Annotated in this window: 43 protein-coding genes and 1 tRNA gene (1 of these 44 running past the window's edge); 27 read left to right on the top strand and 17 right to left on the bottom strand. The window is 59.1% G+C overall.

What is annotated here, in order from left to right; genetic code table 11:
* The 5 genes from T370_RS0108175 to T370_RS0108155 all read right to left on the bottom strand — a co-directional run.
* Positions 1-1,914 carry the 5' portion of a Mu transposase C-terminal domain-containing protein gene (locus tag T370_RS0108175; RefSeq protein WP_034506078.1) on the bottom strand. Its footprint begins 255 nt before the window's first position, so only the first 1,914 of its 2,169 coding nucleotides appear in the window; the start codon lies at positions 1,912-1,914; its stop codon lies beyond the left edge, outside the window.
* Positions 1,915-2,275: 361 nt separating this feature from the next.
* On the bottom strand, positions 2,276-2,650 hold the full coding sequence (locus tag T370_RS0108170; protein ID WP_029435425.1) for a hypothetical protein: 375 nt from the start codon (positions 2,648-2,650) through the stop codon (positions 2,276-2,278).
* The gene (locus tag T370_RS0108165; RefSeq protein WP_029435424.1) at positions 2,647-2,859 is read right to left on the bottom strand and encodes a hypothetical protein; all 213 of its coding nucleotides are present in this window, start codon (positions 2,857-2,859) and stop codon (positions 2,647-2,649) included. Before T370_RS0108165 ends, T370_RS0108170 begins: the two co-directional genes overlap by 4 nt.
* Positions 2,856-3,137, bottom strand: coding sequence for a hypothetical protein (locus T370_RS0108160; protein ID WP_029435423.1), 282 nt, complete (start codon positions 3,135-3,137; stop codon positions 2,856-2,858). The genes T370_RS0108165 and T370_RS0108160 overlap by 4 nt, the downstream gene beginning before the upstream one ends.
* Positions 3,134-3,562, bottom strand: coding sequence for a hypothetical protein (locus tag T370_RS0108155; RefSeq protein WP_029435422.1), 429 nt, complete (start codon positions 3,560-3,562; stop codon positions 3,134-3,136). Before T370_RS0108155 ends, T370_RS0108160 begins: the two co-directional genes overlap by 4 nt.
* 261 nt (positions 3,563-3,823) lie before the next feature.
* On the opposite strand from T370_RS0108155, the gene T370_RS0108150 reads away from it, so the two are divergent.
* A complete protein-coding gene (locus T370_RS0108150; protein WP_029435421.1) occupies positions 3,824-4,372 on the top strand; it encodes a helix-turn-helix domain-containing protein in 549 nt (182 codons plus the stop codon).
* Positions 4,373-4,884: 512 nt separating this feature from the next.
* Here T370_RS0108150 and T370_RS25670 read toward each other — a convergent pair.
* The gene (locus tag T370_RS25670; RefSeq protein ID WP_211250505.1) at positions 4,885-5,037 is read right to left on the bottom strand and encodes a hypothetical protein; all 153 of its coding nucleotides are present in this window, start codon (positions 5,035-5,037) and stop codon (positions 4,885-4,887) included.
* 510 nt (positions 5,038-5,547) lie between these two features.
* Between T370_RS25670 and T370_RS0108140 the strand changes: the two genes are divergently transcribed.
* From T370_RS0108140 to T370_RS0108130, 3 genes are all read left to right on the top strand, one after another.
* Positions 5,548-6,636, top strand: a complete 1,089-nt coding sequence (locus T370_RS0108140; protein WP_029435420.1) for an HD domain-containing phosphohydrolase — start codon at positions 5,548-5,550, stop codon at positions 6,634-6,636.
* A gap of 11 nt (positions 6,637-6,647) precedes the next feature.
* Positions 6,648-6,998 (top strand): Hpt domain-containing protein, encoded by a 351-nt coding sequence (locus tag T370_RS0108135; protein ID WP_016360526.1) that lies wholly within the window; start codon positions 6,648-6,650, stop codon positions 6,996-6,998.
* A 78-nt stretch (positions 6,999-7,076) separates the two neighbouring features.
* Positions 7,077-9,740, top strand: a complete 2,664-nt coding sequence (locus T370_RS0108130) for a hybrid sensor histidine kinase/response regulator (RefSeq protein ID WP_029435419.1) — start codon at positions 7,077-7,079, stop codon at positions 9,738-9,740.
* 159 nt (positions 9,741-9,899) lie between these two features.
* Here the strand turns inward: T370_RS0108130 and T370_RS0108125 are convergent, their stop codons facing one another.
* Positions 9,900-11,378, bottom strand: coding sequence for a sigma-54 interaction domain-containing protein (locus T370_RS0108125; RefSeq protein WP_051643802.1), 1,479 nt, complete (start codon positions 11,376-11,378; stop codon positions 9,900-9,902).
* Between the two features lie 283 nt (positions 11,379-11,661).
* On the opposite strand from T370_RS0108125, the gene T370_RS0108120 reads away from it, so the two are divergent.
* The 3 genes from T370_RS0108120 to T370_RS0108110 all read left to right on the top strand — a co-directional run bounded on the left by T370_RS0108120 (position 11,662) and on the right by T370_RS0108110 (position 15,189).
* Positions 11,662-11,913, top strand: coding sequence for a 4Fe-4S dicluster domain-containing protein (locus T370_RS0108120; protein ID WP_029435417.1), 252 nt, complete (start codon positions 11,662-11,664; stop codon positions 11,911-11,913).
* Complete coding sequence (locus tag T370_RS0108115) at positions 11,910-13,601, top strand: FAD-dependent oxidoreductase (RefSeq protein WP_029435416.1); 1,692 nt, start codon at positions 11,910-11,912, stop codon at positions 13,599-13,601. Before T370_RS0108120 ends, T370_RS0108115 begins: the two co-directional genes overlap by 4 nt.
* A 103-nt stretch (positions 13,602-13,704) precedes the next feature.
* The gene (locus tag T370_RS0108110) at positions 13,705-15,189 is read left to right on the top strand and encodes an SLC13 family permease (RefSeq protein ID WP_029435415.1); all 1,485 of its coding nucleotides are present in this window, start codon (positions 13,705-13,707) and stop codon (positions 15,187-15,189) included.
* Between the two features lie 186 nt (positions 15,190-15,375).
* Here the strand turns inward: T370_RS0108110 and T370_RS0108105 are convergent, their stop codons facing one another.
* The gene (locus tag T370_RS0108105; protein ID WP_029435414.1) at positions 15,376-17,268 is read right to left on the bottom strand and encodes a sigma 54-interacting transcriptional regulator; all 1,893 of its coding nucleotides are present in this window, start codon (positions 17,266-17,268) and stop codon (positions 15,376-15,378) included.
* Between the two features lie 264 nt (positions 17,269-17,532).
* Between T370_RS0108105 and T370_RS0108100 the strand changes: the two genes are divergently transcribed.
* From T370_RS0108100 to T370_RS0108040, 13 genes are all read left to right on the top strand, one after another.
* Complete coding sequence (locus T370_RS0108100; protein WP_029435413.1) at positions 17,533-18,489, top strand: tripartite tricarboxylate transporter substrate binding protein; 957 nt, start codon at positions 17,533-17,535, stop codon at positions 18,487-18,489.
* 80 nt (positions 18,490-18,569) lie between these two features.
* On the top strand, positions 18,570-20,555 hold the full coding sequence (locus T370_RS0108095; protein ID WP_051643801.1) for a tripartite tricarboxylate transporter permease: 1,986 nt from the start codon (positions 18,570-18,572) through the stop codon (positions 20,553-20,555).
* 24 nt (positions 20,556-20,579) lie between these two features.
* Complete coding sequence (locus T370_RS0108090; protein ID WP_029435411.1) at positions 20,580-21,629, top strand: D-cysteine desulfhydrase family protein; 1,050 nt, start codon at positions 20,580-20,582, stop codon at positions 21,627-21,629.
* A gap of 25 nt (positions 21,630-21,654) precedes the next feature.
* The gene (locus tag T370_RS0108085; protein WP_029435410.1) at positions 21,655-23,295 is read left to right on the top strand and encodes a glutamate synthase-related protein; all 1,641 of its coding nucleotides are present in this window, start codon (positions 21,655-21,657) and stop codon (positions 23,293-23,295) included.
* Between the two features lie 15 nt (positions 23,296-23,310).
* Positions 23,311-24,891 (top strand): N-acyl-D-amino-acid deacylase family protein, encoded by a 1,581-nt coding sequence (locus T370_RS0108080; protein ID WP_029435409.1) that lies wholly within the window; start codon positions 23,311-23,313, stop codon positions 24,889-24,891.
* 81 nt (positions 24,892-24,972) lie between these two features.
* Positions 24,973-26,496, top strand: coding sequence for a glutamate synthase-related protein (locus T370_RS0108075; RefSeq protein ID WP_029435408.1), 1,524 nt, complete (start codon positions 24,973-24,975; stop codon positions 26,494-26,496).
* A 248-nt stretch (positions 26,497-26,744) separates the two neighbouring features.
* On the top strand, positions 26,745-27,434 hold the full coding sequence (locus tag T370_RS0108070) for a Crp/Fnr family transcriptional regulator (RefSeq protein ID WP_029435407.1): 690 nt from the start codon (positions 26,745-26,747) through the stop codon (positions 27,432-27,434).
* A gap of 228 nt (positions 27,435-27,662) precedes the next feature.
* Positions 27,663-29,330 carry an FAD-dependent oxidoreductase gene (locus tag T370_RS0108065; RefSeq protein WP_029435406.1) on the top strand — a complete coding sequence of 556 codons (1,668 nt, stop codon included), beginning with the start codon at positions 27,663-27,665 and terminating at the stop codon, positions 29,328-29,330.
* A gap of 115 nt (positions 29,331-29,445) precedes the next feature.
* Positions 29,446-31,140: an FAD-dependent oxidoreductase gene (locus tag T370_RS0108060; protein ID WP_029435405.1), complete on the top strand. Its 1,695-nt coding sequence runs from the start codon at positions 29,446-29,448 to the stop codon at positions 31,138-31,140.
* A gap of 72 nt (positions 31,141-31,212) precedes the next feature.
* Positions 31,213-32,292 carry a TRAP transporter substrate-binding protein gene (locus T370_RS0108055; RefSeq protein WP_029435404.1) on the top strand — a complete coding sequence of 360 codons (1,080 nt, stop codon included), beginning with the start codon at positions 31,213-31,215 and terminating at the stop codon, positions 32,290-32,292.
* Between the two features lie 104 nt (positions 32,293-32,396).
* Positions 32,397-34,307 (top strand): TRAP transporter large permease, encoded by a 1,911-nt coding sequence (locus T370_RS0108050; RefSeq protein ID WP_051643800.1) that lies wholly within the window; start codon positions 32,397-32,399, stop codon positions 34,305-34,307.
* A 172-nt stretch (positions 34,308-34,479) separates the two neighbouring features.
* A complete protein-coding gene (locus T370_RS0108045; RefSeq protein ID WP_029435402.1) occupies positions 34,480-35,424 on the top strand; it encodes a COG2958 family protein in 945 nt (314 codons plus the stop codon).
* A 223-nt stretch (positions 35,425-35,647) separates the two neighbouring features.
* Positions 35,648-36,262, top strand: coding sequence for a DUF4125 family protein (locus tag T370_RS0108040; RefSeq protein ID WP_029435401.1), 615 nt, complete (start codon positions 35,648-35,650; stop codon positions 36,260-36,262).
* A 35-nt stretch (positions 36,263-36,297) separates the two neighbouring features.
* On the opposite strand, the gene T370_RS0108035 is transcribed toward T370_RS0108040, so the two are convergent.
* The 3 genes from T370_RS0108035 to T370_RS0108025 all read right to left on the bottom strand — a co-directional run bounded on the left by T370_RS0108035 (position 36,298) and on the right by T370_RS0108025 (position 41,613).
* Positions 36,298-39,123: a molybdopterin-dependent oxidoreductase gene (locus tag T370_RS0108035; protein ID WP_029435400.1), complete on the bottom strand. Its 2,826-nt coding sequence runs from the start codon at positions 39,121-39,123 to the stop codon at positions 36,298-36,300.
* 133 nt (positions 39,124-39,256) lie between these two features.
* The gene (locus tag T370_RS25950; protein WP_156034376.1) at positions 39,257-40,429 is read right to left on the bottom strand and encodes a tripartite tricarboxylate transporter substrate-binding protein; all 1,173 of its coding nucleotides are present in this window, start codon (positions 40,427-40,429) and stop codon (positions 39,257-39,259) included.
* A 56-nt stretch (positions 40,430-40,485) separates the two neighbouring features.
* Positions 40,486-41,613: a tripartite tricarboxylate transporter permease gene (locus tag T370_RS0108025; protein ID WP_248604236.1), complete on the bottom strand. Its 1,128-nt coding sequence runs from the start codon at positions 41,611-41,613 to the stop codon at positions 40,486-40,488.
* 33 nt (positions 41,614-41,646) lie between these two features.
* Here T370_RS0108025 and T370_RS0108020 point away from each other — a divergent pair, with 33 nt between their 5' ends.
* The 4 genes from T370_RS0108020 (at position 41,647) to T370_RS0108005 (ending at position 47,352) form a co-directional block, all read left to right on the top strand.
* Entirely contained in the window at positions 41,647-42,150 is a 504-nt protein-coding gene (locus tag T370_RS0108020) for an SDR family NAD(P)-dependent oxidoreductase (RefSeq protein ID WP_237911189.1), read from the top strand.
* 923 nt (positions 42,151-43,073) lie between these two features.
* Positions 43,074-45,149, top strand: coding sequence for a bifunctional diguanylate cyclase/phosphodiesterase (locus T370_RS0108015; RefSeq protein WP_227327675.1), 2,076 nt, complete (start codon positions 43,074-43,076; stop codon positions 45,147-45,149).
* Positions 45,143-46,156 carry a sugar ABC transporter substrate-binding protein gene (locus T370_RS0108010; RefSeq protein WP_029435396.1) on the top strand — a complete coding sequence of 338 codons (1,014 nt, stop codon included), beginning with the start codon at positions 45,143-45,145 and terminating at the stop codon, positions 46,154-46,156. The genes T370_RS0108015 and T370_RS0108010 overlap by 7 nt, the downstream gene beginning before the upstream one ends.
* A 533-nt stretch (positions 46,157-46,689) precedes the next feature.
* On the top strand, positions 46,690-47,352 hold the full coding sequence (locus T370_RS0108005) for an HAD family hydrolase (RefSeq protein WP_029435395.1): 663 nt from the start codon (positions 46,690-46,692) through the stop codon (positions 47,350-47,352).
* A 173-nt stretch (positions 47,353-47,525) separates the two neighbouring features.
* Here the strand turns inward: T370_RS0108005 and T370_RS0108000 are convergent, their stop codons facing one another.
* From T370_RS0108000 to T370_RS0107990, 3 genes are all read right to left on the bottom strand, one after another.
* Entirely contained in the window at positions 47,526-49,514 is a 1,989-nt protein-coding gene (locus T370_RS0108000) for a DUF459 domain-containing protein (protein WP_029435394.1), read from the bottom strand.
* A gap of 18 nt (positions 49,515-49,532) precedes the next feature.
* Complete coding sequence (locus T370_RS0107995; RefSeq protein ID WP_029435393.1) at positions 49,533-50,981, bottom strand: MBOAT family O-acyltransferase; 1,449 nt, start codon at positions 50,979-50,981, stop codon at positions 49,533-49,535.
* Positions 50,982-51,116: 135 nt separating this feature from the next.
* Positions 51,117-52,280 (bottom strand): MltA domain-containing protein, encoded by a 1,164-nt coding sequence (locus T370_RS0107990; RefSeq protein ID WP_029435392.1) that lies wholly within the window; start codon positions 52,278-52,280, stop codon positions 51,117-51,119.
* A gap of 171 nt (positions 52,281-52,451) precedes the next feature.
* On the opposite strand from T370_RS0107990, the gene T370_RS0107985 reads away from it, so the two are divergent.
* A tRNA-Gly gene (locus tag T370_RS0107985) sits at positions 52,452-52,526 on the top strand.
* Between the two features lie 350 nt (positions 52,527-52,876).
* On the opposite strand, the gene T370_RS0107980 is transcribed toward T370_RS0107985, so the two are convergent.
* Positions 52,877-53,806 (bottom strand): diaminopimelate dehydrogenase, encoded by a 930-nt coding sequence (locus T370_RS0107980; RefSeq protein ID WP_029435391.1) that lies wholly within the window; start codon positions 53,804-53,806, stop codon positions 52,877-52,879.
* Between the two features lie 67 nt (positions 53,807-53,873).
* Positions 53,874-54,350 carry an alanyl-tRNA editing protein gene (locus T370_RS0107975; RefSeq protein WP_029435390.1) on the bottom strand — a complete coding sequence of 159 codons (477 nt, stop codon included), beginning with the start codon at positions 54,348-54,350 and terminating at the stop codon, positions 53,874-53,876.
* A 143-nt stretch (positions 54,351-54,493) separates the two neighbouring features.
* Between T370_RS0107975 and dprA the strand changes: the two genes are divergently transcribed.
* A complete protein-coding gene (gene dprA, locus T370_RS0107970) occupies positions 54,494-55,783 on the top strand; it encodes a DNA-processing protein DprA (protein WP_029435389.1) in 1,290 nt (429 codons plus the stop codon).
* 37 nt (positions 55,784-55,820) lie between these two features.
* Entirely contained in the window at positions 55,821-56,840 is a 1,020-nt protein-coding gene (locus T370_RS0107965; RefSeq protein ID WP_029435388.1) for a tyrosine recombinase XerC, read from the top strand.
* A 137-nt stretch (positions 56,841-56,977) separates the two neighbouring features.
* Here T370_RS0107965 and T370_RS24260 read toward each other — a convergent pair whose 3' ends face one another.
* Positions 56,978-57,631, bottom strand: a complete 654-nt coding sequence (locus tag T370_RS24260; protein WP_081847458.1) for an IS1595 family transposase — start codon at positions 57,629-57,631, stop codon at positions 56,978-56,980.
* Positions 57,632-57,671 lie beyond the last annotated feature (40 nt).

Below are 57,671 nucleotides of genomic sequence, written 5' to 3'. Positions count from 1 at the left end.
GGCGTCCTCGATCTCGGATTTTTCGGCGGCGGTGACGGCCTTGGGCTTGGGGGCGGGCCTCTTCAACGACATCCGCTCCTTGAGCTTCTTGGAGTCTTCCCTTTCTCCCATTTCCGCCTTCACCAGCTCGAGCATCCCCCGGAAGCCTGAAAAAGTGGTATTTTCCTGCCTCCCCTTCATGGCGATGGATTCCTCAAGCTCACTCACGTCTTCATCTCTGCCGAGAATGGACGCCGCCGGATGAACGCCGTAAGCGATCCGATAATGTTCCCGGTCGCGGGCTTGGCAGATGTAGTCGCCCTCCAGTGTGTAGACGAGGATAGTGTGCGGGGACATAAGGAAATCATAGCGGACGAGCACGGGGTGACGGCGGGAATACAGGGCCTCATCATAGTAGTACCGCCCATGAAGCTGGATGCCGTCTTTGGTGATGGTTCTGATCTCCTTTTCCATCATCAGCAGCGTAAGCTTTTGCAGATCAACGCCGGACCCCCTGCCTTCCTCAAAGACCTCCGCCGGGGTGCGTCCCTTCAGGTGCGTCCTGTATTGAGGCCGATTGGAGTAGGTCTCGAAAAATCTGGCGACAACCACATGCGTTTCTTCAACCGTCAGAGCACGTCCCCCCAAGGCTTCGTAAAGCTCCCGGTGGAGCGTTTCGTTACGCTTCAGGCGGGCGGGTTTGTGGGCGATGTCGCGCCCCACATAGCTCGGCACAAAAACTTCCGCCTCGTGCATGGTTTCAAAGAAGCGCTCAATGGGCTTGGTCTGGCCGTGGTAAGCCCATGCATGAATGACTTCGCAGCCAAGGTCACGGTAAAGGCCGCAAAATCCCGCCTGCTCGAATTCGGGGCTTCCCTTGAAGAATTTCGCACGGAAGGCTCTGCCGTTGTCGAGGTAGACCACGCGGGGAATCTTGCCGAGCATGATGCAGGTGCGCCGAAAGGCCACGGAGATGCACTGTATGTTTTCCGTAGCCATGATCTCCCAACCAAGAGGACTCCGGCTGCGCCCATCGTAAAAAAGGAGCAGCGTCATACGGCAGCCCCTGCCCGTATCTGGATTGATCGTCTCGAAGTTCAGCACCTTGCCATCCGCAATGACGATGTCTCCAACCTCCACGCTATTCCAGTCGCGCATAATGGAGATGACGCATTCGTCGTTCCACGCCTTCTTGCCCTGCCGCCAAAAAACGAACTGGTCATGGCAGTGCGCGTCGAACTTCTTGACGAAACGGCGGATTGTGGCATCGGAAGGAATCAGCAGCCCCTGCGCCTTGCAGCGTTGCTTGATCTTCTCCACGCACTCGCCGATTTTGGGGGCATTAGGGTTGAGAACATTGCCGAGAATGATTTTGTGGTGTTCTTCGGTCAGGATGGAAGAACCGCGCTGTGCCATTCCCCGCCTGTCCGCGAGGGCCAGAGAGGAGCCCGCCTTCTTCTGATTCAGCTTCCACCGCTCCAGCGACTTCCATGCGAGGGAGGGGCCATACTCGGCAAGGAGCCGGGGCCACGCTCCCCCCTGATAGGCGGCGATGAACATATCCTTCTGGTAGCTCGTGTGGCCGTATTTGCGCTGCCAATCAAGGTACAAGGCCACCAGATCGGCTTTGACGAGCGCCTTATAGCGGCGCTTGTCGTCAAGAATGGCGGGCGTGATGTCCTTCATGAGCGCTGGCGTGGAGGAGCAGATTTCCGGCAGGGCTTCGGACGCGCCGAGCATCTTTGCTTCAGCCGCCGTGATGGATGCTTGAGTGGCTTCCGGCATGGAGGCGATCAGCCATTCCTTCCCGCCGCCCCGACCGGGACGCTTGCGCCACCCCCAGTTTTCATCTCTAGCCTTGCGAATAATGCTGGAAACAACAAGGCACAGCAGGATAGCAAGTTCTTGCGTGCTATATGCGTCCTTCATTGCCATACCACTGCTCCTTCAAAAAATGTGGCCCGGATTGTGCCGCTCCGGGCTGGCGTCCCACCGTCAGGAGGCGGAATCTCGCCGTTGTACGCTGCTTTCGCTGGAAATGCGGCGAAAGCCTACACGGGCGCGGTAGCCGCTGCCGACGCTCGGGCCTTCCGAGACGCTAACTCGCGTGGAGTTCCGGTCTTCAGGATGCTCCGGCCTTCCGGGGTTCCGATCCGCTGGGGATGCCGACCCGCTGAGGCTCCGGCGTTCCGAGGCTCAAACCCTCGCGGGGTTCCGGCCTTCGGAGGCTCCGGCGTTCTTGGCAGCCGGGCCGTCAGGTGCGCGGACGCTCGGGGCGTTCCGGCACGCTGCGGCTCTATTCCTTGTAGGAGAAGGTGTTGCGGACACTGATCGTCGCCACCATCCCGGTCTTGGCGAGTGCAGTATTGAGCGGCAGCGACAACACGTCGATGATGTCCGCTACACCCATGCCTTTGATTGCCTGAAGCACAGCCTCGCGGCGTTCATCCAGACTGCGGGGCTGTGCTTCGGGAGCCGGAGCCTCGTCCTTCTCCCATACGAAGACAGGAGACTTCGGATCGACCGGTGCAACCGGCAAACCAGCCCGTGCCGCCAGAGTCATGTTGATCAGCTCCTGCGACATGCCCAAATCATCCAGAAACTGGGCAAGCTCCTGAAGTTCTCTTATGAAAAACGGTGACCAAGGCTTTGCGTTGGCAAGACTACTCATGCTTTCTCCTCCTTTTCCCGCTCCATGACGGTGGCCACAGCCGCAACAGCGCACTTCGCGTGAATAAGATCGGTTACAAGAGCGCCGTAACCACACTTGCCACACCGAATGAGTGCTCTCTTGATGTCTTCGGATTCGAGAAAATCAATGGCCGTCTGAATCCGATCCACTCCGTCTTTCAGCATTCCTACGTCCGAAAAGTCGTTCATGCTGCCGCCTCCTTCCCTGCCGGAGTCATCCGGCGGGGGTCAAAAAGGTATCTTTCGGGCACGCCCGCTCCTCTGAGCGCATCGAGAACGCGCTCCGAGTGGTTGCATCCTCTGACAGTGGCGCACACGGCGGATTCGGAAATGCAGAGCTCTTTGGCAATGACGCCAGCCGTGCACCCCTTTCGCTGGAGGGCTTCATAGATGCGCTTGGCGACGCCGCACCGCAGTGCGCCGAGCTTCGCCCGAGTAACGGGAGTTCCCGCACGACGTCGGCTCATAACCCCTCCTCCAACCGCTTCTTGCGCTTCCGCGCTTCCTTCATTCTCAGGTCGGCCTCGGCATAATCCCGGAGCCGCCTGTCCTCCGGCGTCATCAAATCCATCCCCACGGCCTGCACGATGACGCGGAGCGCATCAAAGTTGTCGCAGGCCCGGCAGAAGACCAGCACGGCCAGTACCGAAGGAGGATGACTGGTGTCCGAAGGGGACAACCATTTGTCCAAGGTGTCCTTGGAGATGGACGTCCCCTGTCCGCCCGTAAGCCGGATTTCAGCCTCGGTCGTGATCAGATTGATCTTGTCGACCAACCCTTTACGCCCGACGCTGTCCGGAGCGCCCGCCGCCCGCCGCATGGCGGCGCGTACTGCGGGCATGACTCCGGCAAACCGGGTGTAATCGCAGTCGAAAAGGGACATCTGAGACATGTGCTTTCCTTTGACGCTTGTCCAAACTTCACGAAAGTCAGGACGTTGATCTTCCGATTGTAGGCGGTTACAGTGGTTCAGAACTGAATTGACTACTGAACCGCTCACAAGACCTTTTTCAGTCAAAAGACTTAAAAAGTCAACCTTGTTTAGCGCAAAACTTAAATATTTTTAAAATTCCTGTATATCGTTTTAATACGGGATATTGCGGAAGCCTTGCGCGCAAAACTTCGCGCAAAACTTCGCGCTGGGAAGTTTTGCATGAGCATAGCTGAAAGAATCCGAGAACAAAGAGGGAATGTTTCACGCAAAATATTTGCTGAACAAATTGGCATTCACCAACAAACGCTTTATCTCTATGAAAAAGGCAAAAAAATTCCTGAATTTAAAACAGTTAAAAAAATAAGCGACAGACTTAAAATATCAATCGAATGGCTTATGAATGGCGTTGGCCCCATGCGCCCCGATGACGAACACACCGCAAACACGCAGTCTGAACAGGCGCAACCAAGCGAAATAACGGGAACAACAACGTGCGCTCGCTGTGAGCTGCTAGAAAAGGAGCTGGCGGAGGAGCGCAGGGAACGGCGCGAGCTGAGTACGGAGCTGCGCGAGGTGAACGCGGAGCTTCGAAGGCTAGCAAGGGAAAACAGCGAATTGATCAAGGAAAACGCGGAACTCAGGAAGGAAAAGCCTGAGGAAAATCTCACCATATCGGAACTCAGGAAACGTAAAATCGAAGGGACGCTCTCCCCGCTTGACGAGCAGAAGAATATTCCGCCCAGTGACCGGCCCCAACCCCGCACGTAAAAACAGCGCAAAAAATGCCCCGGTTTTGTGTCAAATCCGACACGCACCGGGGCATTCCTTATTCTCATTTTGCGTGAAAAAAGGCCTTCAGAACGGCCCATATTCTCAACTTCACTTTTGTACCCAAAACGCGAGCCTCGCCAGCCCTATCCCCGCGTACCGCCTACATATCGCCGACATATCGCCGACACGATCTAGCCCCACCGCCATTCTCATCTATCCTGACCCCCTATAATTGGAAAGATTCATCTTTCTTTTTTCTGTCCGCTGCCTGTACAGGATGAGGTTTTGAAATAAAAAAATAAACGGTGGAGGCTGATTTTTCAGCCTCCACCTTTTTTACTCGTCCATCTCATCCGCTATGACGGTCAGAATCGCAATCACCACAGGTATCCATTTTCCGAGACTCATATCTTTTCCTTCCTATCTGGCTATGAAACGGGACAAACGGCACTGGCGTGCAGTTCCGCAATCCCATTCGACGTGTTTTCCGAGACACGGCGGCATCCTCGTCAAAAGCCCCAATCGGCACAGTCAGCAGGTATCCGCCATGCGTTCCTCCTCAAGGCCCCTTCGAGCAGTCCGAACAGTGCCGGAGCAAGCCGTGGAAGCGTCTCAATGACGCGGCTGGTATAAGGCAGCAAGGTTGCGATGTTCGAACACATGATGCCGAGTCCGTAACATCTGTTTGTTCGGAACACCATTGCAGGATGGCCTGTTCCGGCGCATATCGGATTTTCCTAGCGGAAGAGGATTGATGCTGTCTGCAAGATAGTCAGGTCTCGCCCTTACGGAGTCATTTTTCTTGAAAAATTCCGTCATGGAACTGTTCAGCACCTCAGCTATTTCCCCGATTCGGTTGAACCTAGAAGCAACGTATCCGTTCCAGATACGCCCAGTATATCATATTAAATAACTAGTAAATATAATTGGCTCTATATAGCAATATTTGTACATGAGCAGTCCTTGATTTCGATATTTTTATTTACACACGTAACTATTCGTGTTTTTATATTAAAATGAAATCAATTATAAAAAATTATTAATATTTTCTCAAATAAGAAAATAGGGGCAACCTTGGGAATATTTTGTTTCTCGTTTCGCTGATAAAACAAGCGACAATATATCATTAAATATTTTATACATTTTTTCAAATAATTATGGAATATTCATTCATGCATAAAATAGTTATTCCTAACACAATTCTTATTGTCGATGATGATGAAATGAACCGTGATGTGTTGGGAAATATTTTTTCTGCGTCTCATTCCATTGAAATGGCTGAAAATGGAAAAGAGTATCTCAATAAAATACTAGAATGTGGACAAAAATTTTGTGCTGTCCTTCTGGATATGGTCATGCCTGTAATGGGCGGTATTGAAGTATTGAAAAAACTTAACAGAGATGGTGTTGTTGATCATATTCCCGTCTTTCTTATTACTGGAGAAACAGATACGAGAATCATCAAGCGAGCATATGAACTCGGCGTGATGGATGTCATTTCTAAACCTATTTCTTCGTATATGGTGCAACGCCGGGTTAATTCCGTTATTGAATTGTTTACGGCACGTAAACGACTCTCCAGTGTGGTGGGCCAGCAAAAAGATCAGCTTTTAAAACAGGCCAAAAGAATCCTGAGGCTGAACATGGGGATGATAGAGTCTCTTTCAACAGCCATTGAATTTCGCAGTGGCGAGTCCGGTGAGCACATCCGGAAAATACATGACATCACTAAGCTGTTCCTTGAAAATTCCCCACTGGGCAGAGATTTTTCGACGGAGGAAATTGAGCATATTTCTTTGGCCGCGATTATGCATGACGTTGGGAAGATTTCCATTCCTGACGCCATATTGAGCAAGCCAGGACGCCTTACCCCCGAGGAGTTTGAGATCATGAAGACGCATACGACACAAGGAGGACAACTTCTGGAGAGAATTCCGCAGATGAGGGAACTGCCGTTTTTCACGTATGCCTACGATATTGCCAAATACCATCATGAGAGATGGGACGGACGCGGATACCCGGAGGGGCGCAAGGGCGACGATATCCCTTTATGGGCACAGATAGTCTCCATTGCAGACGTATATGACGCGCTGGTCAGCCCACGGTGTTACAAGAAGGCTTTCAGTTTTGAGGTGGCCCTTGGCATGATTGTCAGCGGCGAATGCGGCGTGTTCAATCCAAACATATTGGCATGCTTTCGGGAAATTGAGGGTAAGCTCCGCACTCTCTACGGTAGCGGCCCGGAACGATTGTACGAGTGAGGCAAAAAAATATGGATCAGACAAGAAAGGCAAGACTTGAGGCGGGCGGAATTATGGTGGACGAAGCCCTTGAACGCTTTATGGGAAACGAGGCTATGCTTGAGCGCTATTTACAGAAATTCCTCAGCGAAAAGAGCTATGCCATGCTGCGGGATTCTCTAGCCTCAAACGATTGGGAAGCGGCTGGCAGAGCAGCGCACACGCTGAAAAGCATATGTGGTACCATAGGATGTGAGGCCATGCAGGAGCTTGTGATTCTGCAGGAACGTCATATCCGCGCCGGAGAATGGAAAGAAGCCGTTGGTATGATGCCAGAGATATCCAACAGCTACGAGAATATTTGCGGTGTGATCCGGGCGTAACGTACAGGGTATTGAGCAGAAGGACGTATAAAGGGATATTGCGTACTGCTGTATATCTACATAATACTAGGTAATTAAATGAAAAGTTACAGCGGAATACCATATACGACGGGAAAACAGGCCGCAGACGATGTAAAGACACAGCTTGTTGGTTTTATAAAAATACCCAAATGGCTGCTTGGGCTCTGTCTTATTACTGTTTTCTATATTTTGTTCGTCTGTTTCTCCATGTATAAAATAGGCGATTCAACAACGCAGCTCTATGAGTATCCCTATACTGTCTCACGCAAAGCGCAGGAAATGAAAACCGCCCTCTATGGCATACGAATCTCTCTGCCATCTCTTCTAGCCACGCCCGACATCACCGCTGCCCAAATTAATGACCTCCTTCGAAAACAGAGGGCTATGCAGGACAAGTCGTTGGAAGAGATCACGCTCAAGTTCCGGGGGAATGAGAAAGAACTGGCTTATCTGAAAAGATGTATGGCTGAATTGCGGGAAGCCCGAAAAAATATGGTCAATAACTTATTGGGCAATCTGGATTTTCAGTACATCAATGCCTATTATGCCCGTGAGGTTCTCCCACATTTTGAAAAGGTGGATAAACTGCTAGGTAACTTGGGCGATGCCGCCGAACACCGTGGCAATGCAATCTTGGCAGAAATGGACAAGCTGAGAACCTTTTCCATCATTGCTACGCTGCTTATGGGAATAAGCATCATCTTGCTGATTCTCCACACCCGCAAACTGGAATGGGATAAATACAAGGAGAGCGCATACCGCGAAAAACTCCTCAATCTGCTTGCAGCCAACATAGATGAAATATTTTTCATTTCACGCGAAGATAAATCTTTTGAATATGTGAGCTCAAATAGTGAACGCGTCATAGGCGTACCGCCTGAAAAATTTATTCATGATTACAGAAAATTATATTCTCTTCTAGCGTGTAAGGACAGCGACTGGTTGCGCGCAGTGCTCGACGATACGTCCTCAAATATGAAGGAACGGGACATCGTGCTTGGTGAAGAGGGACGCCGCTTCAATATCCGGGTGTATCCCATATTCCTAAATGGTGTTCTGAGCCAGCGCATTATCGTATTATTCGATCAAACTAAGGAATTTGCCTATCGACAGGCACTGAGCGACGCTCTTGAGAATGCCCGCAACGCAAATACCGCCAAAAGTAATTTCCTCTCCCACATGTCTCATGAAATCCGTACGCCGATGAACGCCATTATCGGTATGACGGTCATTGCCCTGACCCGGCTTGACGATCGATCCCGCATGGAGGATTGCCTCACCAAAATAGCTCTGTCCTCACGCCATCTGCTCGGCCTTATCAATGACGTGTTGGACATGTCCAAAATCGAAGGCGGCAAACTCACCATTGCTCATGAGCCGTTCGATTTTAAAATATCTCTACAAGGAGTTATCAATCTTATCCAGCCTCAAGCGCTGGAACGCGGACTGGATTTTGAGGTGTCCCTGTCCGGGGTTGATGAAGAAGAGCTACTCGGCGACGCACTGCGACTTAACCAGATTCTCATCAATATACTGTCCAATGCACTCAAATTCACCCCGGTCGGGGGCTCTATACGGCTGGAGGTACACCAGCTCCATAAAAAGAACAATAATGTGCAGTTCCGCTTTGTTATCCGTGATACGGGCATTGGTATGAGCCAAGAGTTCATAAAGCGGCTTTATACCCCCTTTGAACAGGCCACATCCTCCACCGCTTCAAAATTTGGTGGTACTGGGCTCGGCATGGCCATTACCAAAAATCTTGTTTCTTTGCTGGGCGGCACGATATTCGTGAAAAGCGAGGAAGGCAGGGGAACCGAGTTTACTGTGGAGCTCCCCTTTGGCCTGAGCGGACGGCAGTTAGAAAAAGGCAAAGGCGAGCTGGAGCCACTCAAAGTGCTCGTAGTGGATGACGACTACGATACCTGCGAGCACGCCTGCCTGTTGCTGGATAAAATGGGACTTCGTACCCGATGGGTGCTCAGCGGTGCGGAAGCCGTGAAGGTTGTGCAAGAATCCCATGTCAGTGGTGATGATTACGACGTATGCTTCATAGACTGGAAAATGCCGGACATGGATGGCATGGAAACCGTCCGCCGTATCCGTAATGAAGTCGGGCCGGAAACTCTTATCATCATTATCAGCGCCTATGACTGGGGAGCGATAGAAGAAAAGGCCCGTGCCATTGGAGTTAACGGATTCATCGCCAAGCCCTTTTTCGCTTCCAATCTTTACAATACGCTTACTTCATTAACACGGCGCACGGCTCCGAAGAGAGAAATAGAAGTTTCCGCCCCCCCGGAATCAGAGGCGGAAACTGCGCATCAGCATTATGACTTTACGGGGAAGCATATACTGCTGGTTGAAGACAATGAATTCAACCGTGAAGTCGCCCAGGAGTTTCTTGAAATGACAGGGGCCACGGTCGAAAGTGCCGAAAACGGATCAGAGGGAGTAGCTCTTTTTACGGCCTCGGAAACCGGGCAATACGACATTATTCTGATGGATGTGCAGATGCCGGTCATGGATGGCTATGAGGCGACACGAGCCATTCGCGCTTCGGTACACCCCGACGCGAACTCCATCCCCATTCTTGCCATGACGGCCAACGCCTTCAACGAGGATGTAGCTGCCGCTGTGGCGGCAGGCATGAACGGGCATATAGCCAAGCCCATTGATGTGACGGCACTTTATCGGCTACTCGCTTCGCATTTTAAGTAATAATGCGTAGTAAGGGAAGGAAAACAGAGTATGCAGGAGGCACGGAGGTGTCCCATGCGTACCCTGTTTTCCTTTCTTTGAGAATAACGAGTCCTGACCCTAAAGCCGTAATTCAAAGGGATGACATCCTATGGATGGCATCCCTTTTCTCGTGCCGGGCTATCGCTTCATCTTCGCCCGCAGCGTCGTGTAGTGGATTCCGAGAAGCGTTGATGCCCCGCCCTTTCCGGTCAGTTTTCCATCCGTCTTTTCGAGCACGGCCTCAAGGTAGCGCCTTTCCAGTTCTGCAAGCGTAGGCCAGCCGAGCTCCTCAAAAAGCGACGTTGGTTTGCGCCGTTTCCGCTTTACGCCAAAAACAAGGGGGCGCATCACCGACCCGGAACGGCTGTCGATAAGCGCCCGCTCCACTTCGTGTTCCAGCTCCCTGACATTGCCGGGCCAGTCGTAGCCGTACAGTTTGTCCAGTTCGGCCTGGCCGGGCTCCGGGGGCATCGTCGTGCCCATTTCCTGCGTCTTCGCGGCGATGAAGTGCCGGACGAGCGGAAGAATATCCACCTTGCGCTCTCGGAGCGGCGGAATGCTGAGCGGGTATACCGACAGGCGGTAATACAGATCCCGGCGGAACGTCCCCTTCTCCACCATCTCTTCAAGGTCGCGGTTCGTAGCGGCGACGACACGCACATCGACGGGAATGGCGCGCGGATCGCCCACACGCTGGATGATCTTGCGATCCAGTACCCTGAGGAGCTGTACCTGCGCCGTCAGCGGCAGCTCGCCGATTTCGTCGAGAAAGAGGGTTCCCCCGTTGGCACACTCGAAATAGCCGCTCCGCCGGGATTGCGCCCCGGTGAACGCCCCTTTTTCATAGCCGAAAAGTTCGCTCTCCAGCAGTGTGGGAGCGATGGAGCCGCAATTCACCCGCACAAGCGGCCCCCCGCTCCTGCCCGAAAGCTCATGGATGGCCTCCGCAACAAGCTCTTTGCCGGAGCCGGTTTCCCCGGTCACGAGTACGGTGGTCCGTGTGGGGGCGACTTTCTCGATACCCTGCCGCAAGGCGGCCAGCCCCGCGCACTGCCGTATCCGCTCGTAGCCCGTGAGCCGTTCCTGAACCTCCCCCACTGCGATCGGGATATCCGTAAAGGCAGCGGCAAGCTCCTCCGCAAGCGGGGCGATGAGGCGGCTTAACGGCTCTATATCCTCTTCTTTGAAACTGTTTTTTTCATTGGACCAGAAGTTGATCAGGAATGTGAACGATCCGCGCGCGAACAGCGGAAGGCGCAGCAGCGCCGCATGGGAATAGAACGGCAGCTCGGTAACGGACGGATCGATCTTCAGCGCTTCCCGCTTGAACGATTCGAGATCGTTCAAGAGGAGCGGCTTCGAAAGATCGCTCCCGTGCGCGATGATGGGATAGCTCTTCCGGCCCTTCCCGGCTTCACGCACCCGGGTCAGGCCGTTGGGCAAGGTGTCCGCAATGGGTACGAAGACCCGCAGATCAGAGGAACCGCTCACAATATTCAGCCTGATAATGGGAAATATTTCCCGTACAAGCTGAAGGAGCAGATGGATCGAGCCGTCCAGCCCGCTCGTCCGATAGAGCAACCGACACGACAGCCCGCCGGAATCAAAAAAATCCATTGATCCCTTTCCTTCCATCATCTGAAAAGAACTGTCTTTTTGTTCTGATATGCCCATATCCACCCCCCACGCTCTGTTTTTGAAGCGAATGCCCTTTATATTGCATTTCGCTAACATTATTTATTGCGAAATACAATAAAAATGAAGGCGCACCCTCTTTAACCTATTGTTCTTTTTTATACAAAATAACGGCACGGTCATTGCTTTATCAGAATCGAATCATCCGTAAAGAGCAGTTATCATACTGCGATATATGCAAAACATTCCACAAAGGAGTTTTCCTATGCCTCCGCTGATCGACCGGGAGAAGTGTACCGGATGCGGCACTTGTGCCGAAATCTGCAATTCGAACCTTTTCGTCTTTGACCGCAGCGTCGACAAATTCCCCCGCATCAAGTTCCCCGAAGAATGCTGGCATTGCGACTCTTGCGTGCTCGACTGTCCCGTCGGGGCTATTTCCCTGCGCATCCCCCTGTCGTACGGCCTCATGCATGTCGACGCGTCCACCCTCACCACCAAGGAGGTCAAGTCATGATCCCCGTCAAGCCTGTAATCGAAGCGGATCTCCTCATCGTCGGCGGCGGCATCGGCGGCCTCATGGCGGGCATCGCGGCGGGCAAGGCCGGATGCAAGAACGTCGTCATCATGGAAAAGTGCCATGCGCGCCGTAGCGGTTCCGGCGCGACCGGCAACGATCACTTCAACTGCTATATCCCTTCCTATCACGGCGACGACATCGAGCCCGTATTCAAGGAAACCATGCAGAGCCTCGTGGGCCAGCTCAAGGAACCGAGCCTCATGCACAAATTTCTGGAAAAGAGCTTTGAGCTGGTGCAGATGTGGGATGCTTGGGGCGTAAACATGCGCCCGACCGGAGACTGGGAATGCAAGGGGCACGCCCTGCCCGGCAAGCCCCGCGCGTTCCTGAAGTATGACGGCTCCGACCAGAAGAAGGTGCTTGTCCGCGAGGCCAAGGCGGTCGGCGTGAAGTTCTACAACCATCATCCCGTGGTGGAACTTGCCCGCGTCGGCGGCCGCATCGCCGGGGCGCTCGCCGTGGACATCAGCACGGAACAGCCCGCCTTTGTCCCGGTCCGGGCCAAAACCGTCCTGCTCGCCACAGGACTCACGCACCGCCTGTACATGAACGCGTCCACGCCGGGCTTCATGTTCAATACGGGGCACTGCCCCAACTGCGCGGGCGGACAGGGCCTCGGCTGGCGCGTGGGCGCGCGCATGGTCAACATGGAATTCCCCTACACCCATGCAGGGCCCAAGTATTTGCAGCGCTGCGGCAAGGCGACGTGGATCGGCGTCTACCGCTATCCCGACGGCAAGCCCATCGGCCCCTTCGCCACCAAGTCCGATCCGCAGTACGGGGACGTGACCAGCGACATCTGGAATTCCGTCTTTGAAGACGTGATGCGCAAGGGCACCGGCCCCGCCTACATGGATTGCTCCGACGCCACAGACGAGCAAATGGCGTACATGCGCTGGGCCATGACCGGCGAAGGCCTGACCGCCCTGCTCACCTACATGGAAAAGGAAGGGATCGATCCGCAGAAGCACAGCGTGGAATTCATGCGCTACGAGCCGATCCTCCACGGGCGCGGGCTCGACGTTTCCGACGAGGGCGAAACTTCCGTACTCGGCCTTTTCGCGGCGGGCGATCTCGTGGGCAACGGCGGCTGTGGCATCGCGCTGGCGGCCTATCTCGGATGGGAAGGCGGAATGGCCGCCGCGGCACAGGCCGCCACGGTCGATTTCCAGCCCGCCGAGGAAACCGAATCCATCAGGAAGCGCATGGAGCTGCTTTCCTCGTTCATGGATCGCCCCGAAGGCGCGGACTGGAAGGACGCGAACATGGCCCTGCAACAAATCATGAGCGACTACGCCCCCGCCGGGCCAGCCAAGGTGCGTTCCGAAACGCTGCTCAACGCCGGACGGGATTACCTGAAGCAGCTCCGCCATTCCGCGGAACGGCAGATGGGCGCGACGTGTTCGCATACGCTCATGCGGGCCGCCGAAGTGCTCGATCTCATGGACTGCGGCGAAGCGATCATGAACGCCGCGCTGGCGAGGCAGGAAACCCGCGCCAACCATGTCCGTTCCGACTTCCCCTTCACCAACCCGCTCCTTGCGGACAAGTTCCTCACCGTGGGCCTTGAAGGCGATGAGGTCGTCGCCCGCTGGCGCCCCATCCGCCAGCCGGTTTCCCGCTAGCTCCGAAAAAACGGGGAACGCCCCGGCGGCGTTCCCCGCACGGCAAAAGCCTCCCCCACGCCGAGCCTTCCCGCCCCTCCGCAATCATACCCTTGGAGCCGCCATGTCCGCCCCAGCCACTCCCGCACTCTGTAGGCAGATCGCCTTCTTCGCCCTTGGCCCGCTTCTCTGCTTCTCTCTGAAAGACCTTCCCCCGCTTGAGGGGATGAACCCCGACGGCATGGTCTGCCTCGCCGGGTGCGCCTGGCTCATGCTCTGGTGGATGACGGAAGTCTTGCCGCTGCCGGTCACCTCGCTCATGGCCGTTCCGATCTTCGGTTTCCTCGGCGTCATGGCCCCGGACAAGGTTTTCGCCACCATCGGGCATCCGGCCATGATGCTGATCTTCGGTGCGACCATCATCGTGGGCGTCTGGAAGGAAAGCAACCTGATCGAGCGCTATGCCTACTGGTGCTTCAACCTGCCCTTCGTCAGGGGCAACCCCGTCCGTATGGTCCTCATCTTCACTTTCGGGGCGGGCGTCATGTCGGCCATAGCCCCCAACATCCCCCTGACCATCCTGTTCATTTCCATTGCTGTAGCCATCGGGAAGTCCTGCAACCTCGCGCCCGACAACAACATGATGCGTTCCCTGTGCACGCTCTCGGCCATCGCACCGGCCCTCGGCGGCGTGGGCACGCCCCTCGGAGGCGCGCCGAATATCGTGGTCATAGCCATCGTGGCGACCGTCCTCGGGCACGACATCACGTTCTGGGAATGGTCGGCCCTCGGTATGCCTCTGGTTTTCGTCACCCTGTTCGCCTGTTTCGCCATCACGGCGCTCCTGTTCCCCGTGGGCAAGGCCGGGAAAGGCTTTTCCATGCCGGAAGACTACCTCAAGAAGAAGATTGAGGCCCTTGGCCCGGTCTCGGCCCACGAGCACGCCGCCATCTGGATCATGATGGTCGCGCTGGCGCTCTGGTGCTCCGGGCCGCAGATTTTTTCCGCGCTCGGGCTGGAAGAGGAAGCGCGGATGATGACAGCCCCGGTGATCGCCGTGCTCATGGGCGCTTCCGCCTTCCTCGTGCCCATCCGCCGGGACCGCGAATCCGGCAGGCTCATCTTCGCCATGAACTGGGATCAGGCCGTCCGCAACATCGGGTGGGGCATCATCGTGCTGCAGATCGGGGCCATCGCCTTTGGGCAGGTGCTCCTCAAGGGCGGCGTGGACAAGTGGATGGCCCAGTGCATCCAGATGCTTCTGGGCGACATCCACGGCTTGCTGGTCTGGTTCGCACTGGTCTTCATCACCGGGTTCTTCTCACAGATCATCATGAGCCTGGCGGTCATCCCGCTCATGCTGCCCATTACGGCGGGCCTTGCCGGGATTTACGGATTCGATCCCCTGCTCGCATGCATCTCCGTCGGCTTCGTCAGCAACCTGACCACCATGTTCCCCTTCTCCTCCGTCCCCGTCGCGGCGGTCATCGCGGGAAGCGAAGGCTACGCGCAGCCGAAGGACTTCATCATCAGCGGATTCCTCAATACGACCATCGTCACGGTGATCACCTTCGGCCTGTGCTGGCTCGTCGGCCCGATGGTCTTGTAGGCGCGCGGGCTTTCGGCGGGACCAACCGGCATGGCCCGCCCGATTCGAGGAACGGAAGAGGCCATTCCTGTGATGGGACGGCCTCCTGTATTTTCATTGTCGTTTGGGAAACGTAAACAACACGGTGGAGCTGAGAGGCCGGTGTCCGTGGCGCCCGAAGGGCAGCCTCCCGATACCCCTCCGGCTTCAATCCTGAACGGATACGTCCTTCGCGGCGTCCGCTTCGAGAACCCGCCTCAGGCTGCTGTAACTGATTCCCAAAGCCCTGGCCGCTTTTCTGCGGTCGCCCGCACAGCGCCGCATCTCCTTGCGGACAATCTCCAGACGGTACGCGGCAAGCTGTTCCCCCAGCGTCCCCCCCTGCGGGGCCTTGTCGAAGAACTGGTTGCGATGGCGGAATATCTCCTCAAAACAGGCGAGGCTGGAACTGTTGTCCCCGAGCAGGACAAGGTAGCTTTCCATGACCGACATGAGTTCGCGGATGTTCCCCGGCCAGGAATAGCGCCGGATGGCATCCAGAATGGCCGGGGTGACAACGGAGGCGTTTTTTCCATACCGTTTGAGGACGTTGGCGATGAGGAGCGGCACGTCTTCCAAACGATCCCGCAGGGGGGCGACTTCAAGGCAGACGCCCGCCAGACGGAAATACAGATCCAGCCTGAACGAGCCCGCCTTGACCAGATCCAGCAGCTGCTTGTGCGAGGCGCAGATGACCCGCACGTTGACGGGAATGAAGCGATCGCCCCCTACGTGCATGACTTCCTTTGCATCCAGCACGCGCAGGAGGCGGAGCTGCACAGCATGGCTCATGTCCCCGATCTCGTCAAAAAAGAGGGTGCCGCCGTTCGCCAGTTCGAAAAGCCCCGCTTTGCCGCCGCGCTTGGCCCCGGTAAAAGCCCCCTCCTCATAGCCGAACAGTTCGCTTTCCAGCAGCGGGTCCGGCAGGGCCGCGCAGTTGACCACCACAAAAGGCTGCTTGGCCCGTTTGCTGGCGGCGTGCAGGGCGTGTGCGACAAGCTCCTTGCCGGTGCCCGTTTCGCCGTGGATGTAGACCGAGATGTCCGTGGGCGCGTAGCGGGCGATGTTTTCTTTCAGCTTCACGACGCTGGCCGACTTGCCGATGATGTCCCGTGCCGTATAGTTGGCCACGAGCCCGCGTGAATGGAGATCCGTGTCGATCTTCCGGTTGATTTTCTGGAGGTTCTGCACATCATGGATGAAGCAGACCGCGCCCGTCGTCGACGACGACATGGCCAGCGGGAACGTGTTGATGAGCAGCTGCCTGCCGTTGATGGTCACCACCCGGTCTATGAACGGGGAAGAGTGTTCCAGCACTTCATCGAGAAAGAGCGGCGGGAAGAAGCGGGCAAGCTCATGCGGGGCCTCCACGCGCAGCAGCTTGAGCGCCTGCGCATTGTGGAAAACGATGTCCCGCTGCGCACTGAGGCAGATCACGCCCTCTTTCGAGTAGTGAAGCATGGCCTGGATGTTGGAGCGGTTCGTCTGCTCCATGCGCATGTTTTCGGCTATGGTAATGGCCCGGCTCACCGCGTTGCGGATATTCACGGGCTGCGGCTCGTCCAGAAAAATCTGCCCGCCGAGGCGGCTGACGATCCGCGCCGTCCCGCCCCCGCCCACGAAAACCCGAACGCCGCGCGCCATCGTTTCCCTGATCCGTTCCTCGAGTTCTTCCTTAGTGTCGTAACGGACCGGGATAATGCGCATACCAAGCAGGGATTCCATGAACTCGATGTCGCGGGCCTCGTTGATGTGCGCGGTGAGGGCCACCGTATCCGAAAGCTTCCTGGCCCGGCTCAAGCCTTTGATGATGTCGATCTCCGAACGCTCGACGAAGACCGTGCGGCGTCCGAATTTTTTGAAGACGGCCTCACGGAACCCGCCGTGGCACAGCAGGACTTCGTATCCCTCTTCGAACAGGCGCCGTGCGTCTTCGAGCGCCGTCTCGTAGCTGGTCACCTCAATGGATATGTTCCACCCGAGAAGCAGCGTTTCCCGGTATACGATATCGGCGACGAGCTTGGAATGGACAAGCGCCGCAATCCGGTATTCCTGTTTCACATTCGGCTCCTGCATGGCAAAAACGGCCTTTGATTTGAAGGGGTACGGGGAAATGATGCTCAAAATTGAGCATTATTTGCTCAATTATGGATCTACACGCCAGATTATCTGATTGTCAATAAACTCATAAACATACAATATATCATGCAATCGGTTCCCGGGAGGGCCTTGGCACGGTTTCTGCTTGTTCAAAAGGGAACAGGATACCGCCGCCGAACGCAACCCGTTGCGCGTACGGCTCAAACCAGTCAAAGGAGCCTCCCCATGAAGCGTTGTTTTGCCTTCCTGCTGACGGTTTTCGTGGCCCTTTCCCTGACGGCCTTCGCCCATGCCGGAACCTATCCGGACAAGAGCATCAAGATCATCGTCCCCTTCAATCCGGGAGGCGGCGGAGAGCAAGGCGCCCGCCTTCTCGAAAAGGATTTCAAGGAAGTGGTCAGCCAGCCCCTTTCCTTCATCTACAAACCCGGCGGCACCGGGCTCATCGGCATGGTGGAGCTCAGCCGCCAAAAGCCGGACGGGTACACCATCGGCATCCACTCCTATCCCCTGCTCATGCTCGACATCATCACCGGCCGCGCCGGGTACACGTTGGACAGTTTCGATTTCATCTCCCTGCTCTGCCTTGAGGAAGTCTATCTGGCCGTCCGCGCCGACAGCCCCGTTTCCAGCGCCAAGGAACTCATTGAGCGCGCCAAGTCCGAGCCCGGCAGGATCAACCTCGGCATCTGCGAAATCATGGGCCCCACGCATATCCCCGCCCTGCGCCTGAAGGCCGACGGCGTGCCTTTCAACCATGTGCCCATCGACGGCGCGGGCAAGGTCGCTCCCGCGCTCCTCGGCGGACAGGTCGACGCCGCCATCGTCCCTTCCGGGGGTGTTTCCGGCTCCATCAGCAAGATGAAGATACTCGCCGTGTTCGCGCCCGAACGCAGCAAGCGCTTCCCCGGCGCGCCCACCATGAAGGAGGTGGGGTACGACATCAACAGCGCCGTGGGCCGCTACATCGCCGCTCCCAAGGGCGTGCCCGCCGAAAAGCGCACGATCCTCGAAGACGCCTTCAAGACCATCCTTTCCAACCCTGAAGTGATCGCGCGCTATGAAAACGCAGGAACCGTGGTCGCATGGAAGTCCGGCGAAGAATTGCGCAAGATGTTTGAAGAGTACGAAAAGGAAGGCCGCGCCATGGTCGAGTTCTATCAGAAGACGCAGAGCAAGTAGCCCGCCCGGCGGAGCGGCTTTGGGCCGCTTCCGGGTCCACCTTCTTTCCTGAGAGACGTCCTATGGATGCAGTCCCTTCCATGCTTGAGTATATTGTGCGGGGCGCGGCGAGCGCCGTGCTCCCCATGAATCTGCTGGTGATGTTCATCGGGCTCGTCGTCGGCATCGTCGGCGGTATGCTTCCCGGCATCACCACCGTAACGGCCGTGGCCCTGTTTGTCCCCTTCACCTTTTCCATGCCCCCGGACATGGCGCTTATCGGGCTCGGCGGCGTGTTCTGCGGGGCCATGTACGGCGGGGCCAACGCCGCCATCCTCATCAATACGCCGGGAACGCCGGGGTCCATCGCCACCTCGCTGGACGGCTATCCGCTGGTCATGCAGGGCAGGGCCGAGGAAGCTTGTTACATCGCCCTGATCGCTTCGGTCCTCGGCGGCATTTTCGGGACCGTCGTACTCATGCTGTTCTTTGAGCCGCTGTCCGTCATGGCCCTGAAGTTCGGCTCCGAGGCCTTTTTCTGGATGGGACTGTTCGGCCTGTCCACGCTGGCGGCGATGTTCCCCGGCAATATCGCCAAGGGGCTGCTCGGCGGAGCCATCGGGCTGGCCCTGTGCACGGTGGGCCTTGACCCTGTGATGGGTATGCCCCGGTTCACCTTCGGCTGTTTCGATCTGGTGCAGGGCCTCGACATGGTCGCACTCATGATCGGCCTGTTCTCGCTCTCCCAGATGTTCGTCATGCTGGAATCCGACGAGAAGTATATCGTCAAGATGGAGCGGCAGGCGCACGCCTTCAAGCTCGCCGTCACCGATATCCTCAGACATTTGAAGCTGCTCTCCGTGGCCTCGGCCATCGGGACCTTCATCGGCGCGCTCCCCGGTGCGGGGGGCAGCGTGGCCGCGCTCGTCTCCTACAATGAGGCCAAGCGGTGGGACAAGGACCCCGACCGCTACGGCAAAGGCGCCGTGGAAGGCATCCTCGTGCCGGAAAGCGCCAACAACGCGAGCGTGGGCGGTTCGCTGGTCCCCCTGCTCTCCCTCGGCATCCCCGGCAGCGCGGCGGCAGCCGTCCTCGCCGGCGGGCTCATGGCGCAGGGGCTGACGCCCGGCCCGCAGCTCATGGAAAAGAACCCCGAGATCGCCTACGCCTTCATCGTGAGCATGATCATCGCCAACATCGGGATGCTGCTCATCGGCTACCTGCTGGTCCGCGTGTGCACGCGTATCCTCGATGTGCCCAAGCTGCTGATCATCCCGGCTGTCATCTCCATCTCGTTCCTCGGGGCCTATGCCCTGCGCAACAGCATGTTCGACGTCCTGCTCATGATCCTGTCGGGCGGCATCGCCTATCTGCTGCTCAAGGCGAAGATCATGCCCGCAGGCATCGCCCTCGGGCTGGTGCTCGGGCGGATCATCGAAGAAAACCTCATCGTGACCCTCTACCGCACGCAGGCGGAGGACTCGCTCGCCGATCTGCTGGTCTTCTCGCCCCTCGCCGCCGTATTCATGGCCGCGTGCATCCTCGCCATCGTCATCCCGCTCTGGCTGAACCACCGCAAGCAGGGCAAGGGCATCGCCCTCTCCAGCCTGCGCCCGTCCGGAGCGTGCCTGCGCCGCTACGACTTTTGGGTCGTCCTTGCGATCACCGTCGGCGGGGCTGTCCTCCTGCGCCAATCCTACGCCATCGAAGGCATTTCCGGCTATTTCCCGCAGGCCGTGTACGCCTCCATCGTCGGCCTGGGGATCTTCATCATGCTGATGCAGATCTTTTCCGGCACGGCGCGGAAGCCGGAAACCGTGCGTCCGGGCTGCTACTGGAGCATCTGCCTGTACCTCGGGCTCATGGGCGTCGGCTATCTGCTCATCGAACCGCTCGGCTTCTACGCCGCCACGTTCCTCTGCATCGTCGCCATGACCGCCTACGGCACGTTCTGGCTCTCCGGGCGCAAGGCCGACTTGCGGGGCATCGGTTCGGTACTGGCCTATTCGCTGCTCCTCATCGCCGTCGAGTACGGCTGTTTCTCGCTGATCATGGAAGTACAGACCCCTACGGGGCTTCTGTTTTGACGCTCCGCCCAAAGGATATCTCGTATGGACATAATGGAATTGAGAACACGGCTTGAAGAGGCCCCGCGCATCCCGCTCGGCGTATGGCCCACGCCGTTCATGCCGATGGACGGGCTGCGGGCCCGCCTCTCCGCCCAAGGGATCGAATGCCCCCGGCTCTGGATCAAACGCGAGGACATGACCCCCCTCGGCGCGGGAGGGAACAAGATACGCAAACTGGAGCACGTGCTCGCCAAGGCCCGCGCGGAAGGTGCCGACGTGCTGCTGAACACGGGTGAGGTACAGTCCAATCAGGTCGTACAGACGGCGGCCTCAGCCGCACACCTCGGCATCCCCTGCGAGCTGTTCCTCGGGCGGACCGATCCCCCGCTCTCCGAGGACGATCAGGAAACCGGGAACATCCTGCTCTGCCGCATTTTAGGGGCTCAGGTGCACCTCGTACCGCCGGGAGCCGACCGGGGTGCGGCCATGCGCCGCCGGGCCGAGAAGCTAAGGGCCGAAGGGCGGCATCCCTACATCATCCCCCGCGGCTCCTCCACGGCGGAAGGGGCGCTCGGTTCCCTGCGCTGCTTTTTCGAGCTGCTCGACCAGGCGCAAGCCAGCGGCTTCACGCCGGACGCCATTACCGTCACCGTGGGCAGTTCGGGCACCACGGCGGGGTTCCTCGCCGGTGCGCACGCCCTTGCCCTTTCGGGCGGGCCGGACATCCCCCTCTACGCCTTCGACACCTTCGGCACGGACTACCCGGTGCAGGCCCGTGAACGCATCATGGAACACGCCGAGGAGTGCTGGGCTTCGCTTTCCCTGCCCGGAAGATGCGGGGAAAGGCTGCTACGCCTCTCCTGCGATTTCGTGGGGCCGGGCTATTCCCGGCCCTACCCCGGCATGATCGAGGCCGTGCGCCTCGTCGCCCAGAGCGAAGGCGTCATCTTTGATCCCAACTATACCGGAAAGAGCATGGCGGGCCTGCTCGACGCGATCCGCAAGGGCGCGTTCACGGCGGACCAGCATGTCGTCTATCTGCATACAGGCGGACTCCCGGCGCTGTTCGCCATGCGCCGCCATTTCGCCTAACCGCTTTTACGATAAGGAGCCTTGCATGAGCCTTACTTCCAAAAACAACGAAAAAATCGGTGCGGTCAACCGCGGCACGCCCTGCGAATCCGGGCTGTGCAACTTCTGCCGCACGGACTGTCAGGGCCGCTGCGAAACGTGGCTGAGTTCGCTTCTGGGGCGCAGGACGCTGGTGCCCCGCGACTACGGCAACGCCACCATCGGGACCGAAAACACCACGCATGTGGGCGTTTCCTACAATGCCCTGCGCATCCGGGGCCGCGTCTTCGGCGGGGCCGGGCTCGACCCGGAAAAGGCCCGCACGGGCGACGCGGCCTATTGCGACGCCGATCTGACGACGGCCGTGGGCTCCAACGCCAAGTACCCTTGCGACTATCCGTTCCTCATCGGCGCGCTGAGCCGCAATCCCGTGGTCGACAAGTACTGGGACAGCTTCGCCGTGGGCGCGGCCCTGTGCGGCATCCCGCTGGTCATCGGGGAAAATGTGGGCGGCGGGGACAACAAGACCGAATTCAATCCCGACGGCTCCATCCGCGCCCTGCCCGATCTGGACCGCCGCATCGCCGTGTACAAGCGCTATTACAATGGCAAGGGCGCGCTGTTCGTCCAGCTCAACGCCAACGACGCCTACAACGGCGTGGCTGATTACGTCGCCCGCAAGTACGGCGACTTCGTGTGCGTCGAAATCAAATGGGGGCAAGGCGCCAAGCCCATCAACGGCGAAGGGCTGATCCGCGATCTCGACTACGCTCGGTTCATGAAGAGCCGCAGCTACTGCCTGCGCCCCGATCCCGAGGATCCGGCCGTACAGGAGGCCTTCCGCGCCGGGCGCGTCAAACACTTCACCCGCTATACCGGCCTCACGTATCCCGCCCTGTCCACGCCCGAGGAAGTGCTCGCCGAAGTCGCGGCCAAGGCGGAACAGCTCCGGGCCAACGGCGCGGCACGGCTGGCGCTGAAGACCGGGGCGTTCGGGATGCCCGATCTGGCGCTGGCGATACGGGTGGCCTCCGAGCTGGATTTCGAACTCCTGACCATCGACGGCTCCGGCGGCGGAACGGGCATGAGCCCCAACGACATGCTGGACAACTGGGGCGTCCCCTCCGTCCTGCTGCACGCCAAAGCGCATGACTACGCCTTCCTGCGGGCCGCCGCCGGGAAGAAGGTGGTCGATCTCGCCATGGGCGGCGGGCTCGCCAAGCCGAGCCAAGCGTTCAAGGCGCTGGCCCTCGGCGCCCCCTACGTCAAGGCTGTGTGCATGTCGCGCTCGTTCATGATCCCGGCCTTCCTCGGCTGCAACATCGAAGGGGCCCTGCACCCCGAACGCCGGGAACGCGTCCACGGCGCGTGGTCGGCGCTTCCGAAGACAGTCCTCGACATCGGCGATACGCCCGAAACCATCTTCGCCGGATACCATGCCCTCAAGGAACGCCTCGGAGCCGACGAAATGGCACATATCCCTTACGGAGCCATCGCCATGTGGACGATGTGCGACCGACTCGGCGCGGGGCTCCAGCACCACATGGCCGGGGCCCGCAAGTTCGGCGTCGAGCACATCGACCGCACGGACATCTGCGCCGCCAACCGCGAAACGGCTCAGGAAACGGGCATCCCCTTCATTACGGAACAAGACGACGAGCTGGCGCGCCGCATCGTGCTCGGCTGACAAGGAGAGGCGTTCATGCTGGATCTGCTCTTGACCAACGCCCGCATCGTGGACGGGACGGGCAACCCCTGGCGCAAAGGCTGCGTCGGCGTGCGCGACGGGCGCATCGTGGCCGTGGGTTCGGCCCACGATATGCCCGAAGCCCGGACGGTGCTCGACATTGGAGGCAACATCCTGTGCCCCGGCTTCATCGACAGCCACAGCCATTCGGATTTGAGGATAATAGATGAGCCGTTGGCCTTGCCCAAAATCATGCAAGGGATTACCACAGAGAACGTAGGCCTCGACAGCATGTCGGTGGCCCCCATCAGCGACAAGAACAAGGAGCCGTGGAGCACGAGCATTTCCGGGCTCGACGGCGTAGCCCAGAAACCGTGGGGCTGGAACGGGTTCGCCTCCTATCTCAATGCGCTCGACGCCGCGAAGCCGAGCGTCAACCTGAGTTCCTATGTGGGGCTCGGCACCGTGCGCCTCGACGTCATGGGCATGGAGGACAGGCCGCCCACCGCCGAAGAACTGCGCCTTATGGAAGAAAGCGTGGCCCGGTGCATGGAGGAAGGCGCGCGCGGCATTTCGGCGGGGCTCATCTACACGCCCAACAAGTACCAGTCCACGGAAGAACTCGTCGCGCTCGCCAAAGTCGCGGCCCGCTACGACGGTATCCTCGACGTGCATATGCGCAATGAGGCCGACCACATGGCCGAGGCATTGGAAGAGGTCATCCACATCGGGCGCGAAACCGGCATCCGTATTCTGGTGACCCATTTCAAGCTGCGGGGGCGCAGGAACTGGGGGAACGCCCGCAGGCATCTCGACACCATCGACCGGGCCCGCGGGGAAGGCATCGACATCGGCATCGCCCAGTATCCGTATACGGCCAACAGCACGTTCATGCACGTCGTCGTTCCGCCGTGGTACCACAGCCGGGGGACGGACGGCCTGCTCAAAGCCTTGGCGGAGGAACGCGAACAGGTCAAAAAGGACATGCTCACCACCGAAGGCTGGGAAAATTTCTCGCAGGTCATGGGCTGGGAGAACATCTACGTCTCCTCGGTCGCCAGCGAAAAGAACCTCTGGTGCGAAGGCAAAAGCGCCGTGGCCCTTGGCGAGGCCCTCGGCAAGTCGCCCGAGGACGCGGTGCTGGATCTGCTGATCGAGGAAAACCTTGCCGTGGGCCTGCTTGGGCACGGCATGTATGAAGAGGATGTAATGGAAGGCATGAAGCACCCGACCATGTGTCTGATCACCGACGGCCTGCTGAGCGGCGGCAAGCCGCATCCGCGTACCTATGCGGCCTTCCCCCGGTTCATCGCCCGTTACGTGCGGGAAAAGCGCCTGCTCACCCTTGAGGAGGCCGTGCGCAAGATGACCTCCAGCACGGCGCTCAAACTCCGCATGAAGCGCAAGGGCTTCATCATGCCCGGCATGGATGCGGACATGGTGGTGTTCGGCGAAAACCGCATCCGCGATGTGAATACGTTTGAAAATCCGCGTGTCTACCCGGAAGGCATCGATTACGTGCTCGTCAACGGCGAGATCGCCGTCGATCACGGCGTCCATACGGGCGCGCGTCCCGGCAAGACCATACGCGACTGACCATGCCACCGACGGTGCGGCCGTTTCCCATCGCGGGGGACGGGCCGCGCCGTTTTTTCGTTCTTCAAGGAGGAAACGTCCATGTCGTACAGCCCCACGCTCGGCTCCGTGTTCAACCGCACGAAAATGCGCGATCCGTCCCATGTCTGTTCTTTTTCCGGCATGTGCGCCATGTGCACCGCCGACTGCATCGGCAGCTGCGAGATCGGCCTGTCCGCCGTCCGGGGCATGGAGACCGTATATCCCACCACCACGGGGGAAAACCAGATCGCCTCGGAAAAGGTCTATCCCGTCGATTATTCCCATTTCAACATCAACGGCAGATCCTTCGGGGCAATGGGGGCTCCGCTGGACGCCGATCGCGCCACCATCTACCATGTGGGGCTCGAACGGGAGATCGGCACCCTCAACCCCGTAAAGCTGGCGCTGCCGATCATCCTGCCCGCGCTCATCAAGCTCAACTGGCCCGACTACTTCGGCGGCGCGGCCATGGCGGGCGTCAACGCGGTCATCGGCGAAGGGGCCGTGAGCAAGGACCCGACGCTCGCCTACGAAAACGGCAAGGTCGTCCACGCCCCGAAGCTCCGGGAAATGCTGGACGCCTTCAACAAGTATGACCGGGGATACGGGCAGATCATCCTTCAGGCCAACTATGACGACGACGCGCAGGGCGTGCCGGAGTACGCCATCCGGGAATGCGGGGCCAAGGCCATCGAATTCAAGTTCGGGCAGTCCGCCAAGGGCACGCAGCCCGCGAACCTCGTCCCCACGCTCGAAGAGGCGCTGAAGAAGTGCGAACAGGGTTTCCTTGTCCTGCCCGATCCGCGTGATCCCGGCGTACAGGAAGCCTATGGCCGCAAGGCGTGCCCCGCCTTCCACGTCTACGGCCGTCTGCCGATCTGGAGCGACGACTATCTGATCGGCCGCATCGCGCAACTCCGCGACATGGGCATGACCAACGTGTATTTCAAGATGGCGGGCTTCGATCCAGAGGATCTGGAGCATATCCTCCGGCTGGCTTCCAAGGCGCAAGTGGATATGGTCACCTTCGACGGCGCGGGCGGCGGCTCCGGCTACAGCCCCTGCAAGATGATGAACGAATGGTGCCTCCCCACGGTCGTCATGGAAAGCATCCTTTACGGCATTCTCAACAAGCTGGCCGCGGAAGGCATGGAACTCCCGCATGTGGCGATCACGGGGGGCTTTGCGACCGAGGATCAGGTGTACAAGGCGCTGGCCCTCGGCGCGCCCTACATCTCCGCCGTGGGCCTGTGCCGGTCCAGCATGGCGGCAGCCATGAGCGCCAAAAAGATCGGGGATCTCATTGAGGCGGGCAAAGTCCCCCCGGAACTCGCCCGTTTCGGCACGACGAAGGAAGAGCTGTTCAGCGATCTTCCCGAGCTGCGGGGGCTCTACGGCAGCGCGGCGGACGGGTTCTCCACCGGGGCCGTCGGGGTATATTCCTACCTGAACCGCATCGCCTACGGGCTGCGCCACTTCGCCGCCCTGAACAGGAAATTCGACGTGAAGCACATCGGGCGGCGCGACGTCTTCCCGCTCACCCGCGATGCCAAGGAACTGCTTGACGGGACGTGGCTGCGGTAGCCCCCTTCAGTTCCCTTTTCCGCGCAGGCGGCACCGACACTTCCCTCGGTGTTGCCTGCCATTTTTTTGATACCATCCGTATGAAGCGAAGAAAGAGGCCTCCGTGCGCCTTGCCCTCCAACGCGGATAACGATTCGACGATACCGAACAAAGGATACTCCTCCGCAAGATGCGCAAAAGTATTGCCGAAACGTCCGAGTTCCGGCACATTTTACCTGACGCCGTTTCGAGCGGCGGGGAGGGGGTCCATGAATCACGAGCAGGCCATGTTGATGAAGTCTTCGCGCGTAAGCGATTTAAATACGCCGTGGGCACAGGTGCTGCACCTCGCCTCCCGGCGCGTCTTCCCCAAGCGGCACACCATCGACGTTTCGAATACGGAATCGCCCTATTTCTACTATATCCTTTCGGGGACCGTGCGGCTGGCCTATGTCGGAGCCAACGGCGAGGAACGGACGATCCTGTACGCCGGGGCGGGCACGCTCATGAACGTGCCGACCATCATCGCCGGGGACATCAAGAACACTGTGGTGACCTGCACGGAACGGGTGGAAGCCGCGATTTTCGACGCCGGGCTGCTGACGGATCGCGCGTTCGCCGCCGCCCATCCGGATTTGCTGCTCAACCTCATCCACTCGCTTTGCATACACCTGGTCATCCATTCGCAGCACCTCGGCGACGCCTCGCTTGTCGGCACGATGGGCCATGTATGCAGGGTGTTTCAGGAAATGTCCCAGAAGTATGGCGGCAGGCCGCGTTTCAGCCCCGACATGACGCAGCAGGAGCTCGCGGCCCTGCTCGGCATCCACCGCACCACACTGACCCGTATCCTCTGCCGCCTTAAGGCGTTGAACATCATCGAGAAATACACCAAAAACGATCTGCATATCCTCGATATGGAAGCGCTCGACAGGCTCGCTCGCGGCGACAAAAGATAAAAAAGAAACAAATGGTCGACAAAAAGGCCTTTCCCAAGGCCTTTTTGTCGTTTTCTGGCTTTCCGGAAACCGCAACGTGTTTGTCACGACATTTTTATTCTTTTTATTTCAATATAATATATCAATATTCATTCAAATCATGCAAAATGGTGCAAACGCACTATTTTGCACAAGTAAAACCTCCGATAAGGGACGCACGGTTCAACGTTCCTTCAGGGAGGTTTTGGAATGGCGACTCCTTTGGACTCATTAGGCATCGTGCACGAAACGGACGTCCTGATCCTTGGGGCGGGAGCCTCCGGGTGCGGCGCGGCCCTTTCCGCCAGCCGCCACGGCCTCCGCGTGCTTCTGGCCGATAAGGGCAAACTGGAAAGCTGCGGCTCCCTCGGCGGCGGCAACGACCATTTCATGGCGGTGCTGAATACGGACGCCCCCGGCGACACGACGGAAACCATCGTCGACTTCTACTGTACGCCGACCAGCGGCTATTCCCCCAGCCAGGTCCGGCAGTGGGTCGAGGCCATGCCCCAGATGATCGAGGTACTGAAGAGCCTCGGCATCGAATTCCTGCACAACGCGGACGGCTCCTTCTACCGCACCACCGGATTCGGACAGCCCGGAAGCTGGTGGACGCACATCAACAACGGCAAATACATCAAGCGCCGACTCGCAGGGCTTATCCGTTCGCAGGGCGTCGACGTGCTGGAATATGTCCAGTGCACCAAGATCCTCGTGCAGGACGGAAAGGCCATCGGCGCGGCGGGTTTCCACGTCCTTGACGGCACGTTCCACATCATCAGGGCGAAAATCGTCATTTCGGCCCTCGGCCGCCTGAACGGGCGGGTTTCCGTCAACTCGTCCCTCAATCCCTTCAACAGCGCCTTCTCCCCCTTCATTACGGGAAGCCAGATCGCACTGCCCTATGAGGCCGGGGCCCAGATCATCACGCTGGATACCGAACAGGAAGCCACCCTCCTTCCCAAGGGATGGGGCTGCCCCGGCATGAACGGCATCACCAGCAGCGGCGCGAAGGGCATCAACGCCCTCGGCCAGCGCTATATGGGCAAGTACCACCCCATGATGGAAATCGGCCCGCGCTACCTGCTCATACAGGGGACGCACCGGGAACTCACCGAGGGGAACGGGCCGCCCTTCGTGCTGGATCTCACCCACATCGACAGGGACATCCTGCACCACCTCCAATACGACAGTATGCCCGGCGACAAGGAAACGTGGAACGACTACTGCGCGCAGGCCGGGATCGATTTCAGCGCGAAGCCTATGGAAGTGGAACTGTCCGAGCTGTACATCAACGGGATCCTCTACCTGAAGGACAACTTCGAAACCCGTACCGTCAAGGGGCTGTTCGGCGGAAGCGTGTTCAACGATTTCTCGGGCTCCATCTGCAGCGGCTACATCGCCGGGGATCATGCGGCGCGGGCCGCCGGTTCGACGTATACGGAACTTCCCGAACCCGACGCGGACGAACTCGGACGCGAGAAACGGCGCGTCTTCAAGCCTCTGGGTGTCTCGGACGGCATCCGCCAAGACAAGTTCGAAGCCGCCATCAGGCAGGTCATGGACTACTATATGGGCTACGTCCGCAACGAGAAGGGGATGTCCACCGCCCTTGAAAAGTTCGCGCTCATCGAGTCCGTGGAAGACACGATCATGGCAAAAAACCTGCACGAGCTTTTGCGCGCGCACGAGGCCATGCACCTTCTGCGGACGTGCCGGCTCACCACGCTGGCCACGCGGGAACGCCGGGAGACCGGGCGTTCCGTCTACCGGCGCACGGATTATCCCGACATGGATCCCTCGCTCAACAAATTGCTTGTTCTGGAAAAGGATGCCTACGGCCCCAAGGCTTTCTGGGCCGGGGCCCCGCAAGCCTGACGGGCAACCCGCCCGGAAGCGCCCCCGCGCCGGGTGCGGCCCGTTTCCCGCCGCAACGGGGCCACCAAAGGCTCCAGCGGCGACAGAACCCTTCTTTTGAAACAAGGAGTCTGGAATGCCTCCAGTCTTTAGCAGAGAAACACCCCGCGTTTCCGTACAGGACGCCAGCCACGCCGGACAGGGCCGGACGTCCCCCTGTGAATGCCGCTGCCCGGCGGGGAACCCCATTCAGAAAATGGAACGAGCCATTGCGGACGGCAACGAGGCCCTCGCGCTGGAATACCTGCGCGCCCGCAATCCGTTTCCCGGCGTGACGGGCCGCGTATGCCCCCATCCCTGCGAAACCGGCTGCAACCGAAATTCGTACGATGAAGGCGTGGCAATCCGCGCGCTGGAACGGCATGCCGCGGATTACGGTTCCGCCTTCCGGCGCATGAAGCGCCTTCCCTCGACCGGCAAGCGGATCGCCGTCATCGGTTCCGGCCCCGCAGGGCTGACCTGCGCCTACTTTTCCGCCCTGCTCGGGCACACGGTGGACGTCTTCGAGGCTTCCCCCGTCGCCGGGGGCGTGCCGCGTCAGGCCATCCCGGACTTCCGGCTGCCCAAGGCCGCGGTCGACCGCGAGGTAGGGCTCGTCCTCGGCCTCGGGGTCAACATCCTGACGAACACAGCCGTCGGGCGGGACATTTCCCTTGCCTCGCTGCTGGAACACTATGACGCCTGCCTAATCGCGGCGGGCAACGGAAAGGAGCGCCGTCTGGACATCCCCGGCATCGAACACGCGCTCCCGGCCGTCCGGTTCCTGCGGGAATCGAACCTCAACCGCACCCGGCTCGACGGCAAACGCGTCGCCATCCTCGGCGGGGGCGGCGTGGCCTTTGACTGCGCCTTCACGGTCAAGCGGCTGGGAGCCGCTGAAACCCATCTCGTCTTCCTTGAAGACATGGGTCATGTGCGCGTTCCCGCCGAAGAAGTCCGGCAGGCCGAAGACGAAGGCATCCGCCTTCACCCTTCCCATCTGGCGGGCGCTGTGCGCTGCGGAGGCGGAACGGTTTCCGGCGTGACGGCCGATGCCGTCTCAGGCTTCCGGTTCGACGAGCGGGGCAACCTCAGCGTGGACCGCATCCCCGGCAGCGTGCTGGAACTGGAAGCGGACATCGTCATCTGCGCCAGCGGTCTCACGGCGGATCTCGATTTTCTGGACGCCGTGCCGGGCGTGGAGCGCACCCCGCGCGGTTTCATCGCCGCCGCTCCGGAAACGGGCATGACCTCGAAGCCGGGCCTGTACGCCGCCGGGGAATGCGCCTCCGGGCCTTCCCTAGTCTGCGCCGCCATCGGGGAAGGACGCCGGACAGCCCTTGCCATGCACGCATTCCTGACCGGAACGGACGCCGCGCCCCTGGAGGCGTGGTTCAACGACGAAGGGCTGCTTGCCCTGCTCCCCTCGGCGGGCGGAACCGAACAGCATGTGGTGGCCTTCGAGGAAATCGTCAACATCAGCTATCACGAGAAAGCCCCGCGCAACCCGACGGAGCGGCTCACCGCGCGGGAAACGTGGCTCGCCTTCGAGGAGCTGGACAAGGGGCTCACCCTTGAGGCCGCCCGCGCCGAAGCCGCACGCTGCCTGCACTGCGGACACTGCCAGTCCTGCTGGCAATGCGTGGCGAGCTGTCCCGGCCTTATCCTCAAAGAAGGCGAGCACGGCCCCGAAGTGGCCTACCCCGACGAGTGCTGGCACTGCGGCTGCTGCCGCCTAGCCTGTCCCGGCGCGTGCATCTCGTTCCGCTTCCCCCTGCATACGTTCCTGTAAGGAGAGGCCCCGGCTTTCCCCTCCGGAAAGCCGGAACCCCGGATTCAACCTTGCACCATCACGGGAGTTCCTATGAAGAGGTTTTTGGTTCTGATCATGGCTTCGGTGTTTTTCGCCTCCGGGATGCCGCCCGCCGAAAGCCGCGCGGCTGAAGAGTACGTCCTGAGCCTCAACCTGCCCATCCCGCCTATCCATAACCGCTGGCACTTCGCCCTCAAGCAGTGGACCGAAGAGCTGAACAAGCGCAGCAGCGGGCGTATCCGCGTCGAACCCTATTTCGCGGAAGCCCTCAGCAAGGAAGCCGACGCTTTCGAATCCGTCAAGGACGGCATCTCGGACATGGCCGAATTCAGCTATGACGTGGCCGTGGGGCAGTTCCCCTTCCACGAGCGGATCTTCACCCTGATCCGTCCGAGCATGTCCCTTGAAGATCCCACGCCGTGGGTACTGGAAATGCAGAACGCCTTCCCCGAAGTCCAAAAGGAGCTGGATGGGGTCAAGGTCCTGTTCTCCCACGCCCTGACCGTCGGTATGCTCATCGGCAGCAAGGAGCCCATCACCAGCCTCGCCGATTTCAAGGGCAAGAAGATCAATGTGCTCGGGGACTATCAGGTCGCCAACAAGCTGCGCGCCTTCGGGGCCTCGGTCGTGAACATCCCCATGGCCGACGTGTTCATGAGTATGCAGCAAGGCGTCATCGACGCGACCTCCTGCGACTACGATCTGCTGGTTTCCCGCCGTCTGGGCGACGTGGTCAAGCACGTCACCCTCGTCAACACCACGGGGCTGGTCTTCGCCGTCGTCATGAACAAGGACGTCTACGACGGGATGCCGGACGATCTCAAACAGATCGTCGACAGCGTGTCCGGGGAATACGGACGTACCCTCTTCAAGGCGTTCTGGGAAAAGAAGCAGTACGAAAGCCTGAACACGTGGGTCTCCGACATGGGCGGCACGCTGCATGTCCTCTCGGATGCCGACTACGCCGAAGCCGACAGGCTGACCGAGCCCGTCATGCGGGAGTGGATCGACATCGTGACCAAGACCGGGCTCCCCGGCAAGGCCATCGAAGCGAAGTTCCGCGAACTGGAAACGCGCTACGCCAAGCCGTGGAACCAGTCCCACTCCATCGACATCGCCGGCAAGAAGTAACCCGGCCTCGGGCGGACGGGGCGTTCCTCCGGGAGCGCCCCGCGAGCTTCCCGCCACGGTGGATGTTCCTCAGACGCGACTCCTCTCCAACAAGGAAACGAAGTATGGAAAGCACGCATACCCACGGAACAGGTTTTCTCGGCAGGGCCACGGCCGCGCTGCTCCCGGCGGAAAGCCTCTCCAAATGGCTCAGCGCGGCGGGCATGAGCGTCTTCATGCTCATGGTGTTCCTGACGTTCGTCGACGTGTTCCTGCGGTACTGGTTCGGCAAGTCGATCAACGGCACCGTGGAAATCACGGAACTCATGATGGTCATCGTTGTCTTTTCCTCCACCGCCTACACGCAATGGCAGAAAAGCCACGTCACCATGGATATCCTGACCTCCAAGCTGACCGAACCCCGCCGGGCGCTGCTCGCCGTCGCCACGACGCTGTGGTCGCTGGCGACCATCGGTTTCTGTTCCTATACGACCGCCCGGTATGCGGCTTCGACCTCGTCGGTCACGCTGGTGCTGCGGATTCCGCTTACCCCATTCATCGGGCTCGCGTCGTTCGGCTTCGCCCTGCTCGCCGTCACCCTGCTCCACGATCTGCTGAAAGCGCTTTCGGAAGCCTGCCGCCGCGCCGGGAACCGGCAGGCCGTCCTCGCCCTCTGCCTCGGGTGCCTGCCCATGCTCGGCGCATGGTGGGTCGCCACGCACAAGCTGCCCGGTATGGGCAGCGTCGCCGTGGGCGTGCTTGGGCTCGTCTTCCTGTTCGCCCTGTTCTTCCTCGGTATGCCCGTCGCCTTCGCGCTCATGGCCACCGGCCTCGTCTTCATCGCCAACCTGCGCGGCGTTTCGGCGGGCTTCACGACCCTCGGCAAGTCCATGTACGCGACGGCCAGCAGTTACGCATGGTCTCCCCTCATGTTCTTCATGCTCATGGGCTATCTGTGCTTCCACGCCCGGTTCGGGGAGGACATCTACGGCTGCGCGCGCAAATGGCTCGGGCACCTGCGCGGCGGGCTCGCCGTCGGAAGCGTGGCCGCCTGCGCGCTGTTCGGGGCCGTCGTCGGGGACGTGCTGGCGGGCAGCATCGCCATGGCCGCCATCGCCCTTCCGGAAATGCGCAAACACGGCTACAACGACGAGCTCGCCGTGGGCACGCTGGCCTGTTCGGGGACCATCGGCTGCCTCATCCCGCCGAGCACCACCTTCATCATTTACGGCGTGCTGGCGCAGCAATCCATCGGCGACCTGTTCGTCGCGGGGATCATCCCCGGCCTCCTCTGCGCGCTGTGCTTCATGGCCGCGGTGTGGCTCATGGTCTTCCTCAAGCCGGGCCTCGCCCCGAGACTGCCCAAATCCCCCCTCCACGAGCGGATGGCCTCGCTCAAGACGGGGCTGCCCATCATGGGCATCTTCTTCCTCGTCATCGGCGGCATTTACGGCGGCGTGTTCACGGCGACCGAGGGCGGCGGCATCGGGGCGTTCGGCACGCTGCTGCTCGCGCTCTTCATGCGCCGCATGAACCGGAAAAACTTCATCGCCACCCTGCACAATTCGGCCAAGTTCATCTCCATGTGCTTCACCGTCCTGTGCGGGGCCATCGTGCTCAGCTACTTCATGGCCATGACGCGCATCCCGATGGTACTCGCCAACAGCATCGCCGCGCTGGACGTCGCCCCCATGCTGGTCCTGTTCGCCATCGTCATGACCTTCTGCATCCTCGGCTGTTTCCTGCCGTCCATGCCGCTGCTGCTCATCTGCGTGCCGATCTTCGTGCCCATTGCGAAGGTTTTCGGCTGGGATCTGATCTGGTTCGGCGTCATCATCACGGTTCTGGACAACATGGCCTCCATCACGCCGCCTTTCGGCATCAGCCTCTTCGTCATGAAGGAAGTGGCGGGCGTGACGCTCGGCACCATGTACCGCTCCGCCGTTCCTTTCGTCATCGCCCTGTTCGTCTGCCTTCTCCTGATTGTCCTGTTCCCCCCGCTGGCAACCTATCTCCCCACGCTCATGAACGGCTAGCGTACGGCGGACCAGCCTGAAACAGCGGAAAGCCCCGTACTGTGCGGGGCTTTCGTTTTTGCCCGGCGGCGGAAGCCGCCCCGATCGCCAGCAGGCTCCCAAAGGCCCGCGCAAGCTGGACATGGCCTTTCCCCCCGCCTACAATGGGTTCTCAACTGAACAGGGGGTGACCATGGCGCTTTCTCAATCCCAAAAGATCATTGCTTTTCTCGAAAAACATCGGGGCGGGAGCTTTACGGCCCGGCAGATTGCCGAAGCCATCGTGCAGCAGTACGCTTCCGACTACGCCAAAAAGCGCAACAATCCCCGTTTTGCGGATGACAAGGCATTTCTTTCGCAAATCATTGCGGAAATCGGATCACAGAAAGACACGCTCAAAAGGCTCCGCCCCACACTCGTATGGCAGGACAGGCCCAAGCCCCGCCGCTACTGCATTCCATTGGAAGAGACGCAGGAGGCGCGGGATACGGCCCAAGGTGAAACCTGTGAACGCGATGAGGAGAGCTGCGCCTGTGAAGAACGGGCCCTGCTGGAACAGGAGCTTTACCCGCTTCTCACCAGTTATCTCTGGTCGGAGCTGCACCTCTACTCCATGCGCATCCGGGAAGGCCGCTCCCACAATACGCGGGGAAACGGCGGCAACCAGTGGCTCCACCCCGACATCGTGGCGATGGAGCCGGTGGACAAGGCATGGGGGAAACACGTCAAAGCCTGCGGGCACGCCAGCGGCAGCACCTGCGTCCGGCTCTGGTCGTTTGAAGTCAAAAAAATGCTCACCGTCGCCAATATCAGAAAATGCTTCTTTCAGGCCGTCAGCAACTCGTCTTGGGCGCACGAGGGGTATCTCGTCGCCACGGCCATCGCCGACGACCGGGTGGAACAGGAGCTCAGGATGCTTTCAGCCCTGCACGGCATCGGGGTTATCCTGCTCGATCCCGAAAATCCGTCGGAAAGCGAAATCCTGCTCCCCGCACAGAAAAAGCCGGATGCCGACTGGCAATCCATTGATCGCCTCGCCAAAGAAAACGGAGATTTCCACGAATTCATTGAGCTGGTTTCCGTCTACTTCCAAACCGGGACGCTGCGGGAAAAGGATTGGGACAACAAGACGGCCTGACGGGATCTTTGTTTGAGTGGAGGATACCGAACGACGTTTTGGCTCCGCCGGTTCTCTCCGCAAAAAGAAAAGGCAGGCACGGCGCCGTATCCGTTCAGCCGTAAAAGCCCAACAGCCTTGCGCCGCCGTCGATCGCTTGCCGGTTTTATCTATCCGGTGAAAGGCAGCGTACCCAGCAGACAGCCATACCCTGTAGCGTTATTGATAAACATGGAGAAAAAAGATGCGCGACGAACTGATGTCCGAAATCATCAAGCTGGAATGGGACATGTTTTCTCATGTTTCGAACGTGGGAGGCCCGGCCTCCTGCCAGATGCGGCCCGACACCTTCAAAATCATGCGGAAGAGCCAGGCCGCCACATGGTCCGATGAGCTGCTTGCCAGCTATCTGGAAGATCTGAAAGCCGCCACGCGGGAAGGCAGAAACATCATGACCGAGAAATACGCCCGGATGATGGAATCCACTTTCCCCGAAGAATACCGGAAGCTGGCGGCATCCCTTCCGCCCGTCGACAAGGAAACCCTGCAGAAGATAGAAGAAATCGTCGCGATCAACGTGGGATGGAAAGCCGAGCTGTTCGACCGTTATCCCCGTCTGAGCGGCAAGGGCCGCCCGCTGCGCACCAGCGAAGACTCCACCGGGGAAACGTCCTTTGAAACGTATCTGCGGGGAGAATTGAAGACGTATTCAGCGCGCACGATCACGCTCCTGCATGAACTTACCTTGCGGCAACAACAGGATGGCGTGAACGGCGCGGCGCTGAATCTCCTCAATCAGGTGCAGCAGTACGGGTATGCCACGCTCGAACAGGCCGAAGGCCATCGCGCGGGAGGCTGACGGCGTTCCCGGCTTCCTTACGGGCGCGGCTTTACCTATCCCTTGCCCTTTCCGGCATGGCGTGCCTTCAGAAAGGCAAGCCGCTCGTAAAGCGAACAGCCGAGATCCCAAGGCTCCTGACCGTAGGGGACGCCGGCGGCCTTGGCGGTCATGGCGGCTTTCAATTTTTCCGGAGTGACGGGAAGCGTAGCCACCCGCACGCCCACGGCATCGGCTATGGCGTTCAGGATGGACACGTGACCCGCACTCTGGAAGCCTTCCGCGCATCCGGTCGAACCGTGCGGCCCATTCTCGCGGTACGTCTCGTGAAACAGCACGTTGAACGTGTCCGGAACGTCATTGCAGCGGGGAACCCCCGCCCCGCGCATGGTCGCGTGCTTCTTCATGTCCTCGTAGTTTTCGCTCAGGGCGAAGCCGATGGAGTGCGAAAAACCGCCCCATGCCTGCCCGAGCACGGCCTGGCGGCTTCCGATCACCCCAACGTCGGCCACAATCGTCGCGCCGAGGACACGGGTCCTGCCCGTGGCGGCTTCGACAGCCACTTCCGCCATGAACAGCACGTAGTTCTGGGCAATCGCGCCGTACCCGTGCCCCGTATCGGGATCAATGTCCGACCATTCGGCGGTATGGACGCCACGGTATCTGGTCGGAACGCCCGCATCGCGCATTTCCCGCCATGTGCGATACGTCCCGTCTTCCTTGCGCATGGCGGCGAGCAGCTTGGAAGCCGCGTCCAGCGTAGCCATGCCGACGACATGGTGCGAACGGCTGCCCGACGCCGATCCCGTATCGGGGCAGCATCCCGTATCGTTGCGGACCAGGCGGATGGCCTCCGGCCTGAGCCGCAAGGGGCGCAGCGCCTCATGGACATGGATCAGGCTGCCCGTATCCGCCCCCTGCCCGACGTCGGCCCATGTGCTGTAGTGCGTAACCGATCCGTCCTCATTCAGCTCCAGATCGATTTCCGCGCGATCCGGCACTTTTGAGACGTGATACCCGCCCCACGCAATGCCCACGCCGCGCCTGTGCTCCGGCGTGCTTTCCGCCCGGGCCTTTTCCACGGCCTTCCGGTAGTGCGGGCGCAGCATGTCCATCATCGCCCGCATGGGATATTCCCGGTAAGGGACGGACGTGGTGCAGGTATCCCCTTCCCGGGCGACGTTGATATAGCGGAACTCGAAGGGGTCCATGCCGATCCTCCCGGCGAGCATATCCACGATCTGCTCGCTCGCCGTGTAGGTCTGCGGCGAGCCGAACGCCCGGAAAGCCGTCCCGAAATTGTTGTTGGTGAAGGCCGTCCGCACCAGGCCACGGATATTTGGGATGGCATACGGGTAGCCGAAAAAGCGGCAAACCTTCGTCGTCAGCGCCCCCGCCATTTCGCTGTATGCGCCGTGATCGATCCCGGCAAGGAAATCCATTGCCGTCAGCTTTCCCGCTTCGTCGCACGCGAGGCGGACATTGGCGTACACGGGGGAACGCTTGCCCGTCGTGTGCTGGTGTTCGGCGTAACTGAGCACGAGGGAAACCGGCGCATCCAGCGCCAGCGCGCAGGCCGCCGCCAGTGCGGTATTGCCCGGCGACATGCTGTAGCCGAAGCTGCCGCCCGCCGGATTGCCGATGATCCGCACCTTTTCCTTGGGCAGCCCAATAGCCGGGGCCATCTGGGCGATGTTGCCGTACAGGTATTGCCCCTTGCACTGGATGACCACGCCCCCGTCCTGCGGGTAAGCCAGAACGACATCCGGCTCCACCGTCAGATGCGGCTGCCGCGACGTGCCGAAACTTCCCTCAACCGTATGGGCGGCATGTTCCAAAAGCCCTTGCGTGTCCTCGCCCTTGTAGACGGGCTGTTCCATATAGATGTTGGGGGTGTTTTCATGGATAGGGAACGCCCCTTCCGCAGCGGCTTCCATGAAGGTCATGACGGCGGGAAGCGGCTCGTATTCCACCCGGACCCGCTCCGCAGCGGCCCGCGCCTTGTCCCGGCCCGTCGCCGCCACAACGGCCACCACGTCCCCATACCGGCGTACCACCCCGTCACAAATGACCGGGCGATCGAGGCCGTCGCACAGGCTGTGCACGGTGCCTTGCGGCGCAACCAGCCGGTTCGTGCCCTTTACGTCCTTCGCGGTAACAACGTTGACGACGCCGGGCATGGCTTGGGCTTCGGCGGTGTCCAGAGCCCGTATCCGGGCATGTTCCCGTTTCGCCAGAACAACCGCCAGATGCAGCGTGCCTTCCGGCATCTTCCCGGAAATGTCGGCCCCGAAGTCGCATGTCCCGAGTACCCGGGAAAGCGCCGTGGGCTTCGGGAAATCCGAACCGTACAGCCGGCCGTCCTCCGGCGGGGTAAAGGTGATGTCCTCCATCGCCTTTTCCCCGCGCATCACGGCGGCGGCCTCCATCACGGCGTCCACGATGGGCTTGTATCCGGTACAGCGGCAGACGTTGCCGTGCCGGGTAAACCATTCCCTGACCTCTTCCCGCGTCGGATCAGGATTGCGCATCAGAAGCCCTTTGGCCGACATGATGAACCCCGGCGAACAGAAGCCGCACTGCACGCTCGCATACGTCATGAACGCCCGCTGCAACGGATGAAGCCGTTCCGCCGAGCCGATGCCCTCGATGGTTTCGACTTTCGCATACGCCTTGACCTGTTTCATCTTTTTGACGCAGGAGCGCGTGACCTCCCCGTCGAGCAGCAGCGAACAAGCGCCGCAGTGCCCGGTTCCGCACCCGACTTTCGTCCCGGTGAGCCCAAGACGCCGCACCACGTCGGCAAGGGAGTCCTTCTCCGGCTCACAAAGGATTTCCCGATCTACCCCATTGATGTTCAAGACGATTCTCTGAATGGACACGGTTCCTCCTCTGTGAAAGGGTTGGATATTTTCCAGACAAGGCGGATTGCCCTTCTCTCCCGGAAGCTGGAAAGAAAGGCAATCCGCCTTCGCCGCGCCTCAAGCGGCACGGCTGTCCTCCAGCGGACGGGCGCTACTTGCCCACGAAATCCGTGATGGGCGGACAATCGCCGGAACACATAACCTCAATGAGGGTCGACGTTTCCGACAGGCGGGCCTGTTCAAGGGCGGGCAGCAGTTCTTCGGCATGTTCGACGCGGATGCCCTGAAGCCCGCAAGCCTGGGCGAGCACCACATGATCGATGGGAAAGATGTCCACCGAAGTGCTGTTCTTGCCGTAACGGAGCTTTTCGGAACACTTCACGTATCCCAGAATGCCGTTGTTCAGCACAATGGTGGTCACTTTGAGGTTGGAACGGGCCGCGACTTCCATCTCCGACCAGACATGCGCAAACCCGCCGTCGCCGGTAATGCAGTAGATGGGGGCTTCCGGTTCGGCGACGGCGGCACCCAGCGCCATCGGCAGGCCCCAGCCGAGCCCGGCCATGCCGCGCGGCGCGATGACGCCCTGCCAGTGGGAGAAGCGGGCGTCCATGCCCAGTTCCTTGGTCGTAGGGATGTCGGAAAGGTTCTCGCTGCGCTCGTCGGCAAACTGCACCAGCCCGTACACATCGAACGTGGACAGCGACGCGGGCACATCCGCATGAAGATGGGTCCGGCCCGCCATGATGTCCTTAAAAATCTCCCCGCCGCTGCGGTAGGGGATGAAACGCAGCTTCAAGCCGAAGTGCTCGGCAAACTGCAGCATGGGCACATGGGTCATGTTGCCGGTCGCGGTGATGCCCACGACGTACTTGTTGGGGTTCTTTTTCGCCATTTCGATAAATTCGTTGATGTTCTTCCACGGGGCGTTTTGGGCGGTCATCAGAACCACGGGCTGGCTGACGGACGTGCCTATGAAGTCGAACGCATCCGTCCCGTAGGGAAGCTTCATCACATGCGGCTGCAAACACATGGTCCCGGTGGGCACATAGCCGAGCGTGTAGCCGTCCGGTTTGGCGGCGGCCACCTGCGCCACCCCGAGCGTGCCGCCCGCGCCGGAAACGTTCTGCACGACGATGGGCTGTCCAAGCCTCTTTTCCATCATCCCCGCCAGCAGACGGGCCGGGATGTCCGTGCCGCCGCCCGCGCCGAACGGGACGACCAGCGTGATCGGGTGATCCGGATAGGCGGCCAGCGCCCCGGTGGCCCCGAGCATGAACACGCAAAGGAAGAGAAGGGTCTTTTTCATCATCTGGCGGATCATACGGCTCTCCTTTTCTGTTACAGATTGTGGACCGTCTGGGCGAAACCGTGCGGGCATCACCGCTTCGCGCGCAGCGCCCTGTAATTCTGGACTTGAGGGACGACGAGGAGCAGGAAGGCCATCCCGAGGAGCACCATCGCGATGGGGGACGCGGAAACGAAGGCCAGCCACGAATCGTCGCCCTTGAACAGCATCATCTGCCCTATGCTCATTTCAAACTGCTGCCCCAACACAAGGCCGATGACCAGAGGCGGCAGGGGAAATTCCATGCGGCGCATGAAATAGGCCGCTATGCCCATGAACACGGTGACGAACACGTCAAACAGGTTGCCCCGCGATCCGTATGATCCGAGGATGCACAGCACCGCGATGAAGCCCATCAGCAACTGCTCGGGAATCCTGAGCAGGAAGGAAAACATCCGGGTGGTGATGATGCAGCTCGGGTACATGAGCAGGTTGGACAGCATGAGCACGGCGAAGGTGGCGTATACCATCTCCGGATTCTCCGTCATCAGGCGCACGCCGGGGGTCACGCCGTGAATGGTCAGGGTCGCCAGCATGATGGCGGTGACGGGGTCGCCGGGGATGCCGAGGGCCAGCGAGGGGACAAGCGCCCCGCCCGTGACGGCGTTGTTGGACGATTCCGCGGCGATGATGCCGTCGGGCTCGCCCTTGCCGATATTCTCGCGCCGGGGCGAGGAACGGCGGGCCTCGCCGTAGCTCAGGAAGGCGGCGGTCGCGGCGCCCGTTCCGGGGAGGATGCCCACGAACGTGCCGATGAGGGAAGACTTCACCAGCCCGGACATCCGGCCCCTCCATTCGCCGAGGGATGGAAGCTGAACCCGGCAGGAGGTGCCGTTTTCCACGCGGGCCTCGCGCCGCATCCGTTCGACGCGATCCAGAACCTCGGAAAGCGCGAACACGCCGACAATGACCGCAACAAGATCGATGCCGCTGTTCAGGGCGAAAATATCGAACGTAAAACGCGATTCGGCGGAAAACGGGGACATGCCCACACAGGCGAGCAGCAGCCCGAGCACGCCCATGGCCAGCCCCTTGAACTGGTTGTTGGCCGATACGCTGGAAATGCAGGTCAGGCCCATCAGGATCAGGGCGCACGTTTCAAGCGGCCCGAACTGCAAGGCGAAAACGGCGATCTGCGGCGCGGCGAAAGTAAGGATCACGCACGAGAACACGCCTCCGAAAATCGATGCCTCGTGCACAGCGCGGGCATCACACGCCCCGCCTGCTCCATTCTGGATATGCCCGTGGAAGAATGGGAGAACGTCATCAAGGTCAATCTGACCGGGGCCTTCTTTCTGGCCAAGGCCTGCATCCCTCCGATGCTGGAAGCCGGGCAGGGCGCCATGGTGCTCTTTTCTTCCCGGGCCGCCAAAACGGGCTTTGCCGCCCTCGGCAGCAACGGCGCGAAAACCAAAGCGCATTACTGCGCATCCAAGGCGGGGGTCATCTCGCTCGTCAAGTCGCTGGCAATGGAGCTTGCCCCCTACGGAATCCGAGTAAACGGCGTAGCCCCCGGCCCTGTGCAAGGAACCATGATCCCCAAGGAATCATGGCCGGTTATCGCTGAGAAAGTGCCCTTGAACCGTCTCGGGACGCCTGAGGAAATGGCCGAGGGCGCGTGGTTCCTGTGCTCGCCGCAAGCCGCGTTCATTACTGGGCACATCCTGGACATAAACGGCGGCACGCTCATGGACTAGCCGCGCGCCGCTCGGAAGGCGCACAGGCCACACTCCAAAACGGATTCAGGTCCGCTCCCGCTTCCTCCGAACAGCCGACACTCCGCTTGCACGCAAAAAGAGCGGTCCCTTCGTCATTCGATCTTGGGGCCGCTCTTCCCATATGCAGATCCATATACCCCTTTCTTCGCTCGAAAGATAAATAGAGAGTGAAAAGTCAATAAGCTAGAAAGATTCCTTCGCTGAGAAAGCCGAAATCCTCATCAAATCTATTGATCCGCGCCCGGAAAACTGAGACGATGCCTTTGCTTTTCAATGTAGGCACATCCTTTGAGCCGCCATCTCATAACTATGGCGTAAAATCGCATAGTGGAATACAGTTATGGGGTTGGAAGCGCGACACATATACTGTCCCGAGGCGAGGTTATTTCTATCCTCGCCTTGTTTAGTCTATACTGTATTTGATTTTCGTTAAATAAAGCCATCCCGTTGTATACGGCAATAAATTATTGGAACACCTATTTTACTTTTTGTATAAAAACAACATATTTCTTTTATCCGTTATCAAAAACACTTTTTGTTAATAAGGTAAAAAAACAGATCATAAAAAATATAATTCAAGTCAACGATTAACACAAAATATACTAGTTTTGTTAAAGCATACTTGCTCAGAGAATAAAAACATTACTTATCGCCATATTGGAGTTGTTTCCATTCTTCCTCTTCAGCCTTCAGCTACCAGCTGGAACAAAGTTTTTATCTATCAAAAGAATAAATATCTTTTATCCTGACAGAATCGTATGAGAGAAAAAATATTTTTTAAAAATATATTACCTATATTCATGGTTTTTATAAATCTTGCACTATCTGTCTCGGTAGTCTTTCTCATGCGTTATGTCCAAAATTTGCTGAATTCGGACGTAAAAATCAATTTGGTGGAGATTGTGACCCAGAACAAGGACGCCATCACCAGCAGGTTGATGATGAACGTCAACTCGCTGGATATCACCGCAAACAAACTTTCCGATAGGTTGAAGGCCGAGGAATCTTCCGGCAAGCTCAAGACACAGGACCTCATCGAACAATACGCCAAAGAAAACAACACGGATGATCTGTTCACTGCGAACAGGGACGGCATGGCCTTGTTTGATGGCGGCCGGAAGCTAGATATCTCGGGGCGGCATTATTTCCGCCTCGCCATCGACGGCATCCCCAATATTTCAGACAAGCTTATTTCACGCATCAACGGGGATGAGGTTTTCGTCATCAGCGTGCCGCTCTCGTATAACGGGGAAATCGTGGGGACCATACAAAAGGTCATTACATTCGAGGAAATGTACAAGATATGTTCCCTCTCCATCTTTTCCTCGCAGGGCTATATGTATGTAATCAACCGTGAAGGATACGTTATCCTTCACTCGGCGCATCCCAAGTGTGAGCAGAAGTCCGACAATTACTTCCGCGATCTCTATGGGGCGGGCAACCCTAAAGCTTCAGAGCAGATGAAACGGGATATCCGGAACAACCGCAACGGGTTCATCGAGACGACGATAGCCGGGAGGGAAATCTTCTCGGCATATACTCCCATAGAAAAAATCCACGACTGGTATTTGATTACAAGCGTACCGAACAATGCCGTTTCTCCCAACGGCAATACCGTCATCAGTATTTTCTATTTCATTCTGTTCGTCATCGTAGTTATCTTTACCTCAAGCCTTACGTATTTCTTGTGGTACAAGAACAAGCAGCGCGCGCAATTGGAAAAAATTGCCTTTGTCGACACGGTTACTCTGGGTGACACATACAATAAATTTCTTGTCGATGCGCAAGGGATACTGACCCAGTGTCCCCATAAGAAATTCCATATTATCAAATTTGATATCGACAATTTCAAATACATAAACAATTTTTACGGATTTGAATTCGGCGATCGCATTTTACGCAAGATCAATGAAAGCATCAGCCAGCAGCTGAATGCCCACGAACTGATCGCAAGGATTTACAGCGACCATTTTGTGATCCTGCTTGAAAACGCCGCGGAAGGACGGCTGAACGCCCTGCTCTCTTCCATCGAGAATGAAGAGATAACCCTCTATTTTTCAGCGGGTATTTATTCCGTCACGGACAGCACCGAAAGCATCAACCTCATGGTGGATAAGGCAGGGACGGCCGCCCGCTCAATCAAGGGTGTGCTGAATAAAAAATTCGCCTATTACACAAACAAATTCGAACAGATAACGATCCATAACGAGCAGTTGAAACGCGCCGTGAAGCAAGCGCTGAAGAACGATGAATTCATCCCGTACTACCAGCCCAAGGTGGACATCAACAGCGGCATCCTCGTGGGCGGCGAAGCGCTGGTGCGCTGGAAGACCCGCGAGGGCAAATTCATCTTCCCCAACGAATTCATTCCCATGTGCGAACAGACGGGCCTTATCGTCGAACTCGACATGATCATGTACGAAAAGGTCCTCAAGTTCCTGAAATCCTTCCTTGAGCAGGGCCTGGCGTGTGTTCCCATCTCGGTGAACTTCTCGCGCCTCCACCTGATGGACAGCGACTTCCTCAGCAAAATCGTCAAGAAACAATGTGAATACGGCGTGCCCGCTCATCTTATTGAAATAGAACTGACTGAAAGCGCCATATTCGACAATATCGACACCATCTATGCCTTTACACGGAAAATGCACGCCAACGGATTTGCAATCGCTATGGACGATTTCGGTTCCGGCTATTCCTCGCTCAATATGCTCAAGGACATCCCCATCGATGTCCTCAAAATCGACAAAGGCTTCCTGAGCGAAGCGGCGGACAACAACAGGCGAAACATCATCTTCTCGTCGATTGCCGATATGGCGAGAAAACTGAATATCAAGGTTGTCGTCGAGGGCGTGGAGCACCTTGAGAACGTGCGCTTGATGAAGGAGTGCGGCTGCTCCATCGCACAGGGCTACTACTTCGCAAAGCCTATGGATGAGGAAAGCTTCCGTAACGTATTCAAAGAAGGTCGGATATGCTGAAGAAATGGCTGTCCTGCATATGTGCGGCGATTCTGCTTTTAGGTTTGGGCGGTTGCGAGGACAACAGCCGCAAGGTGAAAATCGGCGTTTCCATCGGTGCCGGAGGCGCGGCGCGCTGGCAGAAGGACATGGCGTTCATGCAGGAACGCGCCAAAGCGCTCGGGGCGGACATCGAACTGCGGCTCAATCTGCCGGACAGCTCCAAGACGCAGGCCGAAGACTGCCTTGAAATGCTCTCCGACGGCATCGACGTTTTGATCATCACGCCGAACAACACCCGCAAGGTCGACGATGTCCTGATGTACGCCAAACAGAAGAACACCAAAGTGGTTTCCTACGCGCGGGCCGTCATGGGGGGCAGCGTCGACCTTTTCGTCGGGTACGACTGCTATAAGATCGGGCAGAACATGGGGCAGCACCTGACTGAAAAAGTCTACCACGGGGACATCATTGTCCTCAAAGGCGACGTGAACGACTTCAACACGCCGTTTTTGTATTATGGAGCCATGAAATACATCAAGCCTCTGATCGAAAACGGCAAACTCAATATGGTTCTGGATGCGTACGTGCCCAAATGGTCCCCTGCTGAAGCCAAGAAGCTGGTCAAGGAAGCCGTCGCCGCAAACGGCAACCGTATCGATGCGATCTTCGCCTCCAATGATCGCCTCGCCGGGGCCGCCGCCGAAGCGCTCGAGGAGCTCCACGTCACCAACCATGCCGTCATCACCGGCATGGACGCTGAACTCGCCGCCATCAAAAGAATCCTCGCGGGCACGCAGGACGCGACCATCTACATGGACCTGAGGGAACTGGCGTATGCCGCCGTGGACGAGGCATACAACCTTGCCACGAAGAAAAAGGTCAACGTCAATTCTGAACTGGGCAACGACGGTAGCAATAAAATCAACGCGTTCCTGATCAACGGTAAAGTCGTGACCAGAGAAAACATCAATAAGGTGCTGATCGAACCCGGCCATTTTACGAAGGAAGACATTTACTCGGAGTAAAAAACGCCTCCCGGTGCGGTGCGCCTATCCAGAACCGTCCTTTCTCTTTTGCACGAGAGCGGAAACTCTTGTAGGCCTATTCCTCCGTGCACCTATAAAAGGGGCGGGCCCAGGAGCGAACCCGCCCCTTTCACACATGTTTCCCTCCGCGTATTCACCGATACGTTTCCGTCAGGAAGCGGGGATGCCGCCGGCGAACGGCCTTCCTCCCCTGACAGCGTGCCGACACGGTTTTCATGCCCTGCTTCCGAGGGCATTTGGGAGGATTGTGAGTATCCCCTGATGATAAACCATACGGGAACATCCACCCCCAATGGTGCATCGCCTCCTCATCGCTCAAGATGATTTCCCGCCTCAACATGTCCCACGCGCTTGACCAAGAGGCCGTGGGCGAGCGACAACGGAAACCGCCGAAGCGCCGCATAGGTTAACCTGTGGCAGCGCACAGCCGTAAGAAGGAACCCGCTTTCCCGTATACGCCCTCATATGGCGAGGCTTGCGGCTTTTCCGGTGGACATTGCAAGGAGTTTTTGATGCAGCTTTCCGCGTTCCCTTTCTCGACCATTCTCTTTGACCTTGACGGCACGCTTGTGGATAGCGCGCCGGACGTTCTCGAAGCCATTGCCGCCGTCCTGCGTGACGCGGGCGATCCGATCCCTCGGATGGAGCTCTCCATCATCGGCCCTCCGCTGGAAGGTATTTTCCGTGAAGTCTGCCCGGACGCCGACGAAGCGAAAATCACCCGGCATGTGGCCGCATTCCGTGACCTCTATTTTGGCGGCACCTTCCCACAAAGCACTCCTTACCCCGGCATCTTCGCGTTGCTTGAGCGTTTGCGGGCCAAAGGCTGCCGCCTGTTCGTCGCCACGCATAAACCGGAGGCCGCCGCGCAAAGGATGCTTACGCTCAAGGGGTTCATGCCCTTCCTCGAAGGCGTCGGCTGCACGGATTCCCTGCCGGACCGGCAACTCTGCAAAAAGGATATCATCCGTCTCCTTATGGAGCGCCATGCCCTCGATCCCGCTTCAATGGTCATGGTGGGAGACACGGCCCTCGATATCAGAGGCGGCAACGAACAGGGCATAGCCACCATCGCGGCCCTGTACGGCTATGGCGACAAGGCAAAGCTCCTCGCTGAGCGCCCGCGCTATCTGACCGACGATCCAGAATGGCGCACGCTCCGCAAGGCGGAGTAGCCCATACAAAATAAAGAAGCCGTCCTTTTTCCGTTCAGAAAAAGGACGGCTTTTCGTTGTTACGATGTATGACCCTGCCCTGTTCCAGCGGGCGTCGGTTTTGGAGGAGGAGAGGGATTTTCCGTGCAAGGATATGATACCCGGAGCCACTACCGGCCCTTCGGCATCCTCTGCTACCGATGCAACACCCCCGCATGGAACGCTACATGTAGGGGAAGCTCGTCAAGCCAATACGTCCAGTCGTGGAGGCCGGGCGCCTCGCGGTACTGATAGGAGAACCCGCCCCGGCGGAGCGTATCCCGAAAGGCGCGGTTCTCAGGCACGACATACGCGTCCTGCTGCCCTGTGGTGATGAGCATGGCGGGCATCCCGGCGGCCTTCGACCGTTTCAGCAGATCTTCGGCGGAATACGACTGCCACAACGCCTTGTTGGCGTTCATAGGGCCGAGCACGTCGCGGATCTTCCATTGATCGGGATGCCGGGTAATGTCCATAACGCCGCTCATGGAGCTGACCGAGGCAAAGGAGCCGGGATGCCGCAGCGCAAGGACAAAGGAACCGTGCCCCCCCATCGACATGCCCATGACGCCGCGCTTCGGCAGCACAGGGAAAGCCCGTTCCACATACGGCATCAACTCGCGCGCGAAAAAGCTCTCAATACGGCTTTTCTTCAAATAGGGGCTGTCCGCATACCAGCCGGTGCGGCCGCATGACGGCGCGATGAACACCAGCCGCTCGCGGGTCGCCAGCTTCGACAGCAGCGCTCCGGCCCGCGTGTTCCAGACGCCCGCATCCTCGAATGCACCATGCAGCAGATACACGACGGGGAAACGCTCGCCCGGCTTGCGGTCGGCGGGAAGGAACGCGTAGCAAGGAATCTTCCCTCCACGGAACATGGAGTCCACAGTGAACGGAATGCCGCCCTGCTCCGCGGAGGCCTCAGCGACGGCGGGCAAAGGGGACTCCGCCGGTAGGGGAGAAGAAGATGCGGAGGAAGGCAGAGCCTGAGGCGCGGGACGTTCCGCCGCCTTGTTCTTGCCAAGAAGAAGTTCCTTTTCGACAACAGGTTCCACTGCGGCGGACAGCATGGCTCCACCGTCCTCGGTCACATGCACCATATCCTTATACCGCAGCCGGACGTGGCGTCCCTTGTCGTCGACCTTGAATGTCGTGTAGTTGCCCTGAGCGTCGGCCAGCACCTTGACCGTATCCACGAAGGCGGCATGATACGTCTCGCAGGCTTCCTTTTGCAGCTCGCTCAAGCGGCGGACGCGGGTCGAATACGGTTCCTTGCCCATGACGGGCAGACCGACCCATACGGCCTTGGCACCCTTGGCCGTGGCCACGGCAAGCAGGCGTTCGGCGCGGCTCCGGTAAATCGTCTTCCACGATTCACTGTCGGCGTGATGGCGCTTGCGGTTCTCGTCGATGATGTCCTGCGGGTCATTGGCCCCCATGCAGATCACGACCATATCCGGGTTGTACTTCCCCACCAGCTTCTCAAGCTGCGCGGGCCAATCGAAATAGTCCTGACGGCTGAGACCGGTCGAATATTTGCCTTCGCGCACCACTTCCAGATCCGGGCGCTTGCGCAGAGTACGCTGGAGCACGGGCCCGAACCCTTCCATCATCATGGAGTCGCCCACGAGCAGCACCAGCGGCTTGCGTTCCGTTTCCGCCCGAACCGGAGGCGGCGGAATCCCTGTTTCCGGCTGCGCACCGGGAGTCCGCACGGCCTGTTCAGGTACGGCGGCGGGAGGGACGGAAGCGGGAACCTCTTCGACTGGGGGCTCCGGCTGTGCGGGAGAAGCCGCCTCACGGGAAAAATCCGCCAGCGCATCGGCTACGGGCCGCTGCGGGGCCGTGCTTGGAGCAGTGGCTACAGACGGCCCTTCGACGGTCCCAAGAGTTTTATCCGTGTTGAACGCGGTCACCAATCGGATTTCCGCCTCCGAAAAGGCGGCGAGGCCCGTCGCTTCGGCTACGCCCTTCACCGTCTGCCCTACCACGGCGGCGGGCGGAAAATCGATGCCGGCCCGGTCCAGAAAGCTGGAGAAACGCGTCGCGTCCAGAAAAAGCATCAAAACGAAGGCCAGCGCGTATACGGCGCAGGCACGACCGGACGTGAGCGTTCCCCGCTCGGATCGGAAAGGGTTCTTCATGCACGGCCCCTCATGAAATCAAAATTGGAAATAAATGAAAGGCATGACGCCATCCGGACCCATCTTCAGGATAAAACCGCCCACGAGCGCAAGGACCACCGCCTGCACAGCCCACGGCAGGCGCTCCTGCGCATCCACGAACGCCGCGAACAGCCTCGCCCCGAAAAGCTGCAGCGCCAGACCTATGAGCACCGCGGGGATCACCAGTAACGGGAAACCTTCGCCGGGCTGCCCGAAGACAAAGACGCGGCGCAGGATTTCAAGGCTCCGCTCCATGTCTTCCGCCCGGAAAAATACCCACAGGAAGGACACGAAGTGGAACGTCAGCAGCCATGCCGCGCCCACGCCGCACCAGTGCAAAGCCGGGCTGGGCGTGAACCCATCCGGCCAGAAACGCTTTTTCAGTTCATGGAAGGCATGGACGACGGCCAGCCCCACCCCATGCATGACTCCCCAGACCAGAAAACGGATATTCGAGCCGTGCCACAGCCCGCCGAGCGCCATCGTGATGATCAGGTTCAGGTAGCGGTTCCCCCGGCGGCTCCCGCCAAGCGGGATATACAGGTAGTCGCGGAGCCACAGGGACAGGGTGATATGCCAGCGCCGCCAGAAATCCTGTATGTTCAACGCAAGGTACGGTGAACGGAAGTTCTCCGGCAGGCGGAACCCCATGAGCCGCCCCACGCCGATCGCCATGTCCGAATATCCTGAAAAATCACAGAAGATCTGTATGGAGTAGGCATACACGGCGGCGAGGATCGTCCACGAGGAGTAAAATTCCGGCGATTCGAACACGTCACGCACGATATGCTCGGACAGGTAGCTGGCGATCACGACCTTCTTGAACAGCCCGCTGAGGATAAGCGCGAACCCTTCCTGCAAGTCGCGGGAATCCCATGTCCGGTGCCCGAGCTGCGGCAGGAACTGCCGGGCGCGCATGATCGGCCCCGCCATGATCGTGGGGAAGAAGGACACGAACAGCAGCACGTCCAGAAACGCGCGCGGCGGCTCGTCCGGGCAGCGGTAATGATCGATGGCGTAGGACAACCCCTGGAACGTGTAAAAAGACAGCCCTACGGGGAACAGGATCTCCATCGAGGGCAACGCATGGCGCAGGATGCCGGTGTCGAGCCCGGCGGCGCTTGCCAGCGATTCCAAGCCCAGAATGAGGAATTCATAATACTTGAAGAACGCCAGCAGGGCCACATGCAGGGCCACGTCCAGCGCGATGACGCCTTTCCGTTTGCGCGGCTGCCCCGAAAAACGGGACATCAGGTGGACGGCCCCCCAGTTGAGCACCGCCACGGCCAGCAGCAATGGGACAAAGGCCATGCCCGCGAGCGCATAAAAAAAGAGATTGCAGACGAGCAGAAACGCCCTGTATTCCCCGTCCCTCTCACGCAGCAGCCAGCCCGCGACAAGGACGAACAGGAAAAAGGTTGCGAACTCCAGCGTAACGAAATTCATCTGTGCCTATCCGGGCAAAAGGTCATGCGCAAGGGCGCGCGATCTCCGCACGATAGCGAAAACGCACGCCCCTTGCAAGCAAACCGCCTCGGCGTTCTCACCTATCCGGTGAGAAACGCTGGCGTTTTCAAAATCCTATCGAGGAAGCAGCAGAAACACCGCTCCCCGGTTGTCCAGATAACTGGCCGTGTGCGTCGCCGTTTCGCCGTTGCCGCAGAACAGATCCACGCGGTTGCGCTTGATCGCCCCGCCCGTATCCTGCGGCAACGTCAGCGCGTTGAACGGGACACTGTGTTCGCCCCCCTCGTCGGGCAGCGTGACGTTCATCAGCGTCAGCAGGCCGTTGGGCAAGACGCTCTGGTCGGTGGCCACGCTCACCCACGGCGTGATCCTGCGGCCCATGCTGCCTTTGGAACCCGAAGTCCCCGGCTTGCCGAGTTTGAAGAACACATAGCTCGGGTTCGTGTCCAGCAGGTCCGTCACCTGATCGGGGTGCGCGGCCAACCATTCCCGGATGGAGAACATGCTCACCTCTTCCCGTTTCAACAGCCCCCGATCGACCATGACCCGGCCAAGCGCCACATACTTGTGCCCGTTCTGCCCGTCGTACAGCACAGAGCGCACCGACCCGTCCTCAAAACGCAGCCGTCCAGACCCCTGAATCTGGAGCATGAAGATGTCCACCGGATCTTCCACCCACGCCAGTTCCAGCCCGCGCCCCTTCAACGCGCCCTTGCAGTCGATGGCGTGACGGGTGTGATAAGGGCGCTTTTTGCGCAGATCCGGAGGGGATTTGTAGATAGGGTATTGGAAACGCCCCTTGCGGACGTGGGACGCCGGGATCTCCGGCTCGTAATAGCCGGTGAAGCCGAAGTCCGGGCCGATGCGAACCCAACGGAAGTCGGAAGCCAGCACTTCCGGGGCCTTATCAAGGAAAGGAAGCAGACGCAGCAAGCGTTCGAGCCCTTTTTCCATCTCGCCGTAGGTCACTTGAAGCGCAGGGTAGTTCACGGCCACACGGGACGAAGGTTTCGCCCGCACGTAGGCAAGGCTCTGCTCCACCGCAAAACGCATATCCTTCCATGAGCGCATACCTTGCCGGGCCGGAGCCAGCCCCCGCGAAAGGCGCTGCGCCTCAGCCTCCGAAACCGGGAATACGCCGGGGGTTTCCAGCGGCGTGACGCGCACGGCCTCCGGCACATCAGGCTGGACGACATCAGGCCGGGTTGACTTCCCGCCGCAGGCGGACAACAACAAACACAGCAGACAAGCCCCAAACAAGGAAAAACGGCGCGACACGGCGGACTATCCTCACGCAACAGGTTGAAAAACAACAAAGCCTTTGCTGTGTACAGCATCCTCTCACCCGATGCAACGCCTTGCCTCGCCGGGTCCGGCAAAAAAAGTTTTCTTTTTTTGCAAAAAAAGCTTGACGGAAAGCGCTGTCCGTTATAAACACTCCCTCGTTCTGCGGGAGTAACTCAGTGGTAGAGTGCAACCTTGCCAAGGTTGAAGTCGCGGGTTCAAATCCCGTCTCCCGCTCCATATATTTTCGCCCTTGCTCGCCTTAAGGCTGGAGCGAGGGTTTTTCTTTGGCTCCGCTTCCTCAAGGGAAGCGTTATGAAATAGATACACAACATTCCCGTGTACGGCCTGCAACAATCCTGTTGCAGCGCCATTTCATAGACGAACATTTTATTACGTTCATGAAGAAGGCTCGGAAAGGCGACTTTCCGGGCCTTTTTCATATGGTGCGCAAAGAATCGGGGAAGGGAGGTCCGGTAATCGTTAGCGGCTGGCAAAAATGGGGAAAAGCGTTTATTCACCGTAATATGGCAAATAAAAAGGGCCTCCCCGGAGGAAGGCCCTTGGAAACGTCACCGTCCGGCAGCCCGCTAGACGAGACGGCCGATGTTGTCGATGCGTTCGCCGGGCAGGAGCAGGACGGGCGGCACATCGATCAGCGTATACGCACCGGAACGCCCGGACTGGGCAAGGCGCACGGCGGCGCGGGCGCTGGACACGAGGACCTGAGCGGTCAAAGCCGGGTTGTCGATGCGCATGTCGAACGTGAAATGCTGGTTGGCGGTGAGCCCGGAAGCGCCGACGCGCTCCATCAGCACCCCGTGGGAGGCGTCCGCCACGCGGGGCAGCTCGTCCTTGGTCACCTGCCGCACATCCAGCGGATCATGGCTGAAATAGGGGTCGGCCTGAATCGCGGCCTTCACGGCCTCAAACGTCGCGCCTTCCTCAAGCACCACATAGACGAGGCGGGAATGGCGCCCGCCGCCCAGAGGAATGGTGATCGAGGTGGCGTCGGCCACGCCGGCAATGGCGCGGGCGGCTACGGAGTGGCCCATGGAACGGCCGCGCCCGAAGTTGGTGAAGGTAACGCCCACAGGGGCCATCGCCTCAAACAGGGCGCGCATCACGGAGTCCGTGCCGGGGTCCCATCCGGCGGCGGTGATGGCCACGGCCTTGCCCTTCACGGCCTGCGCTTCAAGCAGGCCGATGGTTTCGACAATCCGGTCGTGGATGTCGAAGCTGTCCACGGTGTTATAGCCCCTGCCGAGCAGATCGCCCGCGACTTCGGGGATCTTGCGGGAAGGGGCGCACAGCAGCACGACATCCGGCTTGCCGGACACGGCTTCCAGATCCGCAAGGCTGGCGTATTCCGGAACGCCGCGCAGATCGTGCGCATCCTTTCCAAGGGATTCTTTCCGGCGAATGACGCCCACGCAGGTGAAATCGGGCTGGATTTCCAGCGCTTCGATGGCGTAACGTCCGATATTGCCCAAACCCATAACAGCAGCTTTTATTGGCATTTTGGCCTCCAGATAATGTATATCTTCAAGTAAAACACGAAATTCCCGTCTTGTAAAACGGCCTAGATCAGGCGTTTTTCTTCAATTTGAAGCGGATTCTGAGGCGTCCGGCCTCTCCATCGCCCTGCGGCGGAGTAAAATCGTGCGAAACCAGCCGAAACGCGCCGACCTCGGATGTATTTTCAACATGCTCCCCGATGCAGGGGCAAATATCATAATCGCCCACGGTCACGATGCGGACCATCAGCTCCTCTTCGCCTTCAAGATGCGCCGGGAGCCGACCGAGATCGACCAGCTTGCCCGCCTCTTCGCGGGGGAGCATCTCCGTCCGCACCGGCATATGCTGTGCCAATACCTCGTTGATCCTCCGCTCCAGTTCGGAGGCCTCGGCGTCTTCCAGCGGACGCGGAAAATGATAGTCACATTTGGACTTGTCCGCATTCAAATGCGAACTGAACGAACGCCCGCACCCGAACATGCGCACCATCGTCTGGTTCAACACATGTTCCGCCGTATGCATGAACGGATCATATTCCTTGCTCACAGGAACTCCTTCTCTTCTAAAGTGCTTGAAACCGCCCCACCCTACCCGATCCCTTCCCCGGAAACAATCCGCACGCATATCCCCCGTCGCTTGAAATCCGGCGGTGTTCCCCGTATGCTGGACAGCCCAACATCAGGACGATCATGAGAAAAACCGACCTTTTTCCCGAAAACGACTCGCCCGGCTGCGAACTGCGCGAGCCCGAACGCCCCATTGACGCGCCCTACGCCGTGGATATCCCCGCCGTGCCCACCGCGCTCGGCGCTCTGGACGCCGCCTCACGCGCCGAATTCTGGGCGGCGCTGGCCCTTTCGCATACCGACGGGCTCGGAGCCAGAAGCCGCAAACGCCTTCTGGATGCGTTCGGCTCGGCATTCGAGGCCGTGCGGCGCGCCAACGGCTGGCGCGAAGCGGGCTTGCGGGAAGACCTGATCCGCGAATTCCGCTCGGAAAAATGGCGCGAGCCCGCCCGGAAAGAATGGGATGCAACACGGAAACTCACTGGAACCGTCCTGCTCTGGACCGACAGCCGCTACCCCGCGCTGCTCAAGGAATTGCCGGATGCGCCGATACGCCTCTACTGCCAAGGAGACATGAGCCTGCTCGGAAATCCCTGCGTGAGCATCGTCGGCACCCGGACATGCAGCAGGGAAGGCATCCGCGCGGCGCAAGCCATAGCCAGCGGCCTCGCGGCCTCGGGCATCACCGTGGTTTCCGGCCTCGCCATCGGCATCGACAAGCAGGCACATCTCGCCGCCCTTGATCTGCCGGGCGGGACCATCGCCGTGCTCGGCGCGGGCTCCGATGTCTGCTACCCCAAAGAAAATGACGGACTGCGCCGGTCGATCATCCAACGGGGCCTGCTCATTTCGGAATACGCGCCCGGAACGCTTCCGGACCCCCGGCATTTCCCCATCCGCAACCGGATCATCAGCGGCCTTTCGCTCGGCGTCGTAGTCGTGGAAGCCGCCCTCCGCAGCGGCAGCCTCATCACCGCCCGGCTCGCGCTTGAGCAGAACCGCGCCGTCTACGCCGTGCCCGGCGGCATCGGCTCGAAATATGCCGAAGGTTGCCAGAAGCTCATCCGTGATGGCGCGCAGCCGATCTTTTCCTTCTCCGACATCCTTTCGGATCTTTCCGCCCAACTCAAAACGCTCCTCCCTCAGCCGGATTCCGCGCCACGGCCTTACAGCCTCGACGTGCATCAGGAGCCTTTCCAGTCCGCTCCCGCCGCCCCCCCGCCTCTCAGGCAACCGGACCGCAGCACGCTTGAAGGCCGCATCCTGACGCTCCTCGCCCAAAGCCCCCGCGCCATCGACGACGTTTGCCAATCGCTTGGATGTGATCCCGGCGAAGCCGGTTCCACGCTCATCATCCTCGAAGTACGGGGCCTGATCCGCCAGCGCCCCGATCTCCGCTACGCGTTGACCTGATCGCCGGCCCGCCGTTTACCATTATAAGGAATCTTCGATGCCCACCCCCGCCCCCGCAATGCCCCCGCTTCCGCAGGATGTGGAACAGTTCCTGACGTGGATGACCGATCAAAAAGGATTTTCTCCGGCCACGATCTCGGCGTACCGCACGGATCTCCTCCAGTTCGAGGAGTGGCTCCACCGTGAGCAGCACTCGCTCGCCCGGCCCGGAGAGCTGGAAAAATACCACTTTCAGGACTATTCCGCGCATCTTTTTCATGAAGGCCAAGCCCGCAGTTCCATTGGCCGCAAGCTTTCGGCCCTGCGCTCGCTGTTCCGGTATCTCATGAAGATGAAGAAAATCGACAAGAACCCGGCAAAGCTCGTGCGTAACCCCAAGCGGGAACTCCGCCACCCCACGGCGCTGAACGTGGATCAGATGTTCACCCTGCTGGACGAGGCCAGCGTGGAGTCCGGCGGCGCGGCGGGCCTTGATGGTTCCCGGCAGGCCGAGCAGGCGGTTACGGACCGCGAGCACGCCGGGCACACCCGCGATCTGGCGCTGGCGGAACTGCTCTACGGTTCCGGGCTGCGTATTTCCGAAGCTCTCGATCTGGATGTGGACGATGTGGACCCGGCAAGCGGTTTCATCCGGGTCATAGGCAAGGGTTCCAAGGAACGCATCGCGCCGTTGAGCGACACGTCCGTCAGGGCGCTGTTCCTCTGGCTCAGGGTGCGCGCGCTCATCGCCCCGCCCGCCGAAAAAGCCCTTTTCGTGGGCAACAGAGGCAAGCGGCTCAACCGGAGGCAGGCGGCGCGGATTCTCGACGAGATCCGCAAAAGCGCCGGATTGCCGCAACATCTGTCGCCGCACACCCTGCGTCACACCTTCGCCACGCACATGCTGGAGAACGGCGCGGATATGCGCTCCGTGCAGGAACTGCTCGGCCATGCCAGCCTTTCCACCACCCAGCGCTACACGCACATCACCCTTGATCATCTTATGCGCGTCTACGACAAGGCGCATCCCCGCTCAAGCGTTCGGGGGAAAGGCGGGGAGGAAGGGGAGGATGTCTGATGCGGGGGAGGGGAGCCTTCTGCAGAAGGGTCCCCTCCCCCACGCCCCCTCCTCTCTCCCTCCCAAGACTTTCGACCTTATCGAATCCCTGTTGCCAGTTTTCCAGGATTATTTATTAGGGGCTGTCCTAGTTAAGACTAATGTTTTGCTTGTTTTACCCAATAAGTTAGCTGAGTTAGGAGCTGTTTATGATTGCCTCCATTGAAACGCCATTCGCATTCCTTGAGGAACCAGTAAAAGTGTTCAGGCTTGATACCGTTAAAGCGACGCAAGTGCCTTTTGGCCTGATTCCAAAAATTTTCTATTCCATTGATATGATTATGCTGTTCCGCAAACTTCTGGGAATGATTGATGCGATGATGATGGAATCCGTTGATATCCAGGGCATTGTAAGCTGAAAATGTATCCGTATAGACTATACTGTCGGGTTCCACCTGTTCTTTGATGATGGGGAGAAGTGTTTCAGTGCGGGCATCAGGAATGATTGCCGTGTAAACTCTGCCGTTTCTCTTCAGTAAACCAAAAACAGCTATTTTTCCGGCAGCTCCCCGTCCTCTTTTACCTTTTCTTACACCTCCAAAGTAACTTTCATCGGCTTCTATTTCACCGGACAGTCGATAACTGGGGAGATGCGAAGCAATGAGACGTCGCAAACGCATGAAATAGGATGTGGCTGTGTTACGGTTTACTCCTGCCATTTCTCCGGCAGCCCTTGCCGTGGCACCAGCCACAAAAAATTTTATGAGTTCGGCCTGTTGCCGATAATTTAGTCTGCTGCGTCTTTCATACATGGTCTTATCCTAGCTCTTTTTTCTTAGCTAGGACAGCCCC

The sequence above is a fragment of the Bilophila wadsworthia ATCC 49260 genome, from assembly GCF_000701705.1.
GTDB classification, from domain to species: Bacteria; Desulfobacterota; Desulfovibrionia; order Desulfovibrionales; family Desulfovibrionaceae; genus Bilophila; species Bilophila wadsworthia.
The sequence above is the reverse complement of the archived record's forward strand: the minus strand, read 5'-3'. Positions and strand labels throughout refer to the sequence as shown.

Excerpts from the sequence above, each read along its gene's own strand:
- T370_RS0108170 (WP_029435425.1), bottom strand. The coding sequence starts at position 2,650 with ATGAGTAGTCTTGCCAACGCAAAGCCTTGGTCACCGTTTTTCATAAGA.
- T370_RS0108165 (WP_029435424.1), bottom strand. The coding sequence starts at position 2,859 with ATGAACGACTTTTCGGACGTAGGAATGCTGAAAGACGGAGTGGATCGG.
- T370_RS0108160 (WP_029435423.1), bottom strand. The coding sequence starts at position 3,137 with ATGAGCCGACGTCGTGCGGGAACTCCCGTTACTCGGGCGAAGCTCGGC.
- T370_RS0108155 (WP_029435422.1), bottom strand. The coding sequence starts at position 3,562 with ATGTCTCAGATGTCCCTTTTCGACTGCGATTACACCCGGTTTGCCGGA.
- T370_RS0108150 (WP_029435421.1), top strand. The coding sequence starts at position 3,824 with ATGAGCATAGCTGAAAGAATCCGAGAACAAAGAGGGAATGTTTCACGC.
- T370_RS25670 (WP_211250505.1), bottom strand. The coding sequence starts at position 5,037 with ATGTGTTCGAACATCGCAACCTTGCTGCCTTATACCAGCCGCGTCATT.
- T370_RS0108140 (WP_029435420.1), top strand. The coding sequence starts at position 5,548 with ATGCATAAAATAGTTATTCCTAACACAATTCTTATTGTCGATGATGAT.
- T370_RS0108135 (WP_016360526.1), top strand. The coding sequence starts at position 6,648 with ATGGATCAGACAAGAAAGGCAAGACTTGAGGCGGGCGGAATTATGGTG.
- T370_RS0108130 (WP_029435419.1), top strand. The coding sequence starts at position 7,077 with ATGAAAAGTTACAGCGGAATACCATATACGACGGGAAAACAGGCCGCA.
- T370_RS0108125 (WP_051643802.1), bottom strand. The coding sequence starts at position 11,378 with ATGGATTTTTTTGATTCCGGCGGGCTGTCGTGTCGGTTGCTCTATCGG.
- T370_RS0108120 (WP_029435417.1), top strand. The coding sequence starts at position 11,662 with ATGCCTCCGCTGATCGACCGGGAGAAGTGTACCGGATGCGGCACTTGT.
- T370_RS0108115 (WP_029435416.1), top strand. The coding sequence starts at position 11,910 with ATGATCCCCGTCAAGCCTGTAATCGAAGCGGATCTCCTCATCGTCGGC.
- T370_RS0108110 (WP_029435415.1), top strand. The coding sequence starts at position 13,705 with ATGTCCGCCCCAGCCACTCCCGCACTCTGTAGGCAGATCGCCTTCTTC.
- T370_RS0108100 (WP_029435413.1), top strand. The coding sequence starts at position 17,533 with ATGAAGCGTTGTTTTGCCTTCCTGCTGACGGTTTTCGTGGCCCTTTCC.
- T370_RS0108095 (WP_051643801.1), top strand. The coding sequence starts at position 18,570 with ATGCTTGAGTATATTGTGCGGGGCGCGGCGAGCGCCGTGCTCCCCATG.
- T370_RS0108090 (WP_029435411.1), top strand. The coding sequence starts at position 20,580 with ATGGACATAATGGAATTGAGAACACGGCTTGAAGAGGCCCCGCGCATC.
- T370_RS0108085 (WP_029435410.1), top strand. The coding sequence starts at position 21,655 with ATGAGCCTTACTTCCAAAAACAACGAAAAAATCGGTGCGGTCAACCGC.
- T370_RS0108080 (WP_029435409.1), top strand. The coding sequence starts at position 23,311 with ATGCTGGATCTGCTCTTGACCAACGCCCGCATCGTGGACGGGACGGGC.
- T370_RS0108075 (WP_029435408.1), top strand. The coding sequence starts at position 24,973 with ATGTCGTACAGCCCCACGCTCGGCTCCGTGTTCAACCGCACGAAAATG.
- T370_RS0108070 (WP_029435407.1), top strand. The coding sequence starts at position 26,745 with ATGAATCACGAGCAGGCCATGTTGATGAAGTCTTCGCGCGTAAGCGAT.
- T370_RS0108065 (WP_029435406.1), top strand. The coding sequence starts at position 27,663 with ATGGCGACTCCTTTGGACTCATTAGGCATCGTGCACGAAACGGACGTC.
- T370_RS0108060 (WP_029435405.1), top strand. The coding sequence starts at position 29,446 with ATGCCTCCAGTCTTTAGCAGAGAAACACCCCGCGTTTCCGTACAGGAC.
- T370_RS0108055 (WP_029435404.1), top strand. The coding sequence starts at position 31,213 with ATGAAGAGGTTTTTGGTTCTGATCATGGCTTCGGTGTTTTTCGCCTCC.
- T370_RS0108050 (WP_051643800.1), top strand. The coding sequence starts at position 32,397 with ATGGAAAGCACGCATACCCACGGAACAGGTTTTCTCGGCAGGGCCACG.
- T370_RS0108045 (WP_029435402.1), top strand. The coding sequence starts at position 34,480 with ATGGCGCTTTCTCAATCCCAAAAGATCATTGCTTTTCTCGAAAAACAT.
- T370_RS0108040 (WP_029435401.1), top strand. The coding sequence starts at position 35,648 with ATGCGCGACGAACTGATGTCCGAAATCATCAAGCTGGAATGGGACATG.
- T370_RS25950 (WP_156034376.1), bottom strand. The coding sequence starts at position 40,429 with ATGATCCGCCAGATGATGAAAAAGACCCTTCTCTTCCTTTGCGTGTTC.
- T370_RS0108010 (WP_029435396.1), top strand. The coding sequence starts at position 45,143 with ATGCTGAAGAAATGGCTGTCCTGCATATGTGCGGCGATTCTGCTTTTA.
- T370_RS0108005 (WP_029435395.1), top strand. The coding sequence starts at position 46,690 with ATGCAGCTTTCCGCGTTCCCTTTCTCGACCATTCTCTTTGACCTTGAC.
- T370_RS0108000 (WP_029435394.1), bottom strand. The coding sequence starts at position 49,514 with ATGAAGAACCCTTTCCGATCCGAGCGGGGAACGCTCACGTCCGGTCGT.
- T370_RS0107995 (WP_029435393.1), bottom strand. The coding sequence starts at position 50,981 with ATGAATTTCGTTACGCTGGAGTTCGCAACCTTTTTCCTGTTCGTCCTT.
- T370_RS0107980 (WP_029435391.1), bottom strand. The coding sequence starts at position 53,806 with ATGCCAATAAAAGCTGCTGTTATGGGTTTGGGCAATATCGGACGTTAC.
- dprA (WP_029435389.1), top strand. The coding sequence starts at position 54,494 with ATGAGAAAAACCGACCTTTTTCCCGAAAACGACTCGCCCGGCTGCGAA.
- T370_RS0107965 (WP_029435388.1), top strand. The coding sequence starts at position 55,821 with ATGCCCACCCCCGCCCCCGCAATGCCCCCGCTTCCGCAGGATGTGGAA.
- T370_RS24260 (WP_081847458.1), bottom strand. The coding sequence starts at position 57,631 with ATGTATGAAAGACGCAGCAGACTAAATTATCGGCAACAGGCCGAACTC.